General features: G+C 68.5%; 43 protein-coding genes, 1 tRNA gene and 14 pseudogenes. 33 read left to right on the top strand and 25 right to left on the bottom strand.

The features are described from left to right. Positions 1 to 229 (top strand): annotated as a pseudogene (locus tag ACIOC0_RS06480) (hypothetical protein); the annotation flags it as partial. Positions 230 to 284: 55 nt separating this feature from the next. On the opposite strand, the gene ACIOC0_RS06485 reads toward ACIOC0_RS06480, so the two are convergent. Beyond that, complete coding sequence (locus ACIOC0_RS06485) at positions 285 to 830, bottom strand: hypothetical protein (protein ID WP_402152989.1); 546 nt, start codon at positions 828 to 830, stop codon at positions 285 to 287. Positions 831 to 892: 62 nt separating this feature from the next. Next, positions 893 to 966, bottom strand: a tRNA-Met gene (locus ACIOC0_RS06490). Positions 967 to 1141: 175 nt separating this feature from the next. Here ACIOC0_RS06490 and ACIOC0_RS06495 point away from each other — a divergent pair. Genes ACIOC0_RS06495 through ACIOC0_RS06515 form a run of 5 tightly spaced genes read left to right on the top strand, consistent with a single transcriptional unit; the run spans position 1142 to position 7628 of the window. Beyond that, positions 1142 to 1894 (top strand): TnsA-like heteromeric transposase endonuclease subunit, encoded by a 753-nt coding sequence (locus tag ACIOC0_RS06495; RefSeq protein WP_402152991.1) that lies wholly within the window; start codon positions 1142 to 1144, stop codon positions 1892 to 1894. Next, positions 1891 to 3114: a hypothetical protein gene (locus ACIOC0_RS06500; RefSeq protein ID WP_402152993.1), complete on the top strand. Its 1224-nt coding sequence runs from the start codon at positions 1891 to 1893 to the stop codon at positions 3112 to 3114. Before ACIOC0_RS06495 ends, ACIOC0_RS06500 begins: the two co-directional genes overlap by 4 nt. Positions 3115 to 3136: 22 nt before the next feature. Next, on the top strand, positions 3137 to 3979 hold the full coding sequence (locus ACIOC0_RS06505) for a hypothetical protein (RefSeq protein ID WP_402152995.1): 843 nt from the start codon (positions 3137 to 3139) through the stop codon (positions 3977 to 3979). Continuing rightward, complete coding sequence (locus tag ACIOC0_RS06510) at positions 3976 to 5103, top strand: AAA family ATPase (protein ID WP_402152997.1); 1128 nt, start codon at positions 3976 to 3978, stop codon at positions 5101 to 5103. Before ACIOC0_RS06505 ends, ACIOC0_RS06510 begins: the two co-directional genes overlap by 4 nt. Further along, positions 5100 to 7628, top strand: a complete 2529-nt coding sequence (locus tag ACIOC0_RS06515; RefSeq protein ID WP_402152999.1) for a TniQ family protein — start codon at positions 5100 to 5102, stop codon at positions 7626 to 7628. Before ACIOC0_RS06510 ends, ACIOC0_RS06515 begins: the two co-directional genes overlap by 4 nt. On the opposite strand, the gene ACIOC0_RS06520 is transcribed toward ACIOC0_RS06515, so the two are convergent. Further along, positions 7621 to 8109 carry a hypothetical protein gene (locus ACIOC0_RS06520; RefSeq protein ID WP_402153001.1) on the bottom strand — a complete coding sequence of 163 codons (489 nt, stop codon included), beginning with the start codon at positions 8107 to 8109 and terminating at the stop codon, positions 7621 to 7623. The genes ACIOC0_RS06515 and ACIOC0_RS06520 overlap by 8 nt on opposite strands. A 133-nt stretch (positions 8110 to 8242) precedes the next feature. Between ACIOC0_RS06520 and ACIOC0_RS06525 the strand changes: the two genes are divergently transcribed. Both ACIOC0_RS06525 and ACIOC0_RS06530 read left to right on the top strand, forming a co-directional pair. Beyond that, on the top strand, positions 8243 to 8764 hold the full coding sequence (locus ACIOC0_RS06525; RefSeq protein ID WP_402153003.1) for a hypothetical protein: 522 nt from the start codon (positions 8243 to 8245) through the stop codon (positions 8762 to 8764). After that, on the top strand, positions 8751 to 9560 hold the full coding sequence (locus tag ACIOC0_RS06530) for an SUKH-3 domain-containing protein (RefSeq protein ID WP_402153005.1): 810 nt from the start codon (positions 8751 to 8753) through the stop codon (positions 9558 to 9560). Before ACIOC0_RS06525 ends, ACIOC0_RS06530 begins: the two co-directional genes overlap by 14 nt. A gap of 69 nt (positions 9561 to 9629) precedes the next feature. On the opposite strand, the gene ACIOC0_RS06535 is transcribed toward ACIOC0_RS06530, so the two are convergent. Continuing rightward, positions 9630 to 10313 carry an NADPH-dependent F420 reductase gene (locus ACIOC0_RS06535; protein WP_402153258.1) on the bottom strand — a complete coding sequence of 228 codons (684 nt, stop codon included), beginning with the start codon at positions 10311 to 10313 and terminating at the stop codon, positions 9630 to 9632. Positions 10314 to 10386: 73 nt separating this feature from the next. On the opposite strand from ACIOC0_RS06535, the gene ACIOC0_RS06540 reads away from it, so the two are divergent. Next, positions 10387 to 10767 (top strand): winged helix-turn-helix transcriptional regulator, encoded by a 381-nt coding sequence (locus ACIOC0_RS06540; protein WP_402153007.1) that lies wholly within the window; start codon positions 10387 to 10389, stop codon positions 10765 to 10767. Positions 10768 to 10772: 5 nt separating this feature from the next. Here the strand turns inward: ACIOC0_RS06540 and ACIOC0_RS06545 are convergent, their stop codons facing one another. From ACIOC0_RS06545 to ACIOC0_RS06555, 3 genes and pseudogenes are all read right to left on the bottom strand, one after another. Beyond that, positions 10773 to 11588: an IS5 family transposase gene (locus tag ACIOC0_RS06545; RefSeq protein WP_402153009.1), complete on the bottom strand. Its 816-nt coding sequence runs from the start codon at positions 11586 to 11588 to the stop codon at positions 10773 to 10775. 93 nt (positions 11589 to 11681) lie between these two features. Next, positions 11682 to 11795 (bottom strand): annotated as a pseudogene (locus ACIOC0_RS06550) (cold-shock protein); the annotation flags it as partial. 196 nt (positions 11796 to 11991) lie between these two features. Then, complete coding sequence (locus tag ACIOC0_RS06555) at positions 11992 to 12273, bottom strand: HU family DNA-binding protein (RefSeq protein WP_402153011.1); 282 nt, start codon at positions 12271 to 12273, stop codon at positions 11992 to 11994. A gap of 309 nt (positions 12274 to 12582) precedes the next feature. Between ACIOC0_RS06555 and ACIOC0_RS06560 the strand changes: the two are divergent. Further along, a pseudogene (locus ACIOC0_RS06560) lies at positions 12583 to 13645 on the top strand (IS110 family transposase). Between the two features lie 184 nt (positions 13646 to 13829). After that, positions 13830 to 14654 (top strand): annotated as a pseudogene (locus ACIOC0_RS06565) (transposase family protein); the annotation flags it as partial. Between the two features lie 27 nt (positions 14655 to 14681). Here the strand turns inward: ACIOC0_RS06565 and ACIOC0_RS06570 are convergent. Next, positions 14682 to 15749 (bottom strand): GNAT family N-acetyltransferase, encoded by a 1068-nt coding sequence (locus ACIOC0_RS06570; RefSeq protein WP_402153260.1) that lies wholly within the window; start codon positions 15747 to 15749, stop codon positions 14682 to 14684. Positions 15750 to 15778: 29 nt separating this feature from the next. Here ACIOC0_RS06570 and ACIOC0_RS06575 point away from each other — a divergent pair, with 29 nt between their 5' ends. Both ACIOC0_RS06575 and ACIOC0_RS06580 read left to right on the top strand, forming a co-directional pair. Beyond that, positions 15779 to 16246 (top strand): MarR family winged helix-turn-helix transcriptional regulator, encoded by a 468-nt coding sequence (locus ACIOC0_RS06575; protein WP_356687774.1) that lies wholly within the window; start codon positions 15779 to 15781, stop codon positions 16244 to 16246. Between the two features lie 315 nt (positions 16247 to 16561). Continuing rightward, positions 16562 to 16815 (top strand): annotated as a pseudogene (locus ACIOC0_RS06580) (transposase); the annotation flags it as partial. A gap of 990 nt (positions 16816 to 17805) precedes the next feature. Here ACIOC0_RS06580 and ACIOC0_RS06585 read toward each other — a convergent pair. Beyond that, on the bottom strand, positions 17806 to 18936 hold the full coding sequence (locus ACIOC0_RS06585) for an amidinotransferase (protein ID WP_402153013.1): 1131 nt from the start codon (positions 18934 to 18936) through the stop codon (positions 17806 to 17808). A gap of 471 nt (positions 18937 to 19407) precedes the next feature. Here ACIOC0_RS06585 and ACIOC0_RS06590 point away from each other — a divergent pair, with 471 nt between their 5' ends. Continuing rightward, a complete protein-coding gene (locus tag ACIOC0_RS06590) occupies positions 19408 to 21108 on the top strand; it encodes an IPT/TIG domain-containing protein (RefSeq protein ID WP_402153015.1) in 1701 nt (566 codons plus the stop codon). A gap of 124 nt (positions 21109 to 21232) precedes the next feature. Here ACIOC0_RS06590 and ACIOC0_RS06595 read toward each other — a convergent pair. Continuing rightward, positions 21233 to 21574, bottom strand: a pseudogene (locus ACIOC0_RS06595) (transposase); the annotation flags it as partial. 590 nt (positions 21575 to 22164) lie between these two features. Then, on the bottom strand, positions 22165 to 22305 hold the full coding sequence (locus tag ACIOC0_RS06600; RefSeq protein WP_402153017.1) for a hypothetical protein: 141 nt from the start codon (positions 22303 to 22305) through the stop codon (positions 22165 to 22167). Between the two features lie 124 nt (positions 22306 to 22429). On the opposite strand from ACIOC0_RS06600, the gene ACIOC0_RS06605 reads away from it, so the two are divergent. The 4 genes from ACIOC0_RS06605 (at position 22430) to ACIOC0_RS06620 (ending at position 27512) form a co-directional block, all read left to right on the top strand. After that, on the top strand, positions 22430 to 24445 hold the full coding sequence (locus ACIOC0_RS06605; protein ID WP_402153019.1) for a transposase: 2016 nt from the start codon (positions 22430 to 22432) through the stop codon (positions 24443 to 24445). 3 nt (positions 24446 to 24448) lie between these two features. Further along, positions 24449 to 24817 carry a hypothetical protein gene (locus ACIOC0_RS06610; protein WP_402153021.1) on the top strand — a complete coding sequence of 123 codons (369 nt, stop codon included), beginning with the start codon at positions 24449 to 24451 and terminating at the stop codon, positions 24815 to 24817. Positions 24818 to 25176: 359 nt separating this feature from the next. Further along, positions 25177 to 26892, top strand: a complete 1716-nt coding sequence (locus ACIOC0_RS06615) for a PHP domain-containing protein (protein WP_402153023.1) — start codon at positions 25177 to 25179, stop codon at positions 26890 to 26892. Further along, positions 26889 to 27512, top strand: coding sequence for a hypothetical protein (locus tag ACIOC0_RS06620; RefSeq protein WP_402153025.1), 624 nt, complete (start codon positions 26889 to 26891; stop codon positions 27510 to 27512). The genes ACIOC0_RS06615 and ACIOC0_RS06620 overlap by 4 nt, the downstream gene beginning before the upstream one ends. A 211-nt stretch (positions 27513 to 27723) precedes the next feature. On the opposite strand, the gene ACIOC0_RS06625 is transcribed toward ACIOC0_RS06620, so the two are convergent. Next, a complete protein-coding gene (locus ACIOC0_RS06625; RefSeq protein WP_402153027.1) occupies positions 27724 to 29268 on the bottom strand; it encodes a PstS family phosphate ABC transporter substrate-binding protein in 1545 nt (514 codons plus the stop codon). Between the two features lie 157 nt (positions 29269 to 29425). After that, positions 29426 to 30307 (bottom strand): annotated as a pseudogene (locus tag ACIOC0_RS06630) (transposase); the annotation flags it as partial. Positions 30308 to 30585: 278 nt separating this feature from the next. Here ACIOC0_RS06630 and ACIOC0_RS06635 point away from each other — a divergent pair. Beyond that, positions 30586 to 30714: a hypothetical protein gene (locus ACIOC0_RS06635; protein ID WP_402153029.1), complete on the top strand. Its 129-nt coding sequence runs from the start codon at positions 30586 to 30588 to the stop codon at positions 30712 to 30714. Positions 30715 to 30842: 128 nt separating this feature from the next. Here the strand turns inward: ACIOC0_RS06635 and ACIOC0_RS06640 are convergent, their stop codons facing one another. Beyond that, entirely contained in the window at positions 30843 to 31511 is a 669-nt protein-coding gene (locus ACIOC0_RS06640; protein WP_402153031.1) for a TetR/AcrR family transcriptional regulator, read from the bottom strand. A 57-nt stretch (positions 31512 to 31568) separates the two neighbouring features. On the opposite strand from ACIOC0_RS06640, the gene ACIOC0_RS06645 reads away from it, so the two are divergent. The 4 genes from ACIOC0_RS06645 to ACIOC0_RS06660 all read left to right on the top strand — a co-directional run bounded on the left by ACIOC0_RS06645 (position 31569) and on the right by ACIOC0_RS06660 (position 34854). Further along, on the top strand, positions 31569 to 33017 hold the full coding sequence (locus ACIOC0_RS06645) for an MFS transporter (protein ID WP_402153032.1): 1449 nt from the start codon (positions 31569 to 31571) through the stop codon (positions 33015 to 33017). Further along, positions 33014 to 33418: a cupin gene (locus tag ACIOC0_RS06650; RefSeq protein WP_402153034.1), complete on the top strand. Its 405-nt coding sequence runs from the start codon at positions 33014 to 33016 to the stop codon at positions 33416 to 33418. The genes ACIOC0_RS06645 and ACIOC0_RS06650 overlap by 4 nt, the downstream gene beginning before the upstream one ends. Positions 33419 to 33899: 481 nt before the next feature. Continuing rightward, positions 33900 to 34244 carry a DUF6191 domain-containing protein gene (locus ACIOC0_RS06655; protein ID WP_402153036.1) on the top strand — a complete coding sequence of 115 codons (345 nt, stop codon included), beginning with the start codon at positions 33900 to 33902 and terminating at the stop codon, positions 34242 to 34244. A gap of 115 nt (positions 34245 to 34359) precedes the next feature. Then, the gene (locus tag ACIOC0_RS06660; protein ID WP_402153038.1) at positions 34360 to 34854 is read left to right on the top strand and encodes a DUF3995 domain-containing protein; all 495 of its coding nucleotides are present in this window, start codon (positions 34360 to 34362) and stop codon (positions 34852 to 34854) included. Positions 34855 to 34970: 116 nt separating this feature from the next. On the opposite strand, the gene ACIOC0_RS06665 is transcribed toward ACIOC0_RS06660, so the two are convergent. The 3 genes and pseudogenes from ACIOC0_RS06665 to ACIOC0_RS06675 all read right to left on the bottom strand — a co-directional run. After that, the gene (locus ACIOC0_RS06665; RefSeq protein ID WP_402153040.1) at positions 34971 to 36092 is read right to left on the bottom strand and encodes an IS630 family transposase; all 1122 of its coding nucleotides are present in this window, start codon (positions 36090 to 36092) and stop codon (positions 34971 to 34973) included. 131 nt (positions 36093 to 36223) lie between these two features. After that, entirely contained in the window at positions 36224 to 37489 is a 1266-nt protein-coding gene (locus ACIOC0_RS06670; protein ID WP_402153262.1) for an IS701 family transposase, read from the bottom strand. Beyond that, positions 37469 to 37716 (bottom strand): annotated as a pseudogene (locus ACIOC0_RS06675) (IS5/IS1182 family transposase); the annotation flags it as partial. The pseudogene ACIOC0_RS06675 and the gene ACIOC0_RS06670, both read right to left, overlap by 21 nt. A 117-nt stretch (positions 37717 to 37833) precedes the next feature. Here ACIOC0_RS06675 and ACIOC0_RS06680 point away from each other — a divergent pair. After that, on the top strand, positions 37834 to 38298 hold the full coding sequence (locus ACIOC0_RS06680) for a MarR family winged helix-turn-helix transcriptional regulator (RefSeq protein ID WP_402153042.1): 465 nt from the start codon (positions 37834 to 37836) through the stop codon (positions 38296 to 38298). 262 nt (positions 38299 to 38560) lie between these two features. Here the strand turns inward: ACIOC0_RS06680 and ACIOC0_RS06685 are convergent. Further along, positions 38561 to 39391: pseudogene (locus ACIOC0_RS06685) on the bottom strand (IS5 family transposase). A 272-nt stretch (positions 39392 to 39663) separates the two neighbouring features. On the opposite strand from ACIOC0_RS06685, the gene ACIOC0_RS06690 reads away from it, so the two are divergent. Together ACIOC0_RS06690 and ACIOC0_RS06695 are read left to right on the top strand one after the other, a co-directional pair. Continuing rightward, a complete protein-coding gene (locus ACIOC0_RS06690) occupies positions 39664 to 39933 on the top strand; it encodes a hypothetical protein (RefSeq protein WP_402153044.1) in 270 nt (89 codons plus the stop codon). 646 nt (positions 39934 to 40579) lie between these two features. Next, on the top strand, positions 40580 to 40921 hold the full coding sequence (locus ACIOC0_RS06695; protein WP_402153046.1) for a transposase: 342 nt from the start codon (positions 40580 to 40582) through the stop codon (positions 40919 to 40921). Positions 40922 to 41160: 239 nt separating this feature from the next. Here ACIOC0_RS06695 and ACIOC0_RS06700 read toward each other — a convergent pair. Next, positions 41161 to 41377 (bottom strand): annotated as a pseudogene (locus tag ACIOC0_RS06700) (IS5/IS1182 family transposase); the annotation flags it as partial. On the opposite strand from ACIOC0_RS06700, the pseudogene ACIOC0_RS06705 reads away from it, so the two are divergent. The 3 genes and pseudogenes from ACIOC0_RS06705 (at position 41330) to ACIOC0_RS06715 (ending at position 45220) form a co-directional block, all read left to right on the top strand. Next, positions 41330 to 41697 (top strand): annotated as a pseudogene (locus ACIOC0_RS06705) (putative quinol monooxygenase). The pseudogenes ACIOC0_RS06700 and ACIOC0_RS06705 sit on opposite strands and share 48 nt — an antisense overlap. Positions 41698 to 41830: 133 nt before the next feature. Then, the gene (locus ACIOC0_RS06710) at positions 41831 to 42646 is read left to right on the top strand and encodes an intradiol ring-cleavage dioxygenase (protein WP_402153048.1); all 816 of its coding nucleotides are present in this window, start codon (positions 41831 to 41833) and stop codon (positions 42644 to 42646) included. A gap of 378 nt (positions 42647 to 43024) precedes the next feature. Continuing rightward, positions 43025 to 45220 (top strand): ATP-binding protein, encoded by a 2196-nt coding sequence (locus tag ACIOC0_RS06715; RefSeq protein ID WP_402153050.1) that lies wholly within the window; start codon positions 43025 to 43027, stop codon positions 45218 to 45220. A gap of 445 nt (positions 45221 to 45665) precedes the next feature. Here ACIOC0_RS06715 and ACIOC0_RS06720 read toward each other — a convergent pair whose 3' ends face one another. Further along, on the bottom strand, positions 45666 to 47240 hold the full coding sequence (locus ACIOC0_RS06720) for a PucR family transcriptional regulator (protein WP_402153052.1): 1575 nt from the start codon (positions 47238 to 47240) through the stop codon (positions 45666 to 45668). 364 nt (positions 47241 to 47604) lie between these two features. Here ACIOC0_RS06720 and ACIOC0_RS06725 point away from each other — a divergent pair, with 364 nt between their 5' ends. From ACIOC0_RS06725 to ACIOC0_RS06740, 4 genes and pseudogenes are all read left to right on the top strand, one after another. Further along, positions 47605 to 49080, top strand: a complete 1476-nt coding sequence (locus ACIOC0_RS06725; RefSeq protein ID WP_402153054.1) for a sodium:solute symporter — start codon at positions 47605 to 47607, stop codon at positions 49078 to 49080. 76 nt (positions 49081 to 49156) lie between these two features. Beyond that, entirely contained in the window at positions 49157 to 50137 is a 981-nt protein-coding gene (locus ACIOC0_RS06730) for a C-terminal binding protein (RefSeq protein ID WP_402153056.1), read from the top strand. After that, the gene (locus ACIOC0_RS06735; protein ID WP_402153058.1) at positions 50134 to 50919 is read left to right on the top strand and encodes a class II aldolase/adducin family protein; all 786 of its coding nucleotides are present in this window, start codon (positions 50134 to 50136) and stop codon (positions 50917 to 50919) included. The genes ACIOC0_RS06730 and ACIOC0_RS06735 overlap by 4 nt, the downstream gene beginning before the upstream one ends. Positions 50920 to 51387: 468 nt before the next feature. Further along, positions 51388 to 52304, top strand: a pseudogene (locus tag ACIOC0_RS06740) (Ku protein). Between the two features lie 123 nt (positions 52305 to 52427). On the opposite strand, the pseudogene ACIOC0_RS06745 reads toward ACIOC0_RS06740, so the two are convergent. The 5 genes and pseudogenes from ACIOC0_RS06745 to ACIOC0_RS06765 form a co-directional block, all read right to left on the bottom strand. Beyond that, positions 52428 to 52538: pseudogene (locus ACIOC0_RS06745) on the bottom strand (IS5/IS1182 family transposase); the annotation flags it as partial. Positions 52539 to 53373: 835 nt separating this feature from the next. Continuing rightward, positions 53374 to 53778 carry a hypothetical protein gene (locus ACIOC0_RS06750; protein ID WP_402153060.1) on the bottom strand — a complete coding sequence of 135 codons (405 nt, stop codon included), beginning with the start codon at positions 53776 to 53778 and terminating at the stop codon, positions 53374 to 53376. Between the two features lie 98 nt (positions 53779 to 53876). Continuing rightward, positions 53877 to 55127, bottom strand: coding sequence for a sensor histidine kinase (locus ACIOC0_RS06755; RefSeq protein ID WP_402153062.1), 1251 nt, complete (start codon positions 55125 to 55127; stop codon positions 53877 to 53879). After that, positions 55121 to 55791, bottom strand: a pseudogene (locus ACIOC0_RS06760) (response regulator transcription factor). The gene ACIOC0_RS06755 and the pseudogene ACIOC0_RS06760 overlap by 7 nt, the downstream one beginning before the upstream one ends. After that, entirely contained in the window at positions 55757 to 56851 is a 1095-nt protein-coding gene (locus tag ACIOC0_RS06765) for an acyltransferase family protein (protein WP_402153064.1), read from the bottom strand. The pseudogene ACIOC0_RS06760 and the gene ACIOC0_RS06765 overlap by 35 nt, the downstream one beginning before the upstream one ends. Positions 56852 to 56855 lie beyond the last annotated feature (4 nt).

The following is a 56855-nucleotide window of genomic DNA, read 5'->3' on the forward strand; positions in this document are numbered from 1 at the left end:
CCTGCCGGCTCGCGGCGCCTGCAGCGGGTTTTTCGCGAAGTGTTCAGCGCTTGAGGCGGTTGCTGCGGGTGCGGTCCTCGCCGCGCTGGCTTCGGACCTGCGGCCCGCGGGCTGCACCGCCTCCACCAAGGCATTCGTAATCCTGGACGGCACGTTGCTGCCGATCGACCGAATCGCGGCCGACTGGCCCTTCTGCTCTGGGAAGCATGAGAAACACGGCATGAACGGGTAGATCATCACCGATCCCGCCGGGCGTCCTATCGTTGCCTGATGCACACACCCCATCAACTCGTTTGGCGCGGGTGCGGGCGAGTCGCGGCCAGGTAGTCGGACCAGTTCTCGCCGGCCATGGCTGCGAAGCGTTCCGCTGTTCTCGGCTGGATGCCGATCAAGTCGGAGAGCACGACGGGTGGCAAGTCGGCGAGCGCTTGCATCATGGCCGTGTTGCGGGCTGCGCGGGCGGGCAGGCCGTAGCGCCCGAGTTTGTCGGACAGTCCCGCCGGGTTTCGGGGGCGCCCGGGGGCTCGGCCCGGCAGCAGGTACCTGGTGGCTTCGTTGCCGTGCCGGGATCCGTCTTCGAGGTGGTCGTCGATGAGGCGGGCGAGCTTCGGCGGCAGGACGATGGGGTGGCGGATGATCGTCAGGTAGGTGTGATCCGCGTCGTGGTGGAGGTGGTCGGTGGTGAGTTCGACAATGCGGGTCAGAGGGAGGGCGTAGAGGCGGATGAGGGCTGCGGCGATGCGAACGTCCGACGGAAGCGTGGGGTCGTTCAGGCACCGGCGTAGTTCCTCGTAGTGGTCTTCTTCGATTTGGAACTGGCCGGGGAGCACCCCGGGCTACGTGGGATTCGGATACGGCGAAGGGCCCGGACGGATCCGGGCCCTTCGGTCAGTAGCGGGGACAGGATTTGAACCTGCGACCTCTGGGTTATGAGCCCAGCGAGCTACCGAGCTGCTCCACCCCGCGTCGGTCACGCCACTTGTAGGTTCCGGGTCCGCGTTAGCAGTGTCGGTCGATCTCTAGCAGTCGGCTAGCAATCTTCCGGGTCGCGCTAGCAGCACCTGTGGTCGGTGGTGGTCAGTCCCAGGAACTTCTCGGTCATCCGGCCTCTTGGTCCTGGGCGGTTTCCTACGGTCAGCTCATGGTCACCAAGCGTACAGGCGTGAGGGCTGGCAGTCAGGAGTCTGCGACGGCTTCGATCCGGTACGAGGACGACTCGGTACGCAGCGTGGAGTTCAGCCAGCTGCGCCGGGGCAGTTTCGACGGGTCCGTGCCGTGGCGGCGGGTCAGGTCGGCGAAGGGCCATAAGCATCATCCCGGGGAGTACGCGTCGGCGACGACGCGTGGGCTGGTGGTCTACGAGAGCCGTCTGGAGCTGGCTCGGCTGCTGCTGGCGGACTTCGACCCGCAGGTGGTGGGAATCTACGCCCAGCTGTGCCGTCTGCGGGCGCGGGTGGGTGGGCGGTGGCGGCTGCACGTGCCGGACTTCCTGCTGGTGCTGGGAGACGGCAACGTGCGGGTGGTCAACGTGAAGCCGGCCGACCGCCTTCTTGATCCGAAGATCGCGGAGGCCCTCGCCTGGCCCGGGGACCTGGTGGAGGGCCACGGCTGGCAGTACGAGATCTGGTCGGGGGCGGATCCGGTGCTGCTGGCCAACGTGCGGTTCCTGGCCGCCTACCGGCGGGCCGGGCTTGTGCCGGACGAGGACATCGCGCGGGCCTGGGAGGCGGTGCAGGACGGGGATCCGCTCACGGTCGCCGAACGGCGCCTGGCGGCGGGCCGGCCGGTCGAGGACGTGCGGCCCGCCGTCCTCGCGCTGGTGTGGTCGGGGCGGCTCTCGGTCGACCTGAGCCGCCCGATCGACGGTGACTCGGTGCTGCGGAGGGCGGCATGATCAGCTGGACGGTGCCGTTGCGGGCGGGACTCGCCCTGAGTTTCCAGGGTGAGCCGTTCACGGTGTCAGAGGTGCGAGGGCGCGAGGTCCTGCTTCAGCAGTCCGGCCCCGGTGGGGTGCGGTGGAGGCTGGTCGATGTGGCCGGCCTGCTGGGGGACCCGACGACCCAGTTGCTGGGCGAGTTGCCGGACGAGGAGGAGTCCACGGCCGTCGCTCTGCAGGAAGTCCTCTGCGGCTACCGGCTGGGCTCGCGGGAGCTGGCACAGGAGGGCGAGCCGCGGCCGGAGTACGCCCCGGGCGTCCCGATGATGCACCGCTACCTGGCCAAGGCTCGCGAGCTGGGGGTCGGCGAGAGCACCGTCCGGCTGTGGGTCACGCAGGTGAAGAAGTCCGGTCCGGCGGGCCTGGTCCGCACGAGCAAGCTGCGACGGAACGCCCAAGACAGGGTGGATCACCGCTGGCTGGAGAGCGCCCGGACGGTCCTGGACAGCTACACGAACGCCAGCCGGCCGGTCCGCGGGCTGATCCTCTTGGAGATCGAGGAGCGTGTTGCGGCCGAGCACGGCCGGGGCACGGTGAAGATACCCGCCCAGTCGACCGGTTACGAGGTGCTGCGCGAGCTGGACGCGGGGACGAACGCGTTCACGGGCAGCACCAAGGGGAAGCGGTCTATCGCGAACCGTCCGCAGACCGTCTACGGCCGCCTGCGGGCGACCCGGCCGGGTGAGTACGTGCTGCTGGACACCACTCGGCTGGACGTGTTCGCGATGGAACCGGTGACCTGCCGCTGGGTGCAGTGCGAGCTGACGGTGGCGATGGACCTCTACAGCCGGTGCATCACCGGGCTGCGGCTGACCCCGGTGTCGACGAAAGCCGTGGATGTCGCCGCGGTGCTCTTCGAGACGGTGCGGACGCGCCCGGAGCCGCTGCCGGGAAGGAACCTGCCCCGGCTTGGCGTCCCGTCCGCGGTGGTCGTCCCTGCGGAGAAGCTGGTGGACGTGGAGGGCAGGCCGCTGCTGCCGTCGGTCGCGGCCGAGACGGTGGTCTACGACCACGGGAAGATCTACCTGTCCAACCACGTCCGCAGCGTCTGCGTCCGGTTCGAGATCTCGCTGCAGCCGGCACGGCCGCTGACGCCGACGGACAAGGCTCCGATCGAGCGCTGGTTCAAGACTCAACCAGGGGCTGCTGGCGGCTCTGCCGGGCTACAAGGGCCCTGATGTCCACAGCCGCGGCCAGTCGGTGGAGGACTTCGCGTTCTTCTTCATCGACGAGCTGGAGATGATCATCCGGGAGTGGATTGGTCTGACCTACCACCGGCGCCGCCACAGGGGTCTGGTGATCCCGGAGGTCCCGGGTCTGAAGCTGAGCCCGCTGGACATGTTCGACCCCGGTGTCGCCCGGGCGGGCAACCTGCGGATCCCGGCACGGCCGAACTTCGCCCTGCACTTCCTTGAGCAGGCCTGGTGCACGATCCAGCACTACGGGGTGGAGCTGGAGGGGATGCGCTACAACGGCAGCGGCTTGGACGGGTTGCGGGAGGCCAAGAGCCCCTACACCGGGGTTCGTGAGGGCAAGTGGCCGGTCTCCGTGGACCCGGACAACATCCGGCAGGTCTACTTCCAGCGACCGGACCACTCCTGGCACGCCCTCCAGTGGGAGCACGCTCCGGCGCTGGACGGGCCGGTGAGTCGCGAGGCCATGCGCTACGCGCGCAAACTCGCGCTCGAGACGCACCGGTTCCCTGACCCGAAGCGGGCCCTGGTCGAGCTCTTGGAGCGCTGGGGGGTGGGCCTGACCGGGAACCGGGCCGAGCGGCGGATGGCCGTGCGTCTGTCGGAGGACCGCCTTTGCCTGGTCGGCCCCGACGAGGTCGAGGACCCGGAAGATCCGGAGGACCCGCTGCGGCTTCCGACGCTCAGGTCGATCGCCGCCCTGGAAGCGGCCCCCGCTGCGGCCGAAGTCGCCGATGACCTCGGCGGGGACGACGACGAGGACGAGGACCTGGAGGCCCCCTTCCCGGGTGAGACCGACGAGTTCATCGATGAGGACGACTACTACGCCGACACCTGGGAGAGCCGGTGAGCGCGATCGGCGGCACGGTGTTCGAGGGAGACGATCGTCAGTACGTGTTGACGCGCCTGTCCGGCTGGCTCGAGCTGGTCTTCGGGCCGGACCGGGTCCAGCCGCCCCGGCTGACGCGCCGGCAGATGAGCGAACTGTCCGAGCTGGAGCTCAGGCGCTACCACGACCTGCGGGCCGTCTGGCATGCGAACCTCGGCCCGATCAAGACCCCGCAGATGATCGCCCTGCATGAAGCCCTCACCGAGATCGTCGACTCGAACCGGCAGGACGGCGACAAGGCCAAGCCCGCGGCTCTGCTCGACGCATACCCCGGCATCGGGAAGAGCACGGCGATTCGTGAATACGCGCGGGGCTTCCACCGCGAGCAGGTTCGTCTGCACGGGCAGACCGCACCGGAGGGCCACAGGAGAGTCCCGGTCGTCTACGTCAACCTGACCGGCAACACGCAGATCCGCGGTCTGAACGCGTCGATCTGCCGGTTCTACGGCCTGCCGACCAGCGGCGACGCGGACACCCTCGCTGAACGCGCGGTCGACGCGGTCCTGAGTATGAGGACCGCGGTCTTCGTCATCGACGACGTGCACTTCCTGGCCCCGGGGAAGTCCTCGGCGGTGCGGATGGCCAACCATCTGAAGTTCCTGTCGAACGTGTTCCCCGTCACCCTGCTTTACGTCGGCGTCGGCGTCGCCGACCGGGGGGTCCTGCGTGAGGGCCTGTCGCCGCAGCAGGCCCTGCTTGCGCAGTTCGGCCGCCGCACCACCGCACTGACTCTGCGTCCTTTCCAGATCGACGACGACCAGGGGCGGAAGGAGTGGCGGGTTCTGCTGAAGACCATCGAGAAGAAGATCGTCCTGGCCGAGAAGCATCCAGGGATGCTCGTCGACCTGGCCGGCTACCTGTTCGCCCGCACGACCGGGCACTTCGCGTCGCTGATGGCACTGATCAACCGGTCCTGCCTGAGAGCCGTCCGCTCGGGCGAGGAGAAGCTCGACAAGGATCTGATCGACACGGTGAAGAACGATGCCGCCGCCGAAGAAGCACGCCGCGAACTCGAAGCGGCGATCGAGGCCGGCCTCCTCAGCGCTCGCCCGGGAGGCCCGGCCCGCAAGCGGCGGTCGGCATGACCTGGGCCACCGACCGCTTGCCGATCGTTCTGCCCCCGCTGCCGGGAGAGGCGCTGGACAGCTGGATCGAGGCTTATGCCCGCCGACTGCGAACGTCCTCCACTGGCCTTCTGCAGTTCCTCGGCCTTCCCGGCATCGCGGCCAGGCACTTGGTCTTCCGCCTGGAGGAAGCAGACCTGGAGGCGCTTGCGCGGCTGACCGACGCCGACGCGGCCGAACTCGACCGGATGACTTTGCGGTCCGTCGCGCGATCCGACCTGCTGCCGCGGCTCCCGCAGAACGGAGACGAGACGGCCCCCGTCTGGCGTCACCTCGGTCGCCACAGCCGCTTCTGCCCCCGATGCCTGGCCGACAACGGGGGCCGCTGGCCACTGACTTGGCGGCTGCCGTTCTCCTTCGCCTGCCAACAGCACCAGTGCCTACTGGTCGACCACTGTCCTGGCTGCCGGGACAGGCCACAACTGTTCACCAATCAACAGCTCGGCCGCAGCACCAGCGGCGCCCACTGCATGCGCCTGGTCCTGCGCGACGGACGCAGGACGGGCTGCCGACACGACCTCACCAAGACGCTGGCACAACCGTTGCCACCAGACGGAACAGCCCTCGCCAGCCAGCAGCATCTCGATGAGCTTGTCCAGGCAAGGTCTGCTCTGCACCATCTGTACTTCCTCAGCCGACGATGCCTGCGCAGCCTGATGCTCAACCCCTGGGCGGCACCCGAGGCCGTCGGGCTCGCACTGCGCGAATGCAACGGAGGACTTCTGCCCGACAGCCCGCACGACCTGTCCGACGCCAGCCGGCTTGCGATCGGCACCACCCTCGCGATCTGGGCCTCGGACACCGCTTCGACCACCGGGAAGGCCGTGTTCGAGTGGCTCATACGAACCGACCAGGCCCACCGCCGGAACGTCTCTGCCGCCAATCTGTCCATCGATCAGCGCCTCCTCTCCTGGGGGCGGGCCAGCCCCGAGATCGTCAGCCGGGTGATCGCCGACGTGGACCAGGACCTGCCCCTCGACACGCGGCTTCGCTACCGATCTGCGGCCCATCCCCGCAGGCCAGATCTGACAGATGCCGACATCCGGAAACGGGCGGACAAGATCCCGACAGCCCTCTGGCCTTCGTGGACTCTCCGGCTTCTCCCCAACACCCCCATCGACCCGCGAACCGTCGACGGCTTCAGGCGAGGCTGCCGCAGCAAGCTGCTGCTTGCTGGCGCCCAGTCACAGCACCACAGTTGGGCCCAGCCCTCCAACCGGTTGATCATCAAGATGGCGTTCCGACGCGTGATCGCCTCTCCCGAGCACGAGACCGCCATCGCCAGCTGCCTCACCCAACTCGCCAGTCACCTCGACGATGAAGGCTCCCCGATCGACTACGGCAGACGACGTCACTTGTTCACGTCCGAGAGCATCACGATCAACCTCGACGAGTACACGCAGCTCTGCCGCCGACAGGGCTGGGCCCGCGGCGGAGCAGGGCGAATCCACATGCTCAGGTGGATGCTCCTGAGTTTCCTCCTCGGAGCCCACGCGGACCTCCCTCCGAGGAACATCCACGGCCGTGACGAATTCCGCTACCAAGTCCCGCCGCTGATGCGCGCGTTCGTACTGGAACAGGCGGCCACAAACCTCGCTACCCACCGGATCGACGAACCCGTGCTCTGGGAGCCGCCCACCGAATGGTGTGATTGGACCGACTGGCCTGGGGCTATGCCCGAACAAATTTCCGACAGCGACTTCGACACCTTGATCGCCGCCCGGACCCCGGCCGAGGAGACGGCCGCCGCCCTTGGATTGACCACAGAGCACGTCCGGCTCTACTGCGACGCCACCGGCGCCACCCAACCGCCGCCTCCTCCCACATCCCCCGGCCTTGGTCGGCGTCGGCCTCGACGCGGGATGCTCGACCCGGGCTTCCTCCGCACCACTCACTCCAGCGGAACTCTCAACCAGAGCCTGATCGCCCGCAGTGCCGGCTGCAGCCTCTCAACCGTCCAAAACGCCCTGGAAGAAGCCGGGATGCCCGCCACACCACGCCCCGAACCGCTCAGCCTTCGCATCACCCGCGAGGAACTCGAACAGGCCTACCTGCACCAACGCCTCAGCATCCCCGACATCGCCGAACAGTTCGGTCTCGACAGGCACCGCCTCAACCTGCCGGCCAAGAAGTGGGGCATCGAGATCCGCCCGAACAGCGCCACCAGCAACCCGTTCGCGCTCCTGCCGGACGCACCGGCCCTGTCCGCGTCGATGGCAGCCGTCAGCAACGTCCGCAACTGCGTCGAACGCCTCAGACGCCTGGTCCGACTGGCCGGCCAACGGAACCTCTGCGCGGCCGCCAAGAGTTTCGGAACGCTACCGGCGACGCTCACGCATCAGCTGCATGCCCTGGAAAAGACCGCAGGCGTTCAGCTGATCGAACGGACCAGCCCCCTCGCAGCCACTCCCGCGGGCGCCGCTTTCATCCACGAAGCAGAGCACCTGCTCAGCCTCTTGGACGCAGCGCAATCCTCCGTCAGCTGACCGGCGGCTCGACCAGCATCACGACGCGGTCCGCCTCGACGTCGAACCCGAGGACCGGACGGCTCCCGTCACCGCCCTCGGCATCCATCAGCACCGGCTTGCCCAACCGGCGACCGATCGCGGTGAGGAATCCGCACAGGGCATCAAGTGGCTCCTGCCCCTGAATCTCTCGCAGGTCGACGTCGAAGTCGATCTCCTCTGCTGCATAGAACCGAAAGATCGCCAACATGTCTTGCACCGGCCGAACCTCCAGATGAGGCTGCTCGGCATCGGCGGGACGCGACAGCACGACCTCTGCCGGGGGCAGCGGCAGCGCTGTCGAGCCCTCGGAGTACTGAAGGGTCCAGCCCTGCTCCACCACGAGGTCGAGGACCGCCTGCCAGTCCCTCACCGAGGCATTGGGCACCCACACGTCCGGCAGCGACCCCATCACCTCGGGGTCGAAGAACCACCAGACGTCGTCCCACAGCAGATCAGCCACGGTCCCATCCTGCCTCCCCAGTGCACCCTGACCCACCGATTTTCACGTCCACTCGGACTGCGGCGCCCGCAGCGGCCTGAGGCCGCCCAAAGCCGTTCGACAGTCCATCGCCGCAGATGGCAGGCTCCGCCACATGGAGCTACTCGACGTCCTGACGGACCTTGCCGGGTCGGGACAGCTGGGTCCGGTCGCGAACGGCGCCGCCTGGGGCGCGGTCACCGAAGCGCTCGGCGAGCCCTATGAAGTGGTTGTCGGGAAGCGTCGGTCATGGCCGCGTCTGTTCGCCTACGGCGACCTTGAGCTGAGCGTCTGCCGCTGCCAGAAGATCATCCTGATCTGCCTCCAGACCTGGCGAGACACCATTGAACTCCCCGCGGGGCTGGTCGAGAAGCAGACGTTCACCGGCCACCCCAAGTACGCCGAAGTTATCGAAGCTCTCGACCGCGTCGGTTGCGCCTGGCAGCCATACACGCCCCTGACCTTCGACAACCAGTGCGCCATCCAGGCCACCCCCTCCGGCGTCGTCTTCGTCTTCGAAATCCCGGAAGGAGAAGCCCCCATCCTCAACGTCGCTGGCCCCCAGCCCCACCACCACGACTGTCCGGCCGCCACGCGCAACAGCGGGATGCCAGGATGTCCCGGTGGTCAGCGCTGAAGAGTGGATTCGAATCCGTCGCGGCCTGCGGTTCGGACAACGGTTCCGAGGGACAGTGACGGCAGTCCCGAGGCCGGGCACGATCGGGATCTTCGTTGACATCGGCCTTCCGGTCGGAGGGTTCGTCGATGTTCTGCTTCTGCCTGCGGTCGCAGAACGCTGGCCAGACCAAGGAACCGAGGCCGAATTCGAGGTCTGGTGGGCCGATCAGCGCCAGCAAGTGCGACTCAAGCCAGTTGACCCGCAGTTCCTGCGTGACGACTTCGCCCACTGGCAGGCGGACTGGCGGCCCGGCTGGCCAGAAGACGTGCCGGTGGACAAGGCATGGGTCGATGCGGCGGCGACGTATCTACGGGGAACTGGCGTGATCGAGGAGACACTGCGCTCAGCAGGCTGGCGGCCGGGACGGCACGTCTCGACGGATCACTGGCGCAAGACGCTCGAGAAGACCGGCCTGGTCCGCATGCACGATGCCGCTGAAGCCTTCTTGGCGGAGTTCGGTGGCCTGGACGTCCAGATCAGTGGACCCGGGATCACCTGCGCCAAGACCCCCTTCAACTTCGACCCGGACAACCTGATCGGCGAGGAAGACCGCTTCGCCGACTGGAGTCACACCATCGGGCGCGCCATCTTCCCCCTCGGCGAACTCGATGAGGGCAGATTCTTCCTCGGCATCGACGAGAACAGCGAGATCTACCTGGTCGAGACATGGCTGGCTACGTTCGGCTCTGCCCAGGACGCGCTGGAGAAGCTCATCCTGGGCATCGCCCCGGAACGGATCGAGACTGCCGACTGAACAGCCCCAGCCGGACCGGGCTCCAGCCCGACGATGCTTCCCGGCGGGCCACGCGATTGCTAAGAACCCCTAACGGAAAGCCCTCGTGCCGCCTTCCGTTTCCTGGTGGCTCGGTCCGGCCGCGTATGCCAGCGGAGGCGCGATTGCTTGCGCATCAGCCCCTTCGCCTACCCACAGGGCGATGAACAGCGCGGCAGTTGCTTCCAGGAGTCCTGCCCGTTCGAGACCGCCTCCAGCAACGGGTTTGCAGCCCACGTCCTGCACCAGTTCGCGTACACGCGCGACGGCCGTCTCGTCGTCCCCGCAGATGGGCACGGCCAGTGGGCGCCCGTCGAAGACGGGCGGCCGCATGCGCCACACGTCCTCGTGGCAGAGGTTGAAAGCCTTGACCACGTGGGCTCCCGGTGCCGCCGCGGCAAGTTGCTGCGCGGCTGAGGGGCCTCCTTCCGTCAGCAGCCGGAAGCCCGGCCCGACCGGGTTGGAGCAGTCGAGCAGTACCTTGCCCTCCAGGGCTGCGTGCAGGTCCCGTGCCACGTCTACTCCCGCCCCGAAGGGCAACGCGGCCAGTACCACCTGACCGGACTCGGCCGCCACGCACAGACTGGCAGGCTTCACGCTCCCTCCGATGCGCGTCGCGAGCCGCTCCGCCTTGTGTGCGTCCCGTCCCCCGATGATCACCTCATGCCCGGCCCGCACCCAGTGGGTGGCGAGCGCGTCAGCCATGTTGCCCGTTCCCAGTACGCCGATTCTCATCACGCGTTGCCTCTCCGTGCCTGCTTTGAGGTTCGTACCGACGCTAGAAGGCCGTTCGGGCACCATTTGGTACGTGACGACCGACGCCTTCCTCGCCGACTGCCGCGCCCGCCTCGCCTTCGACCTGCTCTCCAACACCTGGAACGCCGTGGTGCTCTGGGCGCTGCGCGACGGCCCCAGGCGCCCGGTCGAACTGCGGGAGCGGATCGGGGGCATCAGCTCCAAGGTCCTCACCGAGACTCTGCGGCGGCTGCAGTTCAACGGACTGGTCGATCGGCAGGCGCACCCCGATGCATCATCACGGGTCGAGTACCAGCTCACCTCTCTGGGACGGACCTTGTTGGCGCCCATCGACGCCGTCGGCGCATGGGCCTTCGAGCACGGCGATGAGGTTATGGCCGCCCAGGAAGCAGCATGGGCTCCCGACCCGCAGTCCGCTCGTTCAACTTGCTAGAGGGGTCAACAGCGTGAGCTCAGACGTCGCCAGCAGATGAGTGCACACCCCAGGGTGAGGAAGGCTTCGTGAATGTCGTCGCGGATCTCCCAGCGGATCCGCAGGCGGCGGAACCAGTGCAGGTGGGCGAACGCGCGCTCCACGACCCAGCGTTGAGTGCCCAGACCGGAGCCGTGCTCGGTGCCGCGGCGGGCGATCAGCGGCTTCACACCGAGATCCCTGACCATGCGGCGGTACTTGTCGTGATCGTAGCCGCGGTCGCCCAACACCACGTCCGGCCTGCGCCGAGGCCGGCCTCGCTTGCCCCGCACCGGCGGCACCGCTTCGAGCAACGGGATGAGCTGGGTGACATCGTTGCGGTTGCCACCGGTCAGGGTGGCGGCGAGCGGGATTCCGGTGGCGTCGGTGATCAGGTGGTGCTTACTGCCGGTTCTGCCACGGTCAACTGGGCTTCGGCCCGTCTTGGAACCCCCCTTCAACGCCCGGATGTGGGAGCCGTCGACGGCCGCTCGGGAGAAGTCCAGGGCGTTTGCGCTGCGGAGCTTGGCGAGGAGGACCTCGTGCAGCCGGGGCCACACCTCGGCCTCGGACCACTCGGCCAGGCGGCGCCAGCAGGTCATGCCCGAGCCGAAGCCAAGTTCCTGCGGTAGATGCTCCCAGGAGATCCCGGTATGCAGGACAAACAAGATGCCCTGGAAGACCAGCCGGTCTGGATGCCGCTTGCGTCCCGGGTGCCGGGTCCGACGCTCGACCTTGGGCAGCAGCGGCTCGATCACCGCCCATAGCGCGTCGTCGACTTCCCACGGCTTCGGCCGCGCCACCCCGCACCCCCGGTTCATCAGTCCCGGAGTGATCCAACCTCCTCGAAGATCATTTCGTTAGGGGTTCTAAAGATCAGCCGATCGACACACTTAGCCGTTGCCGGAGATGTTGGAGTAGTGCGCGAAGACGTCCGGTCCGCCGCCGTCCTGAGAGATGAAGCCGAAGCCCTTCTCGGCGTTGAACCACTTCACGGTGCCGCTGGCCATGCTGCTTGTCCTTCGATGTGGCCGGGGTGATTCCCGGTTGGTCTGTGGGTGGGGCCTCCGTCGCCGGAGACGCCCGCCGTCCGTTCTACCCCGTGAGCGGCACCTCCATCCGGCTCCGCGTGGTCGCGGCGTGCCACTGCGCTGCTCATCGGGGGTTCAGGCCGTCCGGTGGTTAGCTGGTGCCCGCAGGTGGGGGCTACTTGCCCTTGGCGGCTTCCTTGAGCTTGGAGCCCGCCGAGACCTTCACGCTGTAGCCGGCGGCGATCTCGAACGGCTCGCCCGTCTGGGGATTGCGGGCGGTACGGGCGGCGCGGTGGGTGTGCTCGAAGGTCAGGAAGCCGAGGATAATGACCTTCTCATCGCCCTTGGCGACGATGTCGCCGACGGTCGCGGCGAAGGCGGCCAGAACGGCGTCGGCGTCCTTACGGGTCACTTCGGCACGCTCTGCGATGGCTGCGATCAGCTCACTGCGGTTCATGGGGATACTCCGTGGTCCTGGGATTGTCACGCCGCTGCGCGGACAGGACGTGTGCGGCGCCATCCGGTCACTGGGGTCTGACAGTGAGGATGTGTGAGGCATCGCCCGGGGGTCTGACTCTGGGTCTGACTGGCGCTTCGGCTGCCTGTGCGTTGAATCGTCGGCCCGCGGGTGATGCCACTGCGTGTACTCGCGGGCGTCCGTGACCTCATAGGAGCTTGGCCGTCGGGTCTCTTCACTGTCTCGTCCGTCTGCCCGGCCAGCACACGCTGTTCCACCACGCCTCGTACGAAGGACGGCAGAACAGGCATGAGCGCGCCCGGGATAGCGGTGATCGGCGGAGTCGACACCCACACGGACATCCACCAAGCCGCAGTGATCGACTCGGTCGGCCGCCACCTGGACACGCAGTCATTCGAGACGACGGCGGCCGGCTACGAACAACTGCTGGCCTGGCTCCGTGCCCAGGGCGACGTCATCGCGGTCGGAATGGAGGGCACCGGAGCTTACGGCGCCGAACTCGCCCGGTTCCTGACCGCCAACGGCATCACAGTCGTGGAGGTCGACCGCCCGGACCGCAGGGCCAGACGGGCCCACGGCAAGTCCGATCCGATCGACGCCTACGCGGCGGCCACCGCCGTCCTCTCCGGCCGCGCGAGCGGAACGCCGAAGAGCCGCAACGGGATCGTGGAAGCCATCCGCGCACTGCGCGTGGTCCGCAAGAGCGCGGTCAAGGCCCGCACCCAGACCATCAACCAGATCCGCTCTTTGATGGTCACCGCGCCCTCCGCCTTGCGGGAGAAGCTGCGGGGACTGCCCACCGCCGTGCTCGTCGACACCCTCGCCCGGAGCCGGCCCACCGGGGACCTGACCGACCCTGCCTTGGCGGCCAGGACGGCCATGCGCCGCCTCGCCCGCCGCTACCAGGCCCTTCAAGCAGGAGATCAAGGAGGCCGACGCCGACCTCGCCCCCCTCGTGACCCGGGCGGCCCCCAGCCTCGTCGCCCTGCCCGGAGTCGGCATCGAGACGGCCGGACAGCTTCTGATCACCGCCGGAGACCACCCCGACCGGCTCCGGTCCGAAGCATCCTTCGCCCACCTGTGCGCGGCCGCCCCGATCCCCGCCTCCTCAGGCCGCACCAACCGCCACCGCATCAACCGCGGCGGAGACCGGCACGCCAACAGCGCCCTCTACACCATCGTCCTGGTCCGCATGCAATACGACCCACGGACCAGGGACTACGTCGCCAGACGCACCGCCGAAGGCATGTCCACCAAAGACGTCATACGGTGCCTGAAAAGGTTCGTCGCCCGCGAGGTCTACAGACACATCAAACCCACCGGCGTCCCGGCCCTGGCACCGGCCACCTGAACGAGGCGCTCAGATCATCACGGGTCGGTGCGCAGGTCAGGCCAGGGATGCCCGTCCGGAGAGATGCCTGACGGGCGGCCGGCCCGGACGAAGTCGCGGTACTCGTCCTGCACGACACCCTGGTTGACCCATCGCCCGCAAACAGCCCCCGTGCACTCCTCGGCAAGAACCAGCGCGTCCTGCGGGTTACCGCACCCGCGCCTGGAAGACCGAACTCGCAGCCCTGGCCGCCGAGACGGGCCTGGGCATCACGGTATGCCACATGCCGCCGGGCACCTCGAAGTGGAACAAGATCGAGCACCGGCTGTTCTCCCACATCTCCATGAACTGGCGCGGCCGCCCGTTGACCAGCCACGACGTCATCGTGAACAGCATCGCGGCGACCACCACCCGCACCGGGCTGACAGTCCACGCCGAACTCGACCCGGGCACCTACGACACCGGCATCAAAGTCACCGACAGCGATATCGACGCTCTGCCCATGCACCGGCACCGCTTCCACGGCGACTGGAACTACACCCTCCACCCTCAACCCCGCGACACCACAAGCACAACGGGGAACCCGCGGTCTGCCGGATGTCGGTCACCGCAGCTTTGCGCGGCGTATCTGCGCAACCCGGAGCTGACCGGCATGCCCGAACCTGCGCTGGACAAGCTCGTCGATCAACTGGCGGCGCAACTGGAAGAGTTACGGGAGCAAGGACGACACCAGCAGCGAGGAGGCAAACGCATCCGCGCTCGCGGCGCCGGGGCCAAGGACAAGCTGACCACCGCCGACAGGGTCCTGGCCACCGTGCTCTACCTGCGCAAACTCGGTACCCGAGACCTGCTCGCCCAGCTCTTCGGAGTCAACGGCAGCACCCTCACCAGGGCCGTCCACCAAGTCCAGCCCCTACTGGCCGAGCACGGCTACACCATTCCACCCTCGACAGCCAGGTTCCGGACGCCCGCTGACTTCACCGCCTTCCTCGCGAACAACCGCCCCACAGAGATCAAATCAGCATGTTGATTCTCTGCGAGCCCTTAGGCCACGTTTTTACGGGGCTATGCCCTTGGTGAGGCGCGCGGTTCCGTCACCGCCGGTGAGTGACGCCGACTGGTATCCCTCGCTCTGGTAGAGGGCGATGTTCTGCCGACTGTGGACGCCGGTGTGCAGCACGATGCGACGGCAGCGCGGCTCAGCCGCGGCTTCGGCGGTGCGTAACAGCCAGCGGCCCAATCCCTGGCCCCGCAGGTCGGGTACGACGCCGAGCCGGCCCACGTGCCAGTCGGTGTCGACACGTCGGGCCCGCACCATGCCCAGCAGCCGGCTATCCCGCCACAATCCCATGGCGTGCCAGGTCGCCAGCCACTCGCCTGTCTGCTCCGGTGACTCGTGCAAGGCGGGGATGGCCAGGGTGTTGTTGGCTAGGGCCTCGTCTACCCAGCAGCACCGCTGCACCACCGTGACCTCCGGAGCGTCATCAGGGGTCAACCGCCTCAGGTAGGAACCCGGCAGCGGGCCGGGCGGCAGGCCGGGACGTGCCCCTTCGCGCATCGGACGTAGGGCGTGGGCAACCCGGACCAGTTCGTCGAGAACACCGACGGCCGCCGCGGCAAGAGTGGCGCTGGGGCGGATCTGTCCGTCTTCGACCGCGTCACTGATGCGTATCGCGACCGTGCGTCCCAACGGCACCAGGCGCAGGGTGGTCACCACCTGCTTGGCGTGCTGGACCGAGCGCGTGCCCGCCGAGGTGTTCCCATAGCTGATGAAACCGATCGGTTTCCATGCCCACTCGCGACCGAGGTAGTCGAGCGCGTTTTTCAGAGTCGCCGGCATTCCGTAGTTGTACTCCGGCGTCACCACAATGAAGCCGTCCGCGGCGTTCACGAGCGCGCTCCATCGTCTGGTGTGTTCGCGCGCGTAGAGACCCGACGACGGATGCTCCTCTTCGTCCAGGAAGGGCAGGTCGAGGTCGCCGAGGGCCATGGGCACGAGTTCGACGTCGAGTTCCCCAGCGCGAGGCGTGATCGTCTCGATCAACCACGTGCCGACCGCCGGGCCGAGGGCGCCTGGCCTGGTGCTGCACACCAGGACGAGGACGCGCGCCGTTTTCGTTGACATGGAAATGAAAATATCGGTAAGTTGATTACATGTCAAAGAAATCCTCGGCTGAGAATGTGCGCTGGCTGAACCCGGACGAAGAGAGGGCGTGGCGGGCCTACCGGCGGATGGTGGTCGCCGTGCAGGCCGCCACGGCGCGTGACCTGGCCGCGGTCGGGCTCTCCGAGCCCGACTACGAGGTGCTCAGCACGTTGTCGGAGCGGCCCGACCACACCAGCACCCTGCGGGAACAGGCCGCCAAGATGCGATGGTCCCGCAGCCGGCTCTCCCGGCACGCCACCAGGATGGAAGCGCGTGGCCTCCTGCAACGTGCACCCGACCCGGCGGATGGCAGAGGATGTTTCCTCGTTCTCACCGACCACGGCCTGGACACGCTCAAGAACGCCGCCCCGGCGCATGTCGCCTCGGTGCGACGCCACTTCATCGACCGGCTCCCGCCCGAGGACCTCAGCGCCGTCGAACGCATCGCCCAGAAGCTGGAGGATATCGAGGGCTGACGGTGAGCGCCGGTCAGTCGCGCACCTACGACGGCGACCGGCGAGACTCAGCATCCGTGGTCACCGGCGATGAAGCCCGCGGCCAGGACCCGCAGCTCCGGACAGCCCTGTTCATGCCGTAGAAGTCGGGAAAGCGCAGCTCTCGCTTCAGCAGGAGATGCAACATGCGCTCGTCGGCTATCCCGCCGACATCAATGGTGACCACCGCGCCATGCTGCCCTCTCCTGGCGGCATCTGCTGTGGCGAGGCGGAGTGCAGCCGCCAGTGACAACCGCAGCCGACCGAGACATTGGTCAGTTGGCAGTTGTGCTGGGCATGGGGAGCGGACGGTGGGGATGGGTGTCCCGAACGGTCTGTGGGAGATCGCGAGGCCGTTGCTGCCGCTGGCGCGGGTGCGGCCGCAAGGCGGCGGGGTCGCGCACATCGATGATGAGGCGGTCTTCGCCGCGATCATTTATGTGCTGGTCAGCGGCTGCGCCTGGCGGGCGTTGCCGCCGTGCTTCGGAGCGTCGAAGTCGACCGTGCACCGCCGCTTCGCCATCTGGTCGCGTGCGGGAGTCTGGAGACGCCCAGGCGCCACTCGGTTCGGCCTTCAAGTGCCGAAACGCGAAGGCAATGGCGATGGTGATGCCCCGGGTGGGGCACGGTCACGACGCCGTCGAGATTTCGCGGCCCACGTCAGCGGCGAGGAGCTGCTGTGGCCGAGGCCGTCGGCGATGGGGGCGGGGACCTCGGGCAGGGCAACGCGCGGGCCGCAACGCATCGACAGCATGGTGTCGACAACGTCACTCGGGACCACGTCGATGACCTTGATGCCGGGGTTGGAGGTGCTTGGCGATGGTGGCGGATCCGGCGGCGAGTCCGCCGCCGTCGACAGGGACGACGAGGAGTTCGATCTCGAGGTTCTCGATCAGGAGTTCCAGGGCGGTGGTCCCGGCCCCAGCCAAAACGTAGCGGGAGCCCGCCGAGGGGACGACGGCAAGGCCGTCACGGGCGGTCGGTGACCAGGGCGTCACGGTCCTCCGATCCCCTGCGGTAGGTGACGACCGTGCCGCCGAGTGCGCGGACGCCTTCAGCCTTGCGGGCCGGCGCGTCGGCGGGGATCACGACGGGGCTGGCCCTTCGAGGAGGCGTCCGGCCAGAGCGAGGGCCTGCCACATCAAGTGGAGGCCGCCGTTCTGGAGCTCACCATGACCGGCGGTGCGGACTCCTCGGGGTCGCTTCCCCTTTACTGGGCGTGAGCGCCGAACCTCAGCCGTATCTGACATCTCCCCGGCCAGCGCCAGCCAGTACGCGACTGTTCTACGCACCGCCGGGTTGAAGACCACCGTCCGCCACCACAACGCTGCCCTCCACACCACGGCCCCGCTGGGCACCAGCCTCCTCAACACCACCGCTTGAGACTGCGCCGCACACTTCGCGCACGGCGGCCTCTCGGCTGGTTCCGCCCCTTTTCCGGTGCGTGAGTAGCTGGTGCGTGGCCGAACGAGAACGTGGACGAGGACGCCGGTGTAATCCTCGAGGCCGCGCGCGTACCGGCTACGGTTCCGTCGTGGCGATCAGAGGACGTACGACTCCAGCGTGCCCCGGCGCCGGATGTCGAGAGTCGCGCAGTGGAACGAACCGCCGAACGGCGCGTAGTGCAGCAGGTCGCACGGGATCGGCTCGAACCCCCAGCGTTCCAAGGCGCGCAGCATGCCGGTGTGATGGCGCTCCGCGATCACCCGCTTCTCGTCAATCATGAGCACGTTCATGGAGAGCCACTTGCCGCACATCGACGTGATCTTCAGCAGCCGGTCGTCGATCGGGTCCGGGTCGGGGGCGATGAGGACCTCCCACGAGCTGAGCACGTCGGGCAGGCGGTCCACGTCGATGTACTCGGGATTGACCAGGACTCTGCCGGGTGCGAGCGGCACGAACGTCGTGTCGATGTGCATGGGCGTGCGGCAGCGGCTGGGGATCTCGTGGATGCGATAGCCAGGGCCGAGATGGCGGCCCAGCCACTCGATGCCCATCCGGTTGGTGACATTGCTCCGCGTGACGAACAGGTCGCGTCCCGCGCGTACGAAGTCCGCGGCGTCGAAGACCGGCTCGAACTCGGTGAGGATGTAGCGCATCGGCTCGCCAGGCCCGGGCGCACGGAAAGCCGGTGCGAACAGTTCGTCGGTCAGCTGCGGTTTCGGTGCCGCCGTCCAGCGGGCGCCGCGCCGGAAGTAGTCCTTGAGGATCGTGCGGTAGGAGTGGGTCTCGAAGTACCGGCACGGCCAGGCCATCGGAGTCTCGATGATCTCGTCGCCGATCACGAGCAGGCTGTCCCGCGGACAGGTGTTGCAAAAGCCGCGAGAGGACCAGTCGGGGGTGGCGAAGCGCCGCCTGTGGTCGACCGCGTCCGGGCGCCTGACGGTGACGCCGAGGGACTTGAGGAGCGCGACGAACTCGTCGAGTTCGTGCTGCGCCTTCTCGATCAGCACGCGCGGATACCTGAAGCCGGCCACGAGCCCCTGCGTCCGCGCCGCCCACGGGGGGACGTTGCAGGCGACCACCGGATGCTTGGAGGGGATGGTCGCGCCCTCGAGACGGCCGACGATGATCTCCTCCAGCGGATCCCACTCATTGTGTGAACTGACCGGCGACACGGCAGACCCAGCGTTACCGGTCGGGGCCGAAGGCGCTGACATCACGCGCTCCATTCGATCACAGCCGTTCCGTCACACACGGCAGGACATCCTGTCGCGGGTGTGTTCCCGCGTACGAACAGCCCCGCTCGGTTTGCCCTGAAGCGCGGCCGTGGCCACGGTGGAAGCGGTGGGCTGGTGAGAGAACCTCCTCCTGGCACGCGAGGGACTCGCTAACAGCCGAGACGGTCACCCCGAGGAGATCCCCATGATCGGTTGACAGGGGCCCTGCCAAGATGAAGTACGCCGTTCCTACGGCCGGCGAGCATAGGCCCAGCCAACCGGCGGCCAGTGCACTGATTGAATGACTGTCAGAAAATGTGACATTTTCAGACAGAGTTAACGACATTCGTGTCAGGGGTATTTCGCTGTCAGGCGTGTGCAACGCGCCGCCCGGTCAGGCCGGGCGCTGCTCACGGTCGGCCCATCCGGTGGAGCAGACATCTCCGCGCGGGAGGAGTTCTCTCGCCTGTCTCAAGGAGTGTCATGGTCGCCTCGACGGCGCTGTCTATGCATCCGCAGTCCCTTCCGGCCCACGGCTCCCCGCGGGGTGCCTTCCCGTTCGCGTCGGGAACGACGATCGCGGTCGGGAGCGGGCCCCAGGGCATCGCTCTCACGCCCGACGGAACCCGCGCCTACGTGGCCAACCGGGCCTCGAACACGGTGAGTGTGATCGACACCGCCACCGACACCGTCACCCACACCATCCCCACCGGCGCCGACCCGGTCTTCGTCGCGGCCGGCCCGGACGGCACGCGGGTGTACGTGAGCGTCAACACCGACGGTCTCCTCAGCGTGATCGACACCTCCTCGAACACCATCGTCGCGGACGTTCCCGTCGGGGCGGGGGCGTCGGTGGTGGGGGTGACCCCGGACGGCGCCCGCGCCTATGTGTCCGTGCAGAACGCGAACTTGGTGAGTGTGGTCGACACCGCCACCAACACCGTCACCGGCACCGTCCCGGTCGCGGGCGCACCGATCGGTCTGGCCGTCACGCCGGACGGGGCGCGGGTGTACGTCGCGTCTCTCTTCTCCAACACGGTCAGCGTGATCGACACCGCCACCGACACAGTGACCGGCACTGTCCCCGTCGGCCCCAACCCCATCCTGGTCAACACGGCGCCCGACGGGGCTCACGTCTACGTCACGAACGTCGGTGACTCCACGGTGAGCGTCATCGAGACCGCGACGAACACGGTGACCGCGACCGTGGGGGTCAGCTCACAGCCGCGCCTGGTGACGGTGAGCCCCGACAGCGCCCACGCCTTCGTGGCGAACTTCGAGCCGGACACGGTGAGCGTGATCGACACCGCCACCCACACGGTCGTGGAGAACATCGACGTCGGAGACGGCCCCACCTGCGTCGCGTTCACCCCGAGCGGGACCTACGCCTACGTGACCGAGAACGCTTCGGGCAGCGTGGGCGTCATGGCGACGACCGTGATCCCCGACCAGGGATCCACGGCCGGCGGCACCAGCGTGACGATCACCGGCCACCACCTGGCCAACGCGAGTTCCGTCCGCTTCGGCACCGCGTCGGCCGTCGTCACCGCCAACACGGACACCTCGCTGACCGTCACCGCCCCCGCCGGAAGCGGCGCCGTCCCCGTGACGGTCACCACCCCGGGCGGCACCGGAACCCTCGGAACCTTCTACTACCGCCCCGTCCCCGCCCTCACCGGCATCAGCCCCGCCGCAGGTCCCGTCGCCGGCAGCGACCAGGAGATCATCATCACCGGCCGCAACCTCGCCGGAGCCATCGACGTGTACTTCGGACCCCGCCGAGCCGTCATCCAGAAGGTCTCCGACACGGAACTGGACGTCAGGACACCGGCCGGTGTCGGGGCCCCGGTGTCGGGCGGCGTCACCATCACCGTCATCACCCCCGGCGGCCGCGCCGAGGGCCTGCTCTACACCTACCTCGGCACACCCACCGTCACCGGCGTCAGCCCCAGCACGGGACCCACCGCCGGCGGCACCGAAGTCACCATCACCGGCACCGGCCTGGCCGCAGCCGACCAGGTCACCTTCAACGGCGCCCCCGCCGCCTTCACCACCGTCTCCGACACCACGCTCATCGCCACCTCCCCGCCCAGCGGACAGGAAGGCACCTTCGACATCACCGTCACCACCCCCGGCGGCACCGCCACCGGATCCTTCACCTACCTCTTCGCACCCACCCTCTGACGCGGCGCGGGAAACTCGTGCGCGATCTGAGCTCGCATGCAGTCCTCGTGCTCGGCGGCTCAGCTCGCACTGCACGCCTGCGCGGCGACGCCTGCCCATAGCACTGGCACGCTTAGCTTGGCGTTTAACCTCGCTGGGCTTGGTATTCCTTGATCGATTCGGCGCGTTTGACGGTCTTGCCGACGTCGTGGCGCCTGGCCCGTTGTTTGTTTTTCGAGCCGGGAGGCCGTCCGGGGCCTGGTCGGGACGGTTTCGGCGCGCTCGCCGGGCGGACTGCTGTCGCGCGGACGTTGCGAAACCCCCGGCGGACCCGGGCGGGGGTGAGGCGGCGGGGTTCTGCGGGCCGTTCCCAGGGACGGCGGAGGTCCTCGGCGAGGGGCCGGGCGAGGCGGAGCTGGGTGTGAGCGGCGATGATCAGCCAGGTCCACAGGTCGGCCGTGTCGGGGTTCCTGACCTTCGGGCCGGTCCCGGATGCAGAACATCGAGTGGATTCCACTCAGTGGCCTCCACCCGATGGGCTCCACCGAGTGGAGCCCACTCCGGTGCGCCGGACGACGATGGACTCCACCGTGGTGCGCACCGCGATGGTGCGCCACCGCGTCCGGCACCGCACCACTCTGACGGTGCCCGGCACTCTCACGCGCGGCGGTGCGCCGCACTCGACGCTTCGCACCGCACCGGTGCGCTCGCCGAAGCCGACCCCTTGTCCGGGTGCGGCCGGACGCGCGCGACCCCCTTGTCCGGCTCCGCTACACCCCTTGTCCAGCTCTGCTACCGCGACGTTTCCCCTTGACATCGCCGGTTTCGGCTTGCGATCAGGTCGCGGTCGAGGGGGTGTGCGATAGAGGAGCCCGCCCGGCCGTGGCGCGCCCCGGCGCGGTGCGGCGACGCCGGGAGACCGCGCCGCCGGCGCCCGGCGGTGCGGTTCGATGGTGCGGTGGAGCGCACCGCGGTGGCGCGGTGCGGTGCGGTGGTGCCGGTGGAGCGCACCACAGTGGTGCGGTGGTGCGCCGGGGATGCGCGCCGCACCGCACCATCGCCGTCCCGGAGGTGCGGCTACGCGGTGGTGCGGCGCGCCGGGTGCGTCTCCATCGCCTGCTTCATCCCCGCGGCCTCCAGCTGGCGCAGGACGTCAGCGACGCCGCCGTGGTCCTCGGTGAGGATGTTCTCGGTGAAGCGGACGATGGTGTCGGCCATGCCCCGCGGGCCGGCCAGGCGCACGCTGTGGCACAGGAGCTCCAGCAGCAGGCGTCCGAGCGCGGCGGCCAGGAAGGAGTGCTCGCACGGCTCCCCGTCGTGGTCGTCCGCGGCGGTGACGGGGATGAAGACGCGCGCGGCGACGTCCAGGGCAGCCGGTGCAGTGAGCGTCGGCCGGACAGTGCAGAGCGACGGCCGGCAGCCATCAGCCTGGGAGGACTTGACCGAGAACCAGCAGACCAAGGCCCGGCTGCGCGCCGCACACCTGCTGGAGGCCGAGACGGGCTACCGCTCGGGTGACCCCCGCCGGGCCGAACCGGGCGAGCCCCGGCCGGCCTACGATCCGGACCGCACCACACTCGGTCAGCGTCGCCGGGCGAAGGTGGCTGAGTTGAAGGCCCTGGGTCGTGAGGAGGCGGCGGCGCTCGGCCTGGCTCAGGTCAGTGAGCGCACGCTGAAACGGATGGCTGCCGCCTGGCGCCGGGACGGATTGCTGGGCTGCGCGGATGGCCGGTGGCTGCGGGCTTCCGGGGGACACCACAGCATCACCGAGGAGGTGCGCGAGGCGATCTTCGCCGTCCGGGAGGAGACCTTGCACCGCTCCCGCATGAGCATGCGTGGCCGCGAACGGCTGATCCACCAGTACGTGCGGGAGTCCTTCGGCTCCGACGTGGCTGTTCCGGGTTACGACACGCTGCGGGCCGTCTGGCGCGAGTGGTTCGGACCCGGCGGCGCCCGCCAGCGCTATGTCCGTTCCGCCGAAGCGGCCAAGGACGCCTCGGCCCGGGTGGTGGTGCACCGGCCGGGCCAGGTGGTCGCGCTGGACACCACGTCACTGCCGGTAAAGGTCCGCGAGTCCGTCTTCGGCGAGCCGGTGTCGGTCATGCTGAGGCTGGCGCTCGATCTCTACACCCATTCCATCGTTGCCTTCCGCCTGACGCCGGTGGCGGACACGGCGGTGGACATCGCGATGCTGCTGCGGGACGTGATGATGCCACTGCCGCTGCGCGAGGGCTGGGGCGAGGAAATGGAGTGGCCCTATCCGGGGGTTCCCCCCACGGTGGTCGCGCAGTTCGCCGGTCACCGAGTTGCGGCCCTGCCGTTCTTCTCGCCGGAGATCGTCACCACCGATCAGGGTGCCGCTTACAAGAACCACCAGGTCGTAGAGGCCGAACGGGCCTTGGGCTGCAACATCCTTCCGGCCCGCACCCTGCGTCCGACCGACAAGTTCGCTGTCGAGCGGGCCTTCGGCGCGCTCAACTCTCTGCTGCTGGAGCACCTGCTGGGGTTCACCGGGCCGGATGTCGCCGACCGCGGGGCCGATCCCGAGGCCGATGCCGTGTTGTCCCAGGACCGCATGGAGCATCTGATCGCCAGCTGGGTCGTGGGCGTCTGGCAGAAGCGGACCTTGGGTGAGTACGCGCCGGCCTGGGGGCCGGGCGAGGATCACAGTCCCAACTCGCTGTTCGCCGCGGCGATGCAGCAAGGCGGCTTCGCCCTGCAGATTCCCAAGCCGGACCTCTACTACCGGCTACTCAGGTCCCACTTCGTCAAGATCCACCCGAGGCGGGGAGTGAAGATCCGGAGCCTTTGGTATCACGCACCGGTCCTGGATGATCCGCGCTACCTGCAGCCCTCCGCCCGGGGCGGCCGGCACAAGGGCAAGTGGGTGATCCGCTCCGACCGGCGGGACCGCCGCACCGTGTTCTTCCAGGATCCGGTCAACCATGAGCGCTGGCACCCGCTGCGCTGGACGGGGCTGCCGCCGGAAGGCGAAGTTCCCGCCTTCTCCGACCGCAACGTCGACGACCTGCTCAGCGAGGTCCGCCGACGGCGCCTGGCGCCTCGGTCGGACGCCGAGCTCCTTCCTGTCCTGCTGGAGCTGCTCGGCTCCGCGATCCCGGTCGAGCAGTGGCCGACGCAGATGACGAAGCGGGAGAAGACCGCGCGATCGCGCCGGGCCGTTGAGGCCCGCGACGCCGAGGCGGACCGCACTCGTGGCTCCAGGGATCCGGCAAGCGCGACGGACACCGCGAACGTCGTGTCCTGGCCTGAGCAGGCATCCGCAATCCACGACGCTGTCGACGCCGACCGGCGCCGAAGTACGGCGGTCGGGTCGCCAAGGCCCTCGCCCTGGTAGCCGATGACCCGCCAGCTGGCGAAGAAGACCGGCACCCTGCCCATCACCCCGATCACGGCAGACGCCGCCCACTACGTGGCAGGCCAGCGCGTGGACCTCGTGTGCGCCCTGTTCAATACGTTCTTCCTGCTGGCCTCCGAGAGCACCCAGCGGGCGTTCCTGCACAACGCGGCTCGCATGCTCACCGACACCGGCACGCTCCTGATCGAGACATTCGTCCCGCGGCCCGGCCAGCGCCTGCCCGACGGACCACATCCGGGGGTGTTCCCCGAGGGGCGCAGCGTCGTCGCGCTCAAGCGGCGGACCGGCCGACATCGAACGCATCGCCGCAGAGCACGGTATGGGGAAACCCCTTTGAGCCATGTGACCTAGATGTTCATCGAAGAGCACACGGTGGCCGACGGCGCAGCCGGGCCCTACGCCCTCACCACGGGACCGGACGGCGCCCTGTGGTTCACCCTCGTCCACAGCGGCCGGATCGGCCGCCTCGTCCCCGGCGAGGAGCCGACAAGTCACCGGCTCGATCCCGACCGCGGGCCGACCGTCATCACCCCCGGCCCCGAACGAACGGGCGGTGCTTTGAGCGCCGGTGAAGGTGGAAAGGGCTCGCTCCGGCTGCACATCCGGCGTTCCTCGCCTCAGCACCACCTTGACTCCCGTCATTCACCCGGGCTTTTCACACTCTGCACGTCCTGGAGCACGAGTGTCCCTGCCCTCAGCGGGAGTTGAACATGCGTCACGGCCACAGACACGACCACGGCCACCATCATGACCACCATGGGAGTGCGGACGCCTCGTCCCTGCCGCCGGCCCTCGACGCCGCCGTTCCGGACGAGGAGCTGACGCCTGGGCAGCTGTCGCGGCGATCCATGCTGCGGCGTACCGGCCTGCTCGGAGCGGGGATGGCGGCGGGCAGCGTGCTCAGTGGTGCGGGGGAGGCAACCGCGTCGACTGGCCCGATGGCCGCAGCGCACAGCTCGCGTTCCGGGGGGTACCTGTGGCTGGCCGGCGACCATCACATCCACACCCAGTACAGCAACGACGGCAAGTACCGCGTCGTCGACCAAGTCCGTCATGGCGCCCGCTACGGCATGGACTGGCTGGTCATCACCGACCACGGAAACGCCACCCACGCGAGGATCGGCGTCGAGAAGGTCAACCCGGACATCCGCGAGGCGCGGGCCGCGTACGAGGACACGCTCGTCTTCCAGGGCCTGGAGTGGAACGTCCCGGCCGCCGAACACGGCACCGTGTTCGTGCACCCGGGCAAGAACGAGGTCGCCGTACTCAAGCAGTTCGAGACCGACTACGACGGCGGCGTCAGGGGCGCCGGCGCCGCCACGCCCGCCAACGAGGCCCTCGCCATCGCCGGTCTGACCTTCCTCGCCGACCAGGTCCGCCGCCGCAAGGTGAAGGACGCGCTGATGCTCGCCAACCACCCCGCGCGCAAAGGCATCGATTCCCCGCACGAGATCCGCGCCTGGCGGGACGCCACCGACCCCCGCCACCGGATCGCCGTCGGCATGGAGGGCGCACCCGGCCATCAGGCCGCGGGCATCGCCGCGCCGCTCGGGATGGGCCGGGCCCGCGGTATCTATGACAACAACCCCAGCGCCAACTCCTTCCCCGGTTACCCCCTGGAGTCCTACCGCACCTGGGGCGGCTTCGACTGGATGACCTCCACGGTCGGCGGCCTGTGGGACAGCCTCCTCGCCGAGGGCAAGCCGTGGTGGATCACCGCCAACTCTGACTCCCACCAGGTCTACGCGGACACCGCGGTGCGCGGCGGCCCGGACAGCGACTACACCGCCAACGGCAAGCACACCGATCCCGTCTACGGAGGCAAGCTCGACCTGACGGAGGGCGACTACTGGCCCGGCTACTACAGCCGCACCCACGTCGGGGCGACCTCCTTCTCCTACAAGGCGGTCATGGACGGCATCCGGACCGGCCGCATTTGGGTCGACCACGGCCAGCTCATCAGCGGCCTGAACGCCCAGCTGCGCTCCGGCAGCCGAGCGGTCACCCTGGGCGGCGCGCTGCACGTACGCCGCGGCAGCAAGGTCGATCTGGTGGTCGACATCAGCCTGGCCAACGGCCCCAACTGGGCTGGCTTCGTGCCAACCCTGGCCCGTATGGATGTCATCCAGGGAGATGTGACCAGACCCGTCTCCGACAAGGACGCGTTCACCACGCCGGACACGAAAGTCGTCAAGTCCTTCGAGGTGAACAAGTCCACCGGCACCGTGCGCCTGACGTACTCCCTGGGCCGCATGGACAAGCCGGTGTACGTCCGGTTGCGCGGCAGCGACGGTAAGCGCACCGCGGTCGGCCCGATGGGTGCCGCCGTCGACCCAGCCGGCCCGGCTCTCGACGTCGTCGGCGACGCCGACCCGTGGCGCGACCTGTGGTTCTACTCCAACCCGATGTGGGTCCTGCCCTCATGACCGCATCGCACCATGTGCCCGGCGTCCACACCGTCATCGGCGTGGACGCCGGGCTGGAGAACCTGCGCGAGGCCGACCGCCTCATTCACGACCTGGTGGACGGCTTGGGTCTGCCGCCGGGCACCGTCGCGTGCACGCACCTGATCCGCTGCGACGACGGCCCGGCCACGGCCGTCTCCCTGGCCCTCCCCGATGTCGATGCGGCTGAGTCGGTGTGGCAGCAACTCGCCGGTCTGGACAGGCCGGAACTGAGTGCGGCCTTGGCCGACCGGGAACTCGGCCCGGTGAAGGCGGCCCGCACGTCGGCACTGGCCGCCGCGGAACACGCCCGCCGGCACGGCGGGCGGGCCGTGGTCTATCCCGGCGTCGACCGCCTCACCGGCACCGTCACCGTGGCCGACCTGCTCGGCCTGACCGCCATCGACCGGATCACCGTGATCGGGCAGCCGGCGACGCATGGCCAGGAACCCGATCCCGCCACCCCCGTGCTCACGCAGGACCACGTACGGCCCGAATGGCGAGACGGGCAGCTCACTCTCGCCCTGCTCCCGGCCGCCGGTGGCGCACTCGCACCGTTCGAAGTGCCCAACCCCACACCCTGCTGCGCCGATCACACGTGAGCAGACCACCCTGCCGGGCACCCGGCAGGGGACGTCCAGAGCGGCCCACCATGTCGGTCAGTACCGTGCTGGGCTGCGAAGGTCGCCAGGCCTGCAGTGCCGACGGCGCCAGCCTGAAGCACACTCGGGTGGGGTCTCCCTGCTCGACCCGGCGACCGTCTACCGCGGGGCCTTCTGGTACGGCCGGCTGCGGTGGCATCGCGGTCTTCGCCTACGCGGATCTCTGCCCGCCGCAGAGCCGCAGGCCCTCCGGGCTGAGACACGGGAAGTGCCCCTGGTCGCGCACGACGTCCTGCCCGGCGCCGCGAGTCACGTAGTTGACGAAGCTGGCCGCGAGCGAGTCGGCGGGCGGGCGACCATAGGTGTAGGCGTACTCGATCTCCCGGTAGGGGTAGCCGCTGGTGTCGAGGGTCTCGATGGATGCCGCCTGCCCGTCGATACTCAGCGAGTGCAGGCCATGGGTGGCGGAGGCGGCACGCGGTTCGCTGTAGCCGATCGAGCCGGGCAGGCGGGCGACCGTACTCAGCACCTGTGTCGTGCTGTCGAGTTCGCAGCGGATGACCGTGGAGTCGAGGTCGTCCTTGGTCCGGCAGTCCCGGGAAGAGTTGGCGGGCTCGTTGCGCTGCAGAACCTGCCGCTGGAAGACCTCGCGGGTACCCGAATTGGCGTCACGGCTGACCAGGAGGATGGGCAGGTTCGGGCCGCCCACGTCCTTCCAGTTGCGGATCTGACCCTGGTAGATCTTCCGCACCTCGGCCAGGCTCAGATCCCGCACCGTGACCCGGTCGTTCACCACCAGGGTGAAGAGGGAGACCGCGACGGGGTTCTCGCGGAGCTCCGGGTAGCCGTTCGGCTTGGGGCCGTCGGAGAAGGCGATGAGGGGCGGAGAGCTCCCGGACGACGCCGCCTTGGCGCCCGCCGCGTCCAGCTCCCGTATGCCGGCGGTGCTGCCGTGCTCATCCACGGTGATGTCCGAGCCGGGGCAGGCGTTTTCGTAGCTCTCCGCCAGTCTCTCCGCCGCCGGGCCGAAGGCGGTGGATCCGGTGACGGTCAGCGTTCCCGCGGCGCAGCCGATGGGCGGCGAAACGTCGCTGCGTAAGACGATGATGGAGGCGAGCGTGATGACGCACACGGTGAACAGAACCGTGATCAGGCGGGCCGGCCGACTGAAGAGGGGTAGCGTGTCATCGACGGTCGTGCTCTGGTTGCGCTTCACCTCACCGTCGCGGATACCTCCGGTCACCTCGACTTCGTCGCCGACCGTCCCACCAGTCAGCAGAGCCAGCACTTTGAAATGCTGGCCCTTGTTGAGCGGGACCTTCGGCAGATGCAGGGTGTCGCCTTCATAGCGCAGGCCCGCGGCCGGGGTGAAGTGCCCCATCAAGTGGGTGGCCTCCGAGGGCTGGGTGACCGCGATGCCGCGGATCGTACGGCCGGTGAAGACCGCGGTGAGACCGTGAAGCTCGCGGCTGGTGTAGTCGTCGCTGGCGATGCTCTGGACGCCGTCGTTCTCGATCCGCAGCAGCACGAGCGTGGCGTCGGACAGGTCGGAGAAGTCGCTGAACAAACCGAGCCGCACGTTGGTCCGTCTGCCGTTACGGGCCTGGCTGCCGATGGGCGTGTCCATCTGGACGCGGAAGCCGATGCGTCTGCGGCGTGGAATCCGGCGCTCGTACCAGACGACGGCGACCGAGGCCACGAGGCCGAGTACCGCTGTGCCCACCGCTATCGCGTTCTCGGCGTTCAACCACTCCACGAGATCGCCCCCCGCATCCTCGCACGTCACACACGCGTCCGGACACGGTACGGAGCGGAGGCGCGTGCGCTGGGCGCTTTTGGCGTACCGTCAGCGACTGGTGGACGGATGTTCGCCTGGTGTTCGCGGAAACCGCGCGTCGACCGCCCGATGCGTCTCGTACGCCCTCGCGCCTGTTGATGGCCCGCTCGATGGTGTTGCGGTCACGGTAGAGGCCGGTGTCGTGGGTGACGGGCCTGCCGCCCTGGCTGCCCTTCTTCCTGCGATTGGCGGCCTGGTCCTTCTTCTCCGGGATGACCGCCTTGATGCGGCGTTTGCGCAGGTAGGCGCGGTTGGCGCGGGAGGAGTAAGCCTTGTCGCCGGCCACGGCGGCCGGTCGGGTGCGGGGACGGCCGACTGGCAGGCGGACCCGTAACTTGTTCAGGACCGGGAAGAATTGGGGGCTGTCGGCGGCCTGACCGGCGGTCAGGACCAGCGCCATCGGCCGGCAGCGCCGGTCGGCGGCCAGGTGGATTTTGCTGGTCAGTCCGCCGCGGGACCGGCCGAGCAGGGCGGCCTTCAGCCGGGCCCGCCGTCTTCGGCGGATGCGTCGCCGTTCGGCCTGGACCGGATCGTTTTCGCCGTCTGGCCCGCATTGTCGCTCGGACGCTCCCCCTTTTGAGAGGCCGCATCCTCGAGCGCGGCCAGGGTCTCCTCGCTGACCCGCATGCCAGCCGCATCGTGATGAGCCCGCGTCGTGGTGGAATCAACGCTGACCAGGGACATGTCGATCTCGTCCCTGCGGCCGGCCTCGGCGATCGCCTCTTCCAGAAGGGTCTGGAAGACGCCCGCGTCCCGCCATCGCATGAAGCGGTTGCAGACCGTCTGCCAGGCGCCGAACCGCTCGGGCATCTCCCGCCGCTGGCTGCCCGTGCGGAACCGCCAGATCACCCCCTCGAACTGCTCACGCAGCCGCTCGGGGGTACGGGCCGAACCTGCCTACCGGCAGGAACGGCCCGATGAACTCCCACTCATGGTCAGTCAGTTGCGCACGTGTCACACCAGAGTCCTACCGGACCGACACCGCCCCCGGGGCCAGAACCCGGGTTTGATCACAACTGAAGACAGCCCCTAGTAGTGTTTCGTCACGCGCTGGACGACGGACTGGGTGGCCCACGCCTTCTCCGCCCTGGCTACGGTCGCCGAGACCTTGGTGGAGGCGTCGGTGGCCGACCAGGCTGCGCAGGTAGCGGCACAACGCCAGGAATCTGGAGCGGTTCTTGGTCTTCTTGATGTGGCCGTAGGGCTGGTCTTTCGCGAGGTCGCAGGCGGCGATCCGTGAGCAACGGGGCACTGGCCGCCCTCGCGGCTGATCTTCCCAGCCCGATCCTCGCCGACGTGACCGGGAGGCACCGCCACACCGCGCTCCGCTGGGTCGCCTACGCGAGACGTGACTGGACCGAATAGCTCGCCGCCCGCGCCGGGGAGGTCACCAGCAGCAGATCGCAGCGATCATGAGATCGGCTTCGCGGGCATCTGGGGGTGGGGGCATTGGCACCGGATCGGCGCTTGAGAATATGAACTGAATGAGCACGTCAACGGGGAGCCAGGAGGCCGTCTACCAGGGCTCGGAGCCCGTCCAGATAGGTGTCCTCGGCGGTCAGCGGTGCCCAGTGGTCCGCGACCTGTGCCAAGCGGGGTAGCTCGCCCGGGTCGAGATCGGCGAAGACTTGCTCCCGGTAGGTGGGACGGTCATCGTCTGTGCGCCGCCGGGCCGCTGTCACGCGGACCACGATTTCTCCGGCGGTGTAGTACCAGATCGCGCGGTAGCCGTGTACTGCCTGCTCGGGGGACAGGCCGCATTCGACCAGGCCGTCCACGATCTGCTCGACAAACCACAGAGCTGATGTGGCCATCAGGTCGTCGGCGGTCAGCACCTCCACGATCCACGGGCAGGCGGCGAGCGCCGCGTGGATCGTGGCAGCGGCGACGACGATCCGCTCACGGGGCTGAGCAGGCAGTTCGGGTCGGTGCAGCGTCCGCGTTGCGTAGTCGTCCAGCAGCAGGACGAGCAGTTCTTCCTTGTTGCGGACGTGGTGGTAGAGCGCCATCGGCGTACTGCCGATCTCCGTGGCCAGCCGCCGCATGGTCAGCCGGTCCACGCCTTCCGCGTCCACGATCCGACGGGCCGCTGTGACGACCTCCTCGCGGGAGATGCGGGGAGGTCGGCCGAGGGTTTTGCGCGGTGCGGGCGTTTGCGGCATGCCCTCATCATCCCCCAGGTGTCGACAGCGTCGATCCTCTGACGCTATTTTCCTTACATGTACAAAAATTCGCGAGGGCGACCTGGCGCTGTGCTGGCAGCCGTGGCCGTCGCCCAGTTCGCCGTCGCCCTGGACTTATCCGTGGTCAACGTCGCCCTGCCCGCGATCCGCACCGCGCTGGGGTTCGCACCGCTCGACCTGTCGTGGGTCGTGCACGTGTACGCGCTCACTCTCGGCGGCTTTCTGCTGCTGGGAGGCCGAGCATGCGACCTCTACGGCCGACGAAGGCTGTTCGTGCTCGGCTTGGCCGTCTTCGGGCTGTGCTCGCTGGCGGGCGGACTCGCCCAGGCACCCTGGCAACTGATCGCCGCCCGCGCCGGCCAGGGCCTGGCAGCCGCCGCGGCCACGCCGGCCGCGCTGGCGATGCTCACCACCACCTTCCCAGAGGGCCCGCAGCGCGTGCGCGCGCTCGGGGTGTGGAGCGGGGTGAACGCCGCAGGCGGAGCGCTGGGCGTGCTGGCGGGTGGGCTGCTGACCCAGTACGCGGGCTGGCGCTGGGTGATGCTGATCAATCTGCCCATCGTCGCGGTGGCTCTGGCGCTGGTCCGCGCGGGCGTGCCCGCCGAAGCACGCCCCGCCCGGCGCGAGAGGCTGGATGTGCTCGGTGCCGTCCTGGCCACCGGTGGAGTCGGACTGCTGGTGACCGGTGTCGTGCGCACCGACGCCCAAGGGTGGGACTCCCCGGCCACATGGACGATGCTCGTCGCCGCAGCCATGCTCCTGGCCGCCTTCGGCGTCACCGAATCCCGGGCTTCCGCACCGCTGTTGCGCCTGGGCCTGCTGCGCAGCCGCTGGGTCGCCGGCGCCAACGTGCTGGTGTTCTTCTCCACAGCCGGGCAGTTCGCGGCGTTCTACTTCGTGTCCCTGTACCTGCAGCAGGTTCTGGGCATGGGTGCCGCGGCAACCGGTGCCGCGTTCCTGCCCTTCTCCGCGAGCCTGATCGCGGGCAGCCTCGTTGCGACCCGCGTCACCGCGGCACGCACCCCCCGTGCGTCCCTGGTGCCCGGCGCCCTGCTGGCCGCCGCAGGCCTGGCCTGGTTCGCCTTCATCAGCCCCGACGGCGGATTCCTCACCGACGTGCTCGGCCCCTGCATCATCACCGGCACCGGCGTCGGACTGGTCATCGCCCCGATCGTCGCCGCCGCAACCACCGGCGTCGCCCCCCACGAGGCCGGCACGGCCTCCGGCCTCATGAACAGTTCCCGCCAACTTGGCGGCTGCATCGGCCTGGCCGCCCTGGCCACCATTGCCGCACACCGCACCGGCACGGCAACCGACCCTGCCGCAATCAACGACGGCTACGCCCTGGGCCTTGCCATCGCCGCCGCCCTCTTCGTGATCGCGGCCGTCGTGGCGATCAGCGTGCTGCCCCGTCGCCAGGCCGAAACACCCGCCCCGCACCCCGCCACCACCGCAGAGAACCGACTGGAAGGAACGCCGTCATGACGACGACACCCCTCTCACCCATCGACCTGTTCGCCTCGGCGCTGCACATCCACCCCGACGGCGATGTCCAAGCCGCCGAACGGCAGATGACGAACAGCGACTCCGGCGCCTGGCAGCTCGCGACCTTCCACGTGGAGACCGATGTCGACGTTCACGCCGACCACTGGGAGATGCACCCGCAGGCCGAGGAGGCGGTGTGTTGCCTGACCGGCGGTGTCCGCCTCTACTTCCGTCCCGCCGAACCCGGCGGCGCCGAGGACATGGTGCAGTTGCAGCCAGGCACCGCCGTGATCGTCCCCCGTGGCCGCTGGCACCGCTTGGAGCTGGACGCCCCCAGCGACCTGATGTCGATCACCCTTCGCCACGGCACCCGCCTCGAAAAACGTACCGACACTCGCTGACAGCGGGGTGACCCGGCCGAACCTGCCGCCGGGCCACCCGGCGGCAACTGCTCTGGGGAAGGCGACCGCCGCAGGATGCCTGCTCGTTGATTCGTCCCCTGGGATCCGTCCACCCCTGGGCCAGGTCAGGTGTCACCCGATCATGCAGCAGTCCCCGAAGGTCGTAGATGACTACACCGGCCCCGGCCAGGCTATGGCCGTCTTCCACCGAGACCTGCCGCTCATTGTCTCGTAACCCTGCCCCACCAGCGGTCACTGGTAATCGCTCTCCAGGCCGTTAGTTTCACCCACAGGCAACAGTGACGATGGCTGTCTCCTGGTGAACGGAACCATCGAAGTTCAGGTGTCGTTCTTGCTATTCCTGGACGATCAAGTCCGATGTGTTCGATCGCGACGGCCAGCTGAAGGGCGGGAGTGCCGGGGATCGAACTAGGTACGGGAACTTCCGGCGCAGGTGCCGCGTTTCTCTCGCATGCTGGCTATGTGGGGTGCCGCGCTTCCGGCGCTGGCCTTTCTGCTGTTCGTCTGCGGTGCAGCCGAGTTGATGATGCGGCGATTCAAGCGGCGCAGCGTCCTTGACCGCGGCCGCGGTCCTGAGCACCGCCCCTTGACAGGATCCGCGTTCAACGAACTTGACCTGGTATTCAACGGCAACAAATCGATCGAGATCGAGCAGCAACAACATGCGGCGAACCGCCGCGACGACCAGGACGACGGCGCCCCGCCACACACCCGTATCGACCTGGTCGGCGGCACGGTCCGCATCGTCCTCCCGCCCGACCGCAAGGCCGTTCACCGGCCGCGCGGGAGTGCGCAGCAATCCTGAGGAGCCCCATGGCAAGCCTCTCTGCCCGGCAGTTGTGAGACCAAGGCAGCGTCCCCTTCGAAGGGTCCGCACCTCTCTCACGGTGGCGTGCCACGGCAATGGCATGCTCCTCGCTATGCATGAAGATCGGCAGAGCAGGACATCGGTGGGCGTGTGGGGGCGTATCGCGTGTGCCTGGGCAGTTGCATTCGCCATGCTTCATTTCTACTGGGCGCTGGGCGGCAACTGGGGTCTGAGTGTCTCGGCGGGGCCCTTGGCCGAGAAACGCCCGGGGTGGTTCGTGGCGGGGGGCTTATGGGGTGTCGGGATGCTGTGCCTTGTCGGCGGGGCGCTGGGATGGCTTCTCGCACGGCCGCGGCCCCATCGTCTGGCCGGACAGGTGGTCAAGGCTCTGGGGTGGTCTGTTTGCGTTGTACTGCTGGTGCGCGGTATCGCGGTTGAAATGCTGTTGCTGACCGACACAGCGGGCCAAGAGGCAGACGTCAGCCCGGAACAGCGGCTGTGGACGTTGATGCTGTGGAATCCCTGGTTCCTGATCGGCTGTCTCGTCTTCGGACTGTCCGCTCGGGAGTTCGGAAGAGCGGACGGTTCGAGTAGCGGAACCGCCTGAATGTCGACCTGAACACCCTGCTGACCCCACTGCACGTGAAGATCGAACGACGAGCTGGAGACAGGCCGATGAATGGACAGGCGACCGCAGCTCACCGACTCCGAACTCGCGGTCGCCTAGTGTCCTGCGCCAGAGATCCGTCGGCAGAAGCGGGCGAGGGAGTCGAGGATCTCTTGGGCTGTCTTGGTCCAGATGAACGGCTTGGGGTCTTCGTTCCAGTCCTTGACCCATGCCCTGATGTCGGCCTCGAGGGCCTGGATGTTCTTGTGTGCGCCGCGGCGGATCATCTGGTGGGCCAGGTAGCCGAACCACCGCTCGACCTGGTTGATCCAGGAGGAGCCGGTCGGGGTGAAGTGCAACTCGAACCTGGGGTGTTTGGCCAGCCAGGCCTTGATCGCGGGAGTCTTGTGGGTGCCGTAATTGTCCACGATCAAGTGGACCTGCAGGTGCGCGGGCACCTCCTTGTCGATCCGGATCAGGAACTTTTTGAACTCCACGGTTCGGTGCCGACGGTGCAGGGCAGTGATGACCTCGCCGGTGGCGACATCGAACGCGGCGAACAAGGTGGTCAGCCCGTTGCGGACGTAGTCGTGGGTACGCCGCTCGGGCATGCCGGGCATTATCGGCAGCACCGGCTGAGACCGGTCCAGGGCCTGTATCTGCGACTTCTCGTCCACCGAGAGGACCACCGCACCCTCGGGCGGGTTGAAATACAGACCCACGACGTCGTAGACCTTCTCCACGAACAACGGGTCCGTCGACAGCTTGAAGGTGTCCGTCAGATGCGGCTTGAGCTGGAACTTCCGCCAGATCCGGCCGACGGTGGACTTGGACAGGCCGCTGTGCTCCGCCATCGATTTGCGCGACCAGTGGGTGGCGTTCTTCGGGATCTCCTCCAGCGTCGTGACCACGACCGCTTCCACCTGATCCACGCTGATGGTGGGCGGCCGGCCCGGCCGGGGCTCGTCGACCAGGCCGTCCAGCCGCTCCGCCAGGAACCGGCGCCGCCACTTGCGGACGGTGTCGGCGGCCACCCGCAACTCGCGGGCGACCACGACGATCGGTGGCACCTCCGAACCCGCACACGCCAGCACGATCCGCGCGCGCAGAGCCAGCGCCTGGGCCGACGACGCCCGCCGCGTCCACCGCTCCAACACCGCCCGCTCGTCATCAGACAGCAGCAACGGCTCCAGCTTCGGGCCCCGACGAGGAACTGACGCACCAACAGCAGAAGTCACACAACTACTAACGATCAACTACTGGCGCAGGACACTAGTAGGACTCCGTTAGGTCCGTCTCGATCTTGGCCTTGAGTGCGGTCCGCTGGGCAGGGGTTGGTGGCAGGTGGTGCAGACGCCGGTCCAGCACCTCAGGACGCCCTGGAGGGCGTCGAGGGTCTGGTAGAGGGTGAGACCGGTCCGGGCACTTTTGGGGCCAGGTGCTGTTCGGTGAGGAAGGCGTGGGCGGCGGTCACGAGGGTGACGTGGTGGTGCCAGCCGGGCCAGGAGCGGCCTTCGAAGTGGTCCAGGCCCAGGCCGTGCTTGAGTTCGCGGTAGTCGTGCTCGATGCGCCAGCGGACCTTGGCCAGACGGACCAGGTCGGCGATCGGGGTGTCGGCCGGCAGGCTGGACAGCCAGTAATCGGTCGGTGCCTCGGCATCGGCGGGCCATTCGATCAGCGGCCAGCAGTCGGGCAGGACACCGTCCCACCAGCCTTGTTCGGCCGAGGCCGCGGCTTTGATGGGACGCTCGACTGCTTTGCCGGCCGGGCGCACGCGCACGGCGGCTAAGCGGGAGCGTAGCTCGCCTCTCGAGCCGTGCCGCCAGGTGAGCGGGGTGAATGCCTCCGGCTTGAGGCCGGCGGCCAGGGCTGCCACCGACGGTGCGGTCTGCCGGTAGCGGGGCTGGGGCCAGCAGCCGATGGCCCCTTTGCGGGCCGGAGCGACGGGCTTCGTCTCGAAGGGATGGGCGCTCACGTCCGACCGGACGGCCAGGACGTAGGCAAGTCCCCGCTCGGACAGCGCGGTCCGCAGGTGAGCGTTGGTGCCGTAGGCGGCGTCGGCCACCACGACCGGAGGCTTCATGCCCCAGGCTGCGAGCGTGTCGAGCATGTCCAGGGCGAGGCGCCACTTCTCGCGGTGCGTGACCTCCGCCGGGATGCGGGCGAGGGCCCGGCGAGCGGTGTCCGACGCCCAGTCCTTGGGCAGGAACAGGCGCCATTGCAGCGGGCAGGACGCGGTATCGGTCGCGGCGTGAACGCTGACCGCGACCTGGCAGTTCGCCCTCTTTCCCAAGGCCCCGCAGTACTGCGGGGCCACGCCGGCCGACAGTCGGCCGTCCTTGGGCACCGACACGTCGTCGATCACCCAGGCCGCCGGATCGATCAGCGGCAGCATCCGCTCACAGAGCCGCCGCTGCACCGGCACCGGATCCCAGGTGGACTGGTTCACGAACTGCTGGAGGTTCTGTTCGTTGCCGTCCGGTAATCGCGAGGCCATGGCCTGAATGGACTTGCGGCGGCCGTCCAGCATCAGTCCGCGCAGGTAGCAGTCGCCCTGGGCCCGCTGGTCCTTGCGCGGCACCGAGGCGAACACATCCGCCACGTACAACGCCAACAGCCGTTGGAAGGACTCAATGCCTTTGCGTGCGATGCGGTGCTGGATGCCGCGGGAGGACAACCACCGTCGTAGGTGCTGACAGTCGTAGACCTTGTCTGCGTGCAGCTTTCCGGGCCGTCGACGTCGGGGGCCACGACGTGAGCGGATAGCGGGATGCCGCGGACCGCCGGGACGAGCGCCTGGCTGTCGTGGAGGTTCGCGGCGGAGATGCCGATCGACAGGGGCAGGCCGCGGCGGTCGACCGCGCCCCTCAGGGTTCCGCCTCGCGTGATGCTGTGAACGGGCCCTGAAACGCCTTGACCTCAACTGAACTTGAGGGTTTACGGTGTTCGCGTTCTGTCCATCACGAGAAGGAGGGGCACGTGAGCGTGATGCTCAGGGAGTACTCGCAGGAGGAGTTGGCTGCTCAGCCCATCGGTTCATGGACCGGCGAGGCGTACCGGCACGTGGTCGGTGCCCTCCGTGCGCAGTTAGCGGTGGAGGATCTCACGCAGCCGCATTGGTGGACGCTCAATCACGTTGCCGGGGAGCCGGGTAAGTGGACCCGCGCAATGTTGGTCGAGCGGCTGGCGAAGTACGAGGACCTCGGGATCGACTTCAATAGTGTCTTCGATGACCTTGTTGCCCGCGGTTGGCTGACGGAGGACGCAGGGCTCCTGACTTTGACCGAGGCAGGAGAGGAGGGGCGGCTGCGGGCCAGGGAGCGCAATTTGCGCGTACATCAGCAGATGCATGAAGGCATTGATACGGCCGACTTCGTGACCACAGTCAACGTCCTGCGACGTATGGTCGCCAACCTGGGCGGTGACGGCAACCTGCCCGACTGACGGGTGCCGTAGGCGGCCGTACCCGGGTGAGAACATCTCGGTGTGGCTGGTGTGATCACGGCGTCGGAGTCGTCCTGGATTGCCCCGTTCACCGGATTGAGCACACCCTGGCAGCAGCAGCCGTACCCCACACCTGGTCTTCGCTGGCGATGAACACACGTCTTGTCCTCTCCCAGCTCATAGCTCACAAGCCGGTCTCAGCCAAGGAAGGCCGCTTGACTTCTTAGAGGGCATTTGATCTAGGCGTATTGCCCTGTATGCCCTAGTAGGTTCCTCGCCAGGTTGGAGTGGTCTCGTCCGTTATGCGCTTGGCGAGGTTGTCGATCGAGGCGATGTGATCATTGCTTCGGAGCTGGCCGTGAGCGTCTCGTAGTCGCGGGCGAGACGGCGGTGTATCATGATCCAGCCGATACTCCGCTCCACTACCCAGCGTCTTTTCACGATGTGGAAGCCGCGCTTTTCTGGGTTGCGGTTGACTACTTCAGCGTCGATTCCGAGGCGGGCCCCGTGCTCGATGACAGCGTTCTTGAAGCCGGTGTCGACCCAGCTTTTCGCGATGGTCGGGTAGGTCTCTTTCGCCTGGTCGAGGAGGCGTATTCCCATGGCGTTCTCGGAGAGGCCGGCGCTGGCGACGGTCACGGCGAGGATGAGGCCGATCGTATCGGTCGGGATGCCCCGCTTCCGGCCCACGATCTTCTTCGCGGCGTCCGTTCCCTGGCTGGTCAGGGGCACGTTGGTGGAGGTCTTGACGCTCTGGGTGTCGATGACGGAAGCGGTCGGCTCGGGCTTGCGGCCTTCCTTTACGCGGGCCAGGCCGGTCAGGTCGTAGTTGAGCTGGGCGAAGATTCCCTCGTCACGCCAGGCGGCGTAGTAGAAGTAGACGGTGCCGTGGCCCGGGAAGTCGTGTGGGAGGTATTTCCAGGGTATCCATGTGCGGTTCAGGTAGAGGAGTGCGTCGAATACGTCGCGTAAGTCGACTTTGGCCGCCGGGACCTGTTGGCCGGTGTTCGAGACGGGCGTTTCGCCAGGTCGTCAGTGTCGGCTCGATCAGGGCCCATCGGACGTGACGGTGAAGAACATCCAGGACTGGCAGACGACATGCTGAGAGTATCGGATTTGGAACGCTTGGTCACTGGCCTGTCCGCGCATCGAGCCCCAGCGCTACGGGAAGTGAACTTCGGGGAAATTGCTGACGTACTTGGAGTCGGACTGCCTAGTGACTTCAAAGAGTTGGCTGCAAGCTACGCAACGCTTGAATTCGACGATTTCTTGCGCATCCCTCTCCCGACTCCGGGCCGAGAACGAGACTTCGTCGGAGGACTATTCCGGGAGCTGGAGATCTTGCGAGATCTCCAGGAGGATGACATGTCCGAGGGATATGTCGCTTATCCCGATTCCGGTGGTCTGATTCCATGGAGCGAGTCGCTGTCTGGTGACGTGTTCTACTGGCACGTCACGAGTGAGAATCCGGATGACTGGAGTGTTGTGGTCAACAGTCGGAACCTGGAGTGGTGGGAATTCTCTGGTGGTGCGCTAGCCTTCCTCGTCGGGCTCATCGATGGAAGCATCGAACGCCGAGGTCTGCCCGCTGACGTACCCGGTTCCGACCCTAAGGTACGTGTTTACGCGGGCTGAAGGCAGTGGCATAGAGGAGGATCCACTCTGATCGACTGAGGCCCAACTCCGGACGGGACTGCGAGGGCACGGCCTGTCCTGTCCGGGCCCGCAGGAGGCGCGGCGGCCTGGGGCCGGATGACGCCCCCGAGGCTGGCTCGGTCCTGCGCCACCGAGCCAGGGATTGCACCGGAACGCGTGAAGTGCCTCAGACAAAAGCACCGTTGGCGCGGGCAAAATGCTGAGTACCCTGCCCGCGCCAGTCAGGGGAAAGACCTCTGATGACGGGTGATCCGATCAACGCAGCGGCCCGGCTGGCCGGCGAGGTGATGCGGACACGCCCGGCCGACCCCGTCTTCGCCCGTCGGCTAGGCCGATTCGTTTGGATCACTTCCGCTGGCCGAAGTTGTCGCTGATGATGTTCGTGTGACTAACCGCATCAGCGCTCTGATCTCGGCCTTCGGTGTCCTTGTCAGCGGGATGCTGCTCGTTCTTGGCGTTCGTGAGTATCGCTCTGGGGAGCATCGTTCTTCTGGCTCGTGGCTGGAGTTGCGATCTTCCTGAGCGCTTCGTACATGCTCGTGCGGGACGTGCGGCGGCTCCGCTCTGGGGCGACCGCCTGACGAGCAGCGCCGTTCCAACCAGCTGCGCCGGTCGTTGTTCATGTGTGCCGTTGACTGACGCGCAGTGGGCGCGAATCGAGCCGTTACTCCCAGATCGGACACCGCGGCGGGGTGGCCGGTGGAGGGATCACAGAGAGGTGATCGACGCGATCGCCTGGAAATTCCAGTCGGGATCGCAGTGGATCCACCTCCCCGAGAAGTACGGCAACTGGCGAGGCGTTTACAACCGGCTGCGGATGTGGGCCATCGACGGCACCTGGGAGCGCGTGTTCACCGCGCTGGTCGCACAGGCCGCGCTGCCGACTGACGGCAGCACTGTTCGCGAGACCCGAGGGGTCACCTGCGAGCCTCCGGGCACCGCGCGTACGGTGGAAGCGTGGCCGTGACCGATCAGTACGTCCGGTGGGTGGCCCGGTCCGCTGGCACGCTACGTTTCCGTCGTCCGTAGGTAGACGCGGGCGGAACATGCCGCCGGCTCAACGAGCGGTGCCGCCCCCTCGGTGTCTCCGGCTGGACTTGTGGTCGAGCTGGGCCCGTACGGCGTGAGCGGCACCAGGCCAGGCTTGCGTCAACGTCACTCCGGGTCGGGTGGGGGTGCAGTCAGCCGTAGTCGTTGCGGTTCGTCGCGCCGTTCCCAGCGGATGCGCAGGCGGCGGAAGCCGTGCAGCCAGGCGATCGTGCGCTCGACCACGGAAGATGCCCAGGTCGGAGCCGTGTGGCTGACCTCGTTCGGCGATGACGGGGCGGACGCCCCGCGCCCGCAGCAGTACCCGCAGCAGTCGGCGGTACTCGTCGTGGTCGTAGCCGCGGTCGGCCGGCAGCGCGTCGGGCCTGCGCCGTGGCCCGCTAAGTTCCGAGTCCGCCCGAGCACGCCGACCGCTGGCCCGAGATCAGCGCCGACTTCACCCGGGCCGCGCGCGCTGAACCCGGCTGCCTGTGGTTCGACTGGTCGGGCAGCGTGGAAGAGCCGACGGAGTACGTCCTGGTCGAGGCCTTCCGTAACGACGAGGCCGGCATCGCTCATGTGCAGTCCCCGCACTTCAAGGCAGCGCAGCAGACGCTGCCGCCCCATCTGGTGGAGACGCCACGCATTGTGAACATGACCGTTCCGCAGGATGACTGGTCCCTCCTTGGGGAGATGGCGTTCCCCGGCGAGAAGTAGCCGGCTGCCGGGCCGTCCAGACCTGAACGCGACCACCTCGAACGCAGCAGTCCATCGTGGTGTTTCGTAACGTGTCCGGCTCATGGTTCATTTGATCGATCCCATGGACCGCCGCCTGCGCCAAGCTCGCGGCATGACTGACACCCCCCACCACAACGCCAAGCAACCACAGCGCGGCGCCGAGCCGACTGACGTTCTGCCCGGCGCCACCCGGCGATCCGTCATAGCCACCCTGGGCGGCGCCGCCCTCGGCGTGGCCGCGCTGGGTGTTGCCACCACGCAGGCGACCGCCGCCGCAGAGCCCGACGCCGGGCTCCAGGCTGCCGCGGCCTGTATCCTCACGCCCGAGCAGACCGAGGGGCCCTACTACCTGGATCTGGAGACGGTCCGCGAGAACATCACCGAGGGCAAGGCCGGAGTTCCGCTGACTCTCCGCGTCACGGTGGTGCACGCCACGAGCTGCGCCCCGCTGCCCGACACGGCGGTCGACATCTGGCACTGTGACGCGCTCGGGGCCTACTCGGGTTACGTCGCCGGCGGATCCACCCCGGACACGACTTTCCTGCGGGGCGTGCAGCTGACCGACTCCGCGGGCGTCGCGGAGTTCACCACCATCTACCCGGGCTGGTACGTCGGCCGTGCCCTCCACATCCACGTCAAGACACATGTGGGCGGCACCGTCTCCAACGGGACCTACCACGGAGGCCACGTGTCCCACACGGGCCAGCTCTACTTCCCGGAGACGTACAACACCAAGGTCGCCGCCCTCTCCCCGTACCGGAACAACACGGCCACCCGCACCCTCAACGCCAGGGACGGCATCTACCGCAACGGCGGGTCCTCGACCCTTCTGACGCTCACCCAGGCCGGCAGCGACCTCGGCAAGGGAGTGACCGGGACCGTCGTACTCGGTATCAACCCGGCTGCCACACCCGACGGACGTCCATAACGCTGTTGTGCGCAACACCTGGACGGAGGCGTGGGTTTCGGCCCTGGAAAGCGCGGCCAGGAATCGTGGATGAGCCGGAGTCGAACGTGTGAGATGTGCGGCGCTGCGCTGATCGCGAGACCGCACGGCGGTCGGCCGGCTCGATACTGTTCCAATGCCTGCAGACAACGGGCGTTCCGGCAACGGCTGGCGGACCGGGATGACCGCCGGAAGCAGCAGGAGCCCTCGGGTGGCTCGCCCGGGGCGCAGCGCGCCACGGCGACTGCTGCATCGCTGCCACTGGCGCTCGACTCCTTCGTCGGCCGGCAGCGGGAGCTGTCGCGTCTGGGCGCGCTGCTGAGCACTTCGCGCCTCCTGACGTTGACCGGTGCGGGCGGTGTGGGCAAGACACGACTGGCGCTGGAGTTCGCCAGGGGGCTGCCGAACCGCTTCACCCGAGCCGACCTCGTGGAACTCGCTTCGCTGCAGGACGGCACTTTGCTGCCACAGTCCGTGGCCGCCGCTCTGGGCGTGGGCGAACGAGAGGGCCGGGCCGGCGTCGACGTTCTGGTCCGTGCGATCGGTGACGCCTCCCGGCTGCTCATTCTGGACAACTGCGAACATGTGGCCGAGCCCTGTGCCCGATTGGTCGCGGCCCTGCTGGGTGGCTGCTCGCGGCTACGGGTCCTGGCCACCAGCCGGGAGGCCCTGCGGGCATCCGGAGAGACCGTGTTCCGGGTGGGGGAGCTGTCCCTGCCACCGGCCGATGCCGGAGACGACGTGACAGTTCTCCTGCGCTCGGATGCCGTGCGGCTGTTCGTCGAGCGCGCCTCGAGCCGGTCACCGGGATTCACCCTCAACCGCGGCAACGGTGGCCACATTGCGGAGATCTGCCGTCGGCTGGACGGCCTCACGCTCGCCATCGAGCTCGCGGCCGGTCACATCGGCACCCTCGCACTGAGCGACATCGTGGCAGGACTGGACGACCAGCTGACCCAGCTCGACCTGCTCAGCAACGGAAGCAGAACCGGGCCCCGGCGCCACAGCGGGCTCGCTGCCGCCGTCGACTGGAGCCATCGGCTGCTGGATCCGGCGGAGCAGGCGGTCTTCCGGCGTCTGGCGATCCTCGTCGGCGGTTTCGACGTGGCCGCGGCCCGAACGATCTGCGTCGACAGTCGCATCGGGCCCCGGGAGCTCTTCCGTATCCTGTGCGCCCTGGAGGCGAAGTCCCTGATCGTACGTCTGCCAGGAGAGGAGGAGGCACCCGCACGCTTCCGGCAGTTGAGCACCATCCGCGCCTACGCCATGGAATGCCTGTGCGTCTCCGGCGAGTTACCCGCCACCCTGCGACGAGCTGCCGCATGGCTGACCGAGGTGGCCGATCAAGGCCATGCCGATGTGTTCGCTGACCAGGCGAGCAGTCCATTGACGGCGGAACGGGACAATCTCGTCTCGCTCCTGGCCTGCGCCACCGGCCTTGACGAGGGCGCGCGGGGGCGGCTCGCACTGGAGCTGGCTCGGGTGCACTACCAGCAGGAGCAGCCTTCGGCCGCCCGCGCGGTGCTCACCGGACTGCTGCGGGAAACCTGTGGTCGGGTGCTCGGCGGCTCGGTGCCGGCGCTCGCCGCGCGTGTGGCCTGCCAGCGGGCGGACCTGGAAGAAGCCCTGAGCCTGGGAGAACAGGCCGTGAACATGGAGCGGGTACGCCACGACCCCGCCGGGCTGGCCAACGCCCTGGACGCCCGGGCGGCGGCCCGGCTGTGCCGCGGTGAGTTCGCCGAGGCCGTCGCGGATCTGCGCGAGTGCCTGGAGGTCGTCGCCTCGCTCGGTACCCCGCAGGACACCGCGTGGTGCACCCATCACTTGGCCTGGGCGCTGCTCCAAGCGGGCGAGGAGCTCGAAGCCGACGAGCTCATGTCCCGGTGCCTGCCGGTGCTCAGGAAGCACGCACCCTGGCCTCGGACCGCGGCCGCGCTGCACACCGCGGGAGCCGTCCGGCTGGCTCTGGGCAGGCTGCAAAGCGCTGAGGCGCTGTTCGCCGAGGTGCTGCGGATCGCACCCGGGGCGAGTTTCCACTCGCTGTACCCCGTCGAGGGCCTGGCCCTTGTGGCCGCCGAGAGCGGGGACATGCAGCGAGCGCTGCGGTTGTACGAGGCGAGCGCGCAGGCCAGGCGTCGACTGGACACCGAGCCCGAGGCGCCGTGGCGACACAGGATGGACCAGGTGGCCGCTCGCGCCAGGACACGGCTGCCGACAACCGCGCGGGACGCCGCGGTCGCCGCTGCCCGTGAGCTGCGCGGGGACCGGCTCATCGCGTACGCACTGCGGACGCGGAGCGGCTACCACCGAACCATGGCGGACTCGGTGCACGTCACCGACGGGCCGTACCGGCTTACCGCAAGGGAGTTCAGGGTGGTTGAACTCGTCGCCCAGGGCCTGACCAACCGCCAGATCGCGGATCGGCTGGGCCTTTCGATCCATACGGTCGCCACGCACCTGGACAAGGTCCGCGACAAGCTGGGCCTCCGGTCACGCACGCAGATCGCTCTGTGGGTGGCTGCACGGCCGGAAGGCGACCACACCACGCTGTGGTGAGCCGGCTCCCCGCGGCGCCGACCTCAGGGGGTGAGCGCTCCCGTCGACCGGGCCAAAGGTGCCCTCGACCTCGTCGCGGGTGACTTCTCGACGCGACAAGACCCCCGAGAGCTATCTTGCCCCCATTGTGGAGGCAGTTGAGGGGTCAGGGCAGCCGGACAAGCGATTCCCCACCCCGCTGAAGCGGGGCGCACCGAACGCATACGGCACAGTTTGCCTGCTGCCACTGACAAGGCCGTGAAACGGGCTGCGCGCTCGCAGCCCGCGCGCATTCCGCGTCGACTCAGGCATCGCCGTAGGCGTTGGAGCGGCCCGAGGGCTGCAGCTCGCCGGGCTGGTCGGGGTCGACGGCGGCGACAATCGCGTCGCGGCGGTGGCCCGGCCTTTCGCTCCTCCTCCGCCTGGATCCACCAGGGGCTGTTCCGTTCTGCGAGGCCGTGCTCCTCTAGTCGTCGGGCAACCAGTGCAGTGCGAACCACAGTTCCATGCGGATGTTCGGGTCCTGGAGGTCGACGTCGAGGAGTTCGGCGACCCGCGTGAGGCGGTGACGCACGGTGTTGCGATGGACCTCCAGGGCTGCGGCAGTGCGGTCCCAACTGCCGTGCAGAGCCAGCCACGTTCGCAGGGTCTCGAGGAGGACAGAGGCGCCCGGCGCGCCGGCCCGGTCCAGCGGAGCGAAGCGCGCACGGGCGTGCTCTCGGGCGTCGGCAGGGGGGATGAGGGCGTGCACGGTGAGTGGCTCGTTGCTCTGGATGACGGCCGGTGTGTTGGTGGCGATCGCGCGCTGAAGAGCCCGTTCGGCCTGAGAGTCGGCGCGGGGCAGGTCGGCCGCGGGTACGGGGGTGCTGAAGCCGAGGGTCCACCCGAGAACGGCGGCCAGCGCGGGGGCGCTCGGCGAGGTTTCGGGTGTGCTGGGGATCAGCGCCCGCAAGTGAGCACCGTCGATGTGCACATACGGGGAGCCCAGTGCGTTGGCCAAGGCGGCGAGTTGGGCCGGGTCTCCGCCGGGACGGGGTGTGGCTCCGGTAGGCGCCGGCGCGTGGCGGCCGTGGACGACGATCCAGTGGTCGCCCGTCGCCTCGTCGGCGGGTGCCAGTGCCGGCGCCACCTCGGCTGGGGCGGCGCCGAGCATGAGCCGCACGAGTGCGCCGACGCTGCGGGCTTCCGTACTGAGGGCGTGGCGGGGGCTGGTCAGCAGGGACAGCAGGACCGTCGCTGTACTGGTCATCTGCCGGTGCACCACGCTCGGGGTTTCGGTGGCGGCCTGCCCGAGGGCCAGTGAGGTAGCAGTGCTGTCCGCGCCGGGCAGGGTGTGGACGGTCAGGTGCACGCCATCGAGGTGGTGAGCGGCCGCCGCCGGAGGCGGGGGTCTGTCCTTCACATGGTCGTGGGCTGGGCGGGCCGTGACACGTCTGGCGAGATCGCGCAGAAGTCCCGGGATGGGGGCCGGGGGCCGGCAGCCCGCGCTGAACAGTTCGGTGCCCTGGGCGTCGAAAACGACCGCCCAGGCCCTGGTGTGGGTGCTGAGCTGGTTGAGAACGGCCTGCAGCGCGTCCGGACGGGCGGCGGCGGAAGTGAGAGCCGACTGCGCCTGGGAGATCTCTCTCAGCACGCGATTGTGGGCCTCGGCGATCGCGGCGTAGGTGGCTTGACCGACGGCGACGAAGGGTGTGTCCGGCGGCAGTCTCAGCAGCGGCAGTCTGTGCCGGTCGCAGGCGGCGACGAGCTCCGCCGGAATCTCCTGGTACACGGGTGCGACGCCGAAACCGAGTGCGGCCACCCCCGCGGCGACGACGCGCGCCACGTATGTGTCGATGCCCTCGGCGTCCTTCGGGAGACGGACCCCCGCGGTGAGGAGGAGTTCACCGCCCACAAGATACGGCGTGGGGTCCTCGATCTCGGTGGTGCCGACCGTGCCGATGAGGCGGTCCTCCGCCGGCCCGGCGACCTGACTCAGGCCCAGTCCGGGGTCCGCGAGCAGCACCGAGAGGGGGACGGACGGCTGAACGGTCTCGCTCATGAGGAGAGATCCTCCCATCCGGGAGCTCCACGGGAGTGCCGGATTCATCCAACGGACGCATCCATATTGGATAAATCCCGCACTTCAACGCCAGTGCCAACGGCCGATACCTTCAGTGAACCAGCAGGGCGCTCCCCGGCCCTGATCAGCGCCGCATCCGCGGGGCACCACCCCGGCTCTGCAGCGCTGCACTCTTCCCCCTCCCGCATTCCCCCCGCCCCCTCTCCCGCTCCACCTTCCCCCCTTTTCATCAGCACGCGCGTGCCGCCCCTTCGTACCCGGCACGCAGCCGCTGTCTCCCTCGACAGCAGCCACTCGGCGGCTCAGCGCACCACACGCGAGCCGCAGCGAACAGGAGGACCTGATGGCCGTCGACTACCTCGTCATGATCGTTTATTTGTTGGGCATCGTCGGCGTCGGCTGGTGGGGCAAGAAGCGCGCCGCCTCCAAGAGCGACTTCCTGGTCGCCGGACGGCGGCTGGGCCCGCTCATGTACACCGGCACCATGGCCGCCGTCGTCCTCGGCGGCGCCTCCACCATCGGCGGCGTCCGCCTCGGCTACGTCTACGGCCTCTCCGGCGCCGCCATGGTCTTCTCCATCGGACTCGGGCTGCTGGCCCTGAGCATCTTCTTCTCCGCCCGGATCGCCCGGCTGCGCGTCTACACCGTCGCCGAGATGCTCTCCCTGCGCTACGGCGGCACCGCCAGTGTCATCTCCGGCCTGGTGATGTGGATCTACACGCTCATGCTGGTCGTCACCTCCACGATCGCCTACGCCAGCGTCTTCGGCGTGCTGTTCGACGTACCGCGCTGGGCCGCGATAGTCTTCGGCGGCTCGATCGTCGTGGGCTACTCGGTGCTCGGCGGCATGTGGTCCATCACGCTCACCGACATGGTGCAGTTCGTGATCAAGAGCGTGGGCGTGCTCGTCCTGCTTCTGCCCATCGCGGTGGTCAAGGCGGGCGGCTTCTCCGCCATGGCCGACCGGCTGCCGGACGGCTACCTCTCGCCGACCTCCATCGGCGGGCAGACGATCTTCACTTTCGTGCTGATCTACACGTTCGGCATGCTGATCGGGCAGGACATCTGGCAGCGGGTCTTCACCGCCCGCACCGACAAGGTCGCCGCCTGGGGCGGTACCGTCGCCGGCGTCTACTGCCTCGTCTACGCCCTGGCCGGAGCCGTGATCGGCATGGCCACCAAGGTGCTCTACCCGCACCTGGGCAGCCCCGACCAGGCGTTCGCCACCATCGTGGAACGTGCCCTGCCCATCGGGATCAAGGGCCTGGTCCTGGCCGCCGCCCTGTCCGCCATGATGTCCACCGCCAGCGGTGCCCTGATCGCCTCCGCGACCGTGGCCAACAACGACGTCTGGGCCCGGCTGCGCCGCCGTGGCCACCATGCCACCGAAGCCACAGCCAACGCGGAGGAGCACGACGAGATCCGCGGCAACCGGTTCGCCATCGCCATCCTCGGTGTGGCGTCCATGGCCATCGCCTGCCTACTGGGCGACGTGCTCGCAGCCCTCACCGTTGCGTACAACCTGCTGGTCGGCGGCTTGCTGGTCCCCATCCTCGGCGGTCTGCTCTGGAAGCGCGGAAACATGCAAGGGGCCCTCACGGCGATGATCGCAGGCGGCTTCACAGTGATCACCCTGATGGCGACGCACGGGCTTCTCGCCAACGAGCCGATCTACTACGGACTGCTCGCCAGCCTCGCCGCCTACGTGATCGTCAGCCTCGTGACCAAGCCGACCGACGAAGCGGTGGTCGAGGCGTGGCGCCGCCGCCTGGCGGCCAAGCCGGCCGGCACGCCCGAGCCCGAGCTCACGGCCGCCTGACACCGCACCCGCGGTTGACCCCATCGCTGTCCGCATCGACTCCGCACCCGGAGTCCGCACCTCGAAGGAGCCTCGTATGACCCGGCCGCTGGCCGTCTTCACCGACCTCGACGACCTCGATCCGGCACCCGGGGTGGCCCTGCTGACGGAGGCGGGCTTCGACGTGCGGATCGCCGACAGCGCTGATCCGGACACCATCGCCAGAGTGGCCTCGGACGCCGTTGCTCTCCTGGTCGGGTACGCCAAGGTGGACGCCGACCTCCTGGACCGGCTCCTCCACGTCCGCATCCTGGCCACGCTCTCAGCCGGCCACGACATGATCGACAGCGAAGCCGCACGCGCCCGCGGCCTGTGGGTGTGCAACCTGCCCGACGCCGCCACCGAGGAGGTCGCCGTCCACGCACTCGCCTCGGCCCTTTCGCTGGTACGTGAACTCCCGCAGGCCGACGCCGTGGTGCGCCGCGGCGGCTGGACCACCGACCTGCCCCGGTTTCCCCGCCGTACCAGCGACCTGACACTCGGCCTGGTGGGCATGGGCCGTATCGCCTCCCGCCTCGCCGAGCTGGCCGCACCGATCTTCGGCCGCGTCGCCGCCTACGACCCGCTGTGCCCTCCCGAACAGTGGCCCGCCGCTGTTCAACGGACCGACCTGGACACCCTGCTGGCGTGCAGCGACGTGCTGTCCCTGCACGCTCCTCTCAACGACACCACCCGCAATCTCATCGGCCGTGCACAGCTCGAGCGCATGCCGGCCGGCAGTTTCCTGGTCAACGTCGCCCGCGGAGGCCTGGTCGACCTCACTGCGGTCCTGGAGGCCCTGGACAGCGGCCACCTCGCCGGGGCGGCCCTGGACGTCCTCCCCGTCGAACCCCCCGCCCCGGACGACCCCGTACGCACCCATCCCGGGCTGCTGCTCTCCCCGCACAGCGCGTTTCTCTCCGACGCCTCACGGCGCGCGTACGTGGAACGCCCGGCCGAGAACGTCATCGCCTGGCACCGCACCGGGCGCCCGCTCACCCCCGTCGTCACCCCCGCCACCGAAGGAATCGCCCCGTGACCGTTCCGACGCTCCACGCCGACCAGGCGGCCAGGGCCGCCGAGGAGCTGCGGCTGCGCCGCGAACTCGCCGCCGTCTACCGCCTGGTGGCGCACTTCCGGATGACCGACCTGATCTTCACGCACATCTCCGCCCGGCTCCCCGGCCCGGACCACCACTTCCTGATCAACCCCTACGGCCTGCTCTTCGAGGAGATCACCGCATCCAACCTCGTCAAGATCGACCTGGCGGGCAGGCCGGTTGAGGACACCCCCTACGCCGTGAACCCCGCCGGCTTCGTCATCCACAGCGCCATCCACGCCGCCCGGCCCGACGCCCACTGCGTCCTGCACACCCACACCAAGGCCGGCTGCGCCGTCGCGGCTCAGGCGCAGGGCCTGCTTCCCCTCAACCAGATCTCCATGGAGTTCTACGGCAGGCTTGGCTACCACGACTACGAAGGCGTTGCCCTCAACCTCGCCGAACGGCAACGTCTCGTCGCCGACCTGGCCGACCACCCGGCGATGATCCTGCGCAACCACGGCCTGCTGACCGTCGGCGAGAGCCCTGCCCAGGCTTTCCTGCGCATGTACTACCTGGACAAGGCGTGCGAGATTCAGACCACGGCCATGGCCGGCGGCTCGAAGGTCGTCACGCCCCCCGCTGACGTCTGTGAGCTCACCGCGCGCCAGCTCTCGGGCGAGGACGACAGCTCCGACCTCCAGGACGACGCGGCGTACGACCTCGCCTGGTCGGCACTGCTCCGCGTCGTGGAGCGCATCGCCCCCGACTACAAGGCCTGAGCCTGACTATTTGCTGTGGAGGGCAGCAGGCCGTGCTCGCCGAATACCTTCCTCTGTCTTCTTCGCAAGGCTTCGACGATCTCTTCGGGTGTCAGGCCGACTGGCTTCTCGCCGGCCTCACCGCGCGAGCCGATGCCTCCCGCTGCTTGGCCGGGACCGCACCGACGCGATGCCCCGGGGCGTGGCGCCGCCCCGAGGCCCGCCGTTGACGTCCCCGGCAGCTGGCGCCCTGAGCGCGCTGCTTGGCCAACCTGGCCAACTGTGACGCTCAGGGACAGCTCATGATCGTGTTACGAGCTCTTAGGGTTACTCAGTGTGAGGTCTGGAGGGCTGCGCGCTTCCCGTCCTGCCGGTCTCGCGAACGCGTACGGTGATCCGCTGTGTGGTGGTGCTGCCATGCGGTGGGGGTTTGCGCGTCACCTCGCGTCTGTGCGGACCCCCGCCCGGGTTTGCTGCTGTCAGGTTTTGATGATGGCGGCGGGCAGGGTACCGGTGAGGATCGCCCATATCCAGGTGCAGTCCGCGACCGAGGACCACTCGATCCGCTTCCACCAGTACCACCTGGAAGACCAAGGGCGGATCCGCACCCGCAAGGTGTGCGAGATCGAGGGCCGCGAGGTGTCGAACGCGGAGATCGGCAAGGGCTACGAGTACGCGAGAGACCAGATCGTCGCGATCACCGCCGACGAGCTGCGCGACCTGCCGCTGCCCACCGCGAAGGCCATCGAGATCGTCGCCTTCATGCCGCTGTCGTCGATCGACCCGATCCGCATCGGCGAGGGCTATTACCTCGCCCCGGACGGCCAGGTCGCGGCCAAGCCGTACAAGCTGCTGCGACAGGCCCTGGCCCGCTCCTCGAAGGTGGCCGTCGCCAAGTACGCCTGGTCCGGCCGCGAGCGGCTGGGCCTGCTGCGGGTGCGCGAGGACGTGATCGTGCTGCACTCGATGCGCTGGCCCGACGAGATCCGCGACCCTGCCGAGCTGCTCCCGCCGCCGGTCGAGGTGGCGGAAGAGGAGATCGAGGGCGCGCTCGCCCTGATGGACACGATGAGCCGCGACGACCTCGAGGGCGAAGAGTTCCAGGACGCCTACACCGAGGCCATCGCCAGGCTCATCGAGGCCAAGCGCGAAGACAAGCCCATGCCCCAGGCGCCCGAGCGGGAGCAGCCGAGCCAGGTCCTCGACCTCATGTCCGCCCTCCAGCAGTCCGTCGCCCAGGTGAAGGCCCCCCCCGCGGCGAGGACGCCGACGTGCACGAGTTGCCGGAACGGAAGAAGGCCCCGGCGAAGACGGCGGCGGCCGCGAAGAAGCAGCCGGCCAAGAAGCCCGCGGCGAAGAAGCCCGCGGCGAAGAAGACGGCCGCCCGCAGGCCGCGCAGCGCCTGACGTCAGCCGTCCAGGAGACGTCCCAGCAGGCCCCGCGACACCGGCCCGGACCTGGCGCGCCGCCTGGAACGCCGCCACCACCACCCTCACCCACCCAGCCGACGGCCGCCGTGGGCCGCCGGGACCTGTTGGCCGGCGTTCGAGACGGGCGTTTCGCCAGGTCGTCAGTGTCGGCTCGATCAGGGCCCATCGGGCGTCGGACAGATCGCTGGGGTACGGCTGGCGCTCGCTCACAGCACAGCGTGATCACGGCCATGGCCGATGGGTGGGTTCCGCTGTAGTCGGGCGGTTCCGTGCCATTTTCAAATTGGACGGGTTTCCGAGTGCAGAACCATGTGAAGCGGACAGTCGAGTGTTCGACCTTGCAGGGAACGAATCACCTCTAGCTGGCGAAGAAACCCAAAATAGGTCACGGGTAAAGCAGGCATACCGGAAGAACCCTATGTGAACGCCCACTCAGAGGGCGTTTTGAGAGTAATTGGGCAGGTGGCGGTGGGGGCTTGACCCTGGCGGACCCTCGTTGGCGACCACTCTCACGATGCTGTTCGAGGCAGTGCTCCGCGATACTCGTCCTGTGGAGTGGTTCGAGCAGGCCCGGGCGGCGGAACAGTGCCGGGATTGGGATGCGGCAATCGCCTTGGTAAGCGCCCACGCCGAGTGCTACTCCATCGATCCCTACAGGCACGACAACCATCTCTGGCACATGGATTTGCTTGCGCGTGCGGAGCGGCTCTCGGAACTCACAGAGCGTGCTCTCACGGATGTCCACGCACGTCGGAGACTCAACAGATCGCTTCGCGAGCGGGGGATGGAGGCGGCTCTGCGCAGCCGTGCCGGAGACGGTGATCGTGGTGCCCTGTACGTCCTTGTTCGGCTGCTGTGCGAGAGGAGTCGGATTCAAGAAGCCCATCGCGTGGTCCAAGACCTCGGCCCAGACGATCAGTACGCACACCAGATCGTGGCCGGCTTTCGATCGCCATCGAGCGGTGCGCAGTAACGCTCGGCACCTGCCTTGTCTGACCTATGAAAGACCGGTTCGTGGAGTACGTCATTCTCGGGTGAGGCTGAGTCAGGGTGGCTGGTCGCGGTGTTCGGTCGGCTGCTGCTTCCTGGTGAAGTTGCCAGCATCGATCTCGGTGAGGATGTCGAGTTTGACGAGGCGTTTCAGCTTGGCGCGGGTGCCTTCGATGTTCTTCGGCAGCAGTTCGTGGTCGAGGGCTTGGCAGATGTCGCGGGCCCTCAGCGGGCCGGTGGCCTCGTTGAAGGCGGCGAGGATGCGAGGGTAGTCCGGGTGCTCGGGCAGGTCCGGCGAAGCCGTCCGGGCTGGGAGCCGGTCGGCGAGGGCGGTGACGGTCTTCCGGGTGATCGCCAGGTGCTCGAGGTGGGTCTCGGCCTCCCGTAGCCGATCCTGCAGTTCGTCGATCTGCGTGCGGAGGTTCTCGGAGCAGATGGCCCTTGCGGCAGCCGTCCTCATCCTCCAGCGACCCGACAGTCAGGACCAGCCTGTCCCCGGCAACGTCATCCCGCTCCGCCCGTCCGGCGATCAAAGGCAGGCGGGGCCTTGTTACTCGGTCACACGCGCAGGACGAACCGGGCTCCGCACCTGGCGCTGGGGCCCACGGTGAGTGAGCCGCCGTGCGCGTGCGCGATCCATGCCGCGACCGACAGGCCCAGGCCGGTGGACTGGCCACCGCTGTGGTACCGGTCGAACAGTTCACCGGCGAGCCCGGGATCGATGCCGGGACCGTCGTCGTCGATCACGATCGTGCCGTCGGCGGTGAGGGTGATCTCCACGTCCGCGGGCGCGCCGGGCTGGTGGCCGTGGGTGAGGGCGTTGTCGACCAGGTTGGCCACCGCACGGCGGAGCAGGGCCGGGTCGGCGGTGACGACGACCGGCTGGGCCGTCACCCGTGTGCGGTGTCCGGCCGTGGGCGTGTCGTCCAGGATTGATTCGACGAGCTGGTCGAGCCGCAGCGGCTCGCGGCGAATGGGGGTGACACCGGCGGCGAGCCGGGCGCGGGTCAGCAGGTCGTCGACGATGTCGCCTGTTCTGGCCGCGAGGCGGGCGGCGCGACTCAGGGCCTCACCGCGCCAGGCGTCGTCGTGCAGCGCCCCCTCGGTCAGCGCCCGGAGGGTGGCGAGCGGGGTGTGTAGATCGTGCGCCGCGTCGGCCAGGAACGCCTCCTGCTGGGCCAGGGCGGCCAGGGCGGGCCGCATGGCCCGGCCGGAGAGCATGTGCCCGGCGAGTGCTGACAACCCGGCGAACGCCGCGCAGGCGATTGCCAGCAGCAGGACCACCTGCCGATGTCCGGCGATGTCGGCAGACATGTCGTCGGCGACGACGACCGCTCCGCCGGTGGCGCTGAAGTCGGCGTTGGGGAAGGCTTCCGCGTAGAGCCGGACCTGTCGGCCGGCTTGATCGGTCACGGTCGCGGCAACCGGCTGCCGTACATCGGCCGTCGCCCGCCTGGCGATGGCGACGAGGTCCTTGTCCGCGACCTTGGCGCAGGGGCGCCGTGGGCGGCGGACGGGTACGGGGCCGTTCGCCTGATGGGCGAGTACGGTCAGGGCGGGGCAGCCGCTGTCCACGTCGTCCTCTATCAGGCCGTCGAAGACGAGGCGTTCGCCCGGGTCGTAGACGAGCAGGGCGGTGGCCCGGCTGGTACGGCGGTGCAGTTCGTCGTCGAGCTGTCCACGCCAGAGCGAGTTGTTGAGGTGCGCGGCATACAGCGTCAGGCCGATCAGACCCGCCGTGCTCGTGAGCGTGAACAGCACCGTCAGCCGCCGACGCAGCCGGCGGATCCTCGTCGTGGCGTTCAGCATGCCAGCCGGTACCCGACGCCGCGGACCGTGTGGATCAGCGGTGGCTTTCCCAGCTTGCGGCGCAACTGGCCGATCAGGACATCGACGACGTTCGAGTTCGGTTCGGTCATCTCGTCCCAGCCACGCTCGATCAGCTCGGCACGCGTCACGGTCTGGTCCGTGCGCGCGGCCAGCAGCTCCAGCACCGTGAACTCCTTGGCGGTCAGGCTCAACAGCACACCGGCCCGGCGCACCTGGCGTCGTGCGGTGTCGATTTCGACATCGGCCAGCCGGATGACCGGTGGCCGCAGTGTGCCCGCTCGGCGGCACAGGCTGCGCACCCTCACGATCAGCTCCTCGACCGCGAAGGGCTTGACAAGATAGTCGTCCCCCCCCCGCTGTCGAAGCCCACCACTCGGTCGGCAACGGTGTCGCGGGCGGTCAGGAACATCACCGGGCTGTCCCATGCCCGGGTGCGGCCGGCCCGCACGAACGCGGCGGCATCACCAGCCGGCAACGAGCGGTCGAAGACCACGCAGTCGTAGGCGTTGACGAACAGCGCCTCATCGGCCGCGGGCAGGTCCGCGGCCTCGTCGACCGCGAACCCGGCACGTCGCAGAGCGTGTGCCACTGCGAACCTCAGATCGTCGTCATCCTCCACCACCAGTACTCGCACCGGCCTCATCGTAGTGACGGCGCGGCGCGGGCGGCGGCCCGTAGGGATCCGGCACGAGCCGAGGGCCGCGGCGGGCGGCAAGGTCTTCCACCCAGCCCAGCGCCAGCACGAACATCCCGGTGACCAGCCAGACCGCGCCCAGGAGCGCCGCCTGCGAGTCCAGCCCCAGCCTGTCCAGCAGGAGACCGGCCACCAGGACCGCAGGCATGTGCCACAAGTAGATGGTGACCGCACGGGCGTTGAGCACGCCCACCAGCCGGTGCAGAGGCCGTGTACGTGTCAGCCAGGCCATCTGCGGCCGCCAGCGCAGCATTACCACGAGGAAGGCGATCGACCACAGGACGTTGGCGAGTGGGACCGCGTTGAGGTCCCACGGCATTTCAGTTGAGGGATGGCGGAAATACCAGACTGCGGCCAGGGCGCCGGACAGGAGAGCCAGACCGGCAACCACGGGCGCCTTGAGCCGGTGCAGCATCCCGTCGCGGTGGGCGAAACCGAGAAGCCGGCAAGGCATCCAGGTGACCAAGTCGTACAGCGCGGTGCCGGCCAGACTCTCCAGACACACGTATCCCAGACCGATCACCAGCAGTGCGGCGAGCGGAGCGACGAGGGTGGGTATCGGCCATCGCCGGAACAGCGGCAGCAGCAGGGGCGACAGCAGCACAAGCCACAGGTAGGTGCGCAGATACCACAGCACGGCGGCGAAGTACTCCACGCCCCAGTCGCTCGCCGGTGGATCGACGACAGGCAGCAGCCACAGAAGCAGTTGTTTCACATTCAACGGCCTGTAGTCGGCGTCCGACCAGCCGTGCCACACCATCACCGACACCCCGATGGCACCCAGGACCCACAGCGCCGGCAACAGCCGTCGCAGCCGTCCGGTGACCGCCACCCTGGGGCCGACCCGGTCCAACGTTCGCGCCATGAGCGAACCAGCCAGCGCGAACATGACCCCCATCGCTGGGAAGACGATACTGAGCACGCCGTATCCGATGGTGTGGAAGACCACCACCCGCACCATCGCCACAGCCCGCAGGACGTCGAAATACACATAGCGTGCGGTTTTCATGCCC

It is taken from the genome of Streptomyces sp. NPDC088254, assembly GCF_044740925.1.
Classification (GTDB): Bacteria; Actinomycetota; Actinomycetes; order Streptomycetales; family Streptomycetaceae; genus Streptomyces.

What these genes read in the sequence shown, in the direction of transcription:
- ACIOC0_RS06495 (WP_402152991.1), top strand. Translation starts at nt 1,142, where the DNA reads ATGGTCACCAAGCGTACAGGCGTGAGGGCTGGCAGTCAGGAGTCTGCG.
- ACIOC0_RS06500 (WP_402152993.1), top strand. Translation starts at nt 1,891, where the DNA reads ATGATCAGCTGGACGGTGCCGTTGCGGGCGGGACTCGCCCTGAGTTTC.
- ACIOC0_RS06515 (WP_402152999.1), top strand. Translation starts at nt 5,100, where the DNA reads ATGACCTGGGCCACCGACCGCTTGCCGATCGTTCTGCCCCCGCTGCCG.
- ACIOC0_RS06525 (WP_402153003.1), top strand. Translation starts at nt 8,243, where the DNA reads ATGGAGCTACTCGACGTCCTGACGGACCTTGCCGGGTCGGGACAGCTG.
- ACIOC0_RS06535 (WP_402153258.1), bottom strand. Translation starts at nt 10,313, where the DNA reads ATGAGAATCGGCGTACTGGGAACGGGCAACATGGCTGACGCGCTCGCC.
- ACIOC0_RS06555 (WP_402153011.1), bottom strand. Translation starts at nt 12,273, where the DNA reads ATGAACCGCAGTGAGCTGATCGCAGCCATCGCAGAGCGTGCCGAAGTG.
- ACIOC0_RS06570 (WP_402153260.1), bottom strand. Translation starts at nt 15,749, where the DNA reads ATGTCAACGAAAACGGCGCGCGTCCTCGTCCTGGTGTGCAGCACCAGG.
- ACIOC0_RS06575 (WP_356687774.1), top strand. Translation starts at nt 15,779, where the DNA reads ATGTCAAAGAAATCCTCGGCTGAGAATGTGCGCTGGCTGAACCCGGAC.
- ACIOC0_RS06585 (WP_402153013.1), bottom strand. Translation starts at nt 18,936, where the DNA reads ATGGAGCGCGTGATGTCAGCGCCTTCGGCCCCGACCGGTAACGCTGGG.
- ACIOC0_RS06590 (WP_402153015.1), top strand. Translation starts at nt 19,408, where the DNA reads ATGGTCGCCTCGACGGCGCTGTCTATGCATCCGCAGTCCCTTCCGGCC.
- ACIOC0_RS06600 (WP_402153017.1), bottom strand. Translation starts at nt 22,305, where the DNA reads ATGGCCGACACCATCGTCCGCTTCACCGAGAACATCCTCACCGAGGAC.
- ACIOC0_RS06605 (WP_402153019.1), top strand. Translation starts at nt 22,430, where the DNA reads ATGAAGACGCGCGCGGCGACGTCCAGGGCAGCCGGTGCAGTGAGCGTC.
- ACIOC0_RS06610 (WP_402153021.1), top strand. Translation starts at nt 24,449, where the DNA reads ATGACCCGCCAGCTGGCGAAGAAGACCGGCACCCTGCCCATCACCCCG.
- ACIOC0_RS06615 (WP_402153023.1), top strand. Translation starts at nt 25,177, where the DNA reads ATGCGTCACGGCCACAGACACGACCACGGCCACCATCATGACCACCAT.
- ACIOC0_RS06620 (WP_402153025.1), top strand. Translation starts at nt 26,889, where the DNA reads ATGACCGCATCGCACCATGTGCCCGGCGTCCACACCGTCATCGGCGTG.
- ACIOC0_RS06640 (WP_402153031.1), bottom strand. Translation starts at nt 31,511, where the DNA reads ATGCCGCAAACGCCCGCACCGCGCAAAACCCTCGGCCGACCTCCCCGC.
- ACIOC0_RS06645 (WP_402153032.1), top strand. Translation starts at nt 31,569, where the DNA reads ATGTACAAAAATTCGCGAGGGCGACCTGGCGCTGTGCTGGCAGCCGTG.
- ACIOC0_RS06650 (WP_402153034.1), top strand. Translation starts at nt 33,014, where the DNA reads ATGACGACGACACCCCTCTCACCCATCGACCTGTTCGCCTCGGCGCTG.
- ACIOC0_RS06655 (WP_402153036.1), top strand. Translation starts at nt 33,900, where the DNA reads ATGTGGGGTGCCGCGCTTCCGGCGCTGGCCTTTCTGCTGTTCGTCTGC.
- ACIOC0_RS06660 (WP_402153038.1), top strand. Translation starts at nt 34,360, where the DNA reads ATGCATGAAGATCGGCAGAGCAGGACATCGGTGGGCGTGTGGGGGCGT.
- ACIOC0_RS06690 (WP_402153044.1), top strand. Translation starts at nt 39,664, where the DNA reads ATGTCCGAGGGATATGTCGCTTATCCCGATTCCGGTGGTCTGATTCCA.
- ACIOC0_RS06710 (WP_402153048.1), top strand. Translation starts at nt 41,831, where the DNA reads ATGACTGACACCCCCCACCACAACGCCAAGCAACCACAGCGCGGCGCC.
- ACIOC0_RS06720 (WP_402153052.1), bottom strand. Translation starts at nt 47,240, where the DNA reads ATGAGCGAGACCGTTCAGCCGTCCGTCCCCCTCTCGGTGCTGCTCGCG.
- ACIOC0_RS06725 (WP_402153054.1), top strand. Translation starts at nt 47,605, where the DNA reads ATGGCCGTCGACTACCTCGTCATGATCGTTTATTTGTTGGGCATCGTC.
- ACIOC0_RS06730 (WP_402153056.1), top strand. Translation starts at nt 49,157, where the DNA reads ATGACCCGGCCGCTGGCCGTCTTCACCGACCTCGACGACCTCGATCCG.
- ACIOC0_RS06750 (WP_402153060.1), bottom strand. Translation starts at nt 53,778, where the DNA reads ATGAGGACGGCTGCCGCAAGGGCCATCTGCTCCGAGAACCTCCGCACG.
- ACIOC0_RS06755 (WP_402153062.1), bottom strand. Translation starts at nt 55,127, where the DNA reads ATGCTGAACGCCACGACGAGGATCCGCCGGCTGCGTCGGCGGCTGACG.
- ACIOC0_RS06765 (WP_402153064.1), bottom strand. Translation starts at nt 56,851, where the DNA reads ATGAAAACCGCACGCTATGTGTATTTCGACGTCCTGCGGGCTGTGGCG.